Genomic DNA, 57,671 nt, shown 5'->3' with positions numbered 1-57,671 from the left:
TCACCGGGATGTCGCGGCCGTCGTCGAGCCGCACATGCCACCCCTCGGTCGCCGGACGCGTCCCGCGGCCCGGTGCCGCCACCAACCGCGTGCCGTCGATGTCGTCGCTCGGGGCCTGACGAGGCTTGATGCGCAAGGGCGGCTGTACGTTTCCCGGTTGCGGCGGCGGGGGGACGGCCCCCTGCTGACCGGGCGGCTGCAGGCCGGGCGGCATCGGTTGCGGGGGCTGATACGCCTGCACCGCCTGATACGGCTGCGGCTGGGCGGGTTGCGGATAGGGCCACCCCTGCTGGGGAGGCTGCGACTGCTGATACGCCGCATAGGGCTGTTGCGCGGACGCCGACCCCGGCTGGAACTGCTGGGTGGACGCCGGGCCCGGCTGGTACGGCGGTGCCGACGGGGAGGGCTGCTGGTACGGCGACGCCAGGTAGGACGACGCCTCGCCCGGCCGCTGGTAGGCAGGCGCCTGCCCGGTGGGTGCCACCGGCGGCGCCCACGCCGACTGGCCCGTCTGTCCCTGGCCCACCGGACCCCACCCTGTCGGCGCTTGTCCCGTCGGCATCTGCCCCGGAGCCCCCTGGCCCGGGGATGCCTGGCTCACCGGTGCCGGGCCGATCAGCGCCTGCCCGACCGGTGTGTGGTCTATCGGCGCGTGGTCGATGGGCGATGACGGTGCTGGGTAATCGGGCTGCGCCGCGAACGCGTTCGACAGCAGGTGCGGTGGCAGCCCCACAGTCGAGTTGCCTCGACGAATGGCCGACGCCGGGGCCATCGCCGGTTGGGGGGTCCTCGCACGGCGGGCGATCGCCAGCGACCCGACCGCGAGGTCGGGCCATCCCTGCCTGCGCTCCTGGACGACCAGGAAGACCGCCATGATCACGCCCGGCACGACGAACGCCCACAGCGCGTGCGAGATCAGCGTCCGCAGGCACATCCGGCCCCAGCCGATCGGCCGACCGTCCTTGAGACCGACCAGTTCCAGGCCGAAGAGCCTGAACCCGAGCCCGGCACGGCGTACCGCGTACAGCCACCATTGCGCCATGACCCAGCCCAACAGCCCGATCGCGAAGGCGACGCTGTAGATGAGCCAACCCCCCAGCTGCAGCCCGGCGAAAAGCCACGCCCACAGCCCGACGAGCGCTCCCGGCACGAGACGATCGACGAAAGCGGCCCCGAATCGGGCACCCAGTGGGGCGACGACGATGCCACCCGCCGCCGATTGGCTCATCTGGGCGCCTCCCTCGCTGCCATCCCGGTATCCCGTGCGAACACTATCGGAACGTCCGGAACGAGCGCGGGGACAGCCTGGCCCAGACGGCCCGCCTGCGCGTCACGGAATCACGCAGCCCGCGAATGGCCTGATCGACGCCTTCCCAGAAGGACGCGGCCTGCTCCGGGCTCACCGGATCGGGCGCGAAGGTGGACGCGTCCGCCTGCCGTGCGAGACGGATGGTGTCGATCGACTGCTCCAGCCTGCCGTACGTGCCCGCGAGCCTTTCCGCCTGCTCGGTGCGGGTGGCCGAGGGCGACATCGTGGTACCGAGGTCGCGCGCCTGGTCGAGCAGTTCCGCCCAGCCCCCGGCCACGCGTCCGGCGGGTTCCGGCGCGTTCATGCGCATCTTCCGGCGACGATGCTTGAGCCCGAGCACGAGCGCGATCGGCCCCAGCAGGATGACGACGGGCAGCCCTACCACTGCCGTGAACCCGAGCACCTGCCCCAGATCGATGCGGTCGTTCTCCTCGGGCACGGGCGCCGGGTCGACAGGCATCCGGTTGTCAGACGGCGGTTCCTCGGGACGCTCAGGCGGGGGCGGAGGATTCTCCACGTGCGGGCGGGTCTGGGGGTTCTCACTGTCGTCGTACTGCTTCAGCACTCGGTCGTGCGCCGGGGTCGGGTCGAACATCACCCAGCCCAGGCCGTCGAGGTACACCTCGGTCCAGGCGCCGACGTCGGAGCCGTGCACCTCCCCGCTCCCGCCCTCGGGCACGGTGTAGCCGTAGACGACACGCGCCGGGATGCCGAGCACCCGGCACATGAGTGCCATCGCGACGGCGTACTGTTCCTCGTCCCCGACCATCTGCTCCTCGTCGGCGAGCAGGGTGGACAGCCGCGAGAACGAGTGGCCGGGCAGCGACGGAGTGGCGTCCTGCCCCACCCCGTGGCTGAACCACCCGGTGGTCGAGAGGCGGTCGGCAAGCATCAGCGCCGCATCCCCGGCGCTGGACGCCCCGCTCGTCCACACGGCCGCCAGGTCGCGCACCCGGTCGGGGACATCGCCCGGTTCGGGCAGCGTCACCGAACCGGCGGCGGCGTCCCTGATCTCGGCCTCGGTCGGGGTTGCGGGCGACACGGCCTCCAGCACGTAGCTGTCACCGCTGGTCAGCCCGGCGGTGACGATGCTCGTCCCGCTCCCCATGTTGTGGTAGAAGCTGTCCGACAGGTCGACGCCGTGGTCCCCGAGGAACTCGACGTCGAGCGTCGCACCGGTGTTGGGCAGCCACACGCCGCTGTAGTCGCCGATCGTCACGGCGACGGTGTGGTGCTCACCGACCGTCGGGTCCTCGATGCGCGCCCCGACCGGCAGGAACTCGATCTGCGACCCCACGTCGGCGTTCGACACGTTGTAGGTGAGGCCGTCGTAGGCGTCCAGCGTGGCGACGCGGATCACCCCGCTCGCCGGAGCCCCGTCGACGGTCATGATGACGTCGTTCTCGTGCTCACTGATGTTGGCCCGGAAACCCTGGAGCGGGGACGCGTAGTCGCGCACGTCGAGGGGCTGTTCGACCAGCTCGCGGAGGACGACACGCGACTCCTGGGGATCGACGAAGGGCGCAGCGGCCACGGTCAGGGCCGTGCACACAGCCAGGACGAGCGCCCCCGTGAGACCGTTGGGCAGCCGCCGGCGCGATGCGGTGCGCACCAGGGTGGTGCGGGCCCGGGCGCGCTGCGCGGTCGTCCAGACGAGCACGACCACAGCTATGCCGATGGCCACCGCCAGCGGGGCGACGCTGTGATGGGTGCCCAGCAGAAAGCCGATCAGACAGGCGGCCAGGGACGGCACCCAGGCCAGCGTCGGGGCCGACGAGCGGCGGGCGATCGTCGTGCCGAGCAGCCCGGACACCAGCGCCAGCAGCAGCGGCACCGTCATGAGGTTCCAGGTGGTGCCGAGCGGCGGGGCGATCGTGAGCATGTCGCGCCAGGCGGTCACGGGACCGGTCGCGAGCCCCTCCAAGGTGCGCAGGGTCGGGACGACGAAGCCGATCGCGGAATCCGGCATCGCGAGCGGGCTCCCGAGGACGAACCACGCGCCGATGCCGACCAGGGCGGTGAGGGACGCGTTCCAGCGCCTTCTCGCGCTGATCAGGGCGAGTCCCATGCCGAGCGCGGTGCCCCCGAGCACAGTCACCCAGACCCAGCCGTTGCCGTAGGCGGGCAGCAGGACGATCACCAGGGCGACGGCCAGCGCGGCCAGGCCGATGGCATCGAGGTACAGGGGCAGACGCGCCACAGCACCGGCCGCGGACGACGGCCGGGCCCGTCGGGCGCCGACCGCTTCGACGGGCCCGGTCAGCGCTGACGGTCGAAGCCCGGTCGCTCCGTCCTCGTGCGCGGCGATCACGGCATCGCCCGTCTCATCGCTCGCGGCAACTCCGACAACTCGGCGATCCGCACCAGTGACACGTTGGCCACGTTGCGCACCATGATCCGGGCCGCCGGATCGACCTGGATGCCGACCACGCGGGTGTCGAGGTCGAACACCGCGCAGGCGCGGCGCAGAGTGTCGAGGGTGTTGCCCGCCCCGGTCACGAGCATGACCACCGACGCCTGGGGATCGAGCCGCATCATCGTGCTGGCGAGGGTCTGCAGATCGGTACGCGACCGGCGTTCCAGGCGCGACAACTCGTCCAGAGCGCGAGGGCCGCTGACCGCGGGCATCGCCTCGGCGTTATGGAACAGGGTCAGCGGATTCTGCTCGCGCACGGCCTGCAGAGCCAGCGAGGCGACCACGCTGACGGCCGGTTCGAAGTCGTCGGCGCCCAGGTACGAGACCGCGGCAAGGTCGATACCGAGCGCGACGCGTGACTGGAGAGTCTCCTCGAACTGGCGCACCATGAGCTTGCCGATGTGCGCCGAACTACGCCAGTGCACCTGCCGCCGATCGTCCCCGGGCGCGTACTCGCGCAGCGACTGGAAGCTCATGTCGCTGGCCGCCGTGCGCGTGCTCGAATGCCCCTCCAGATCGTGGACGAAGCCCGTCTGCCGCCCGGCCAGCGGCACCGTGCGGGGGTGGACGAAGACCTCGACGGTCGTCGTCCACTCGGTCTGGCGTCCGGTGAGCGAGAACGGGTCGCCCTGGATCGACTGCGCGGGACCGATCGTCAGGACGCAGCGCCGATCGGTCGGAATCGTGAACTCGTCGACGCTCGATCCCCCCGGGGCAAGGCTGGGGACGTCGAACGAGGCCACCCGATCGCCGATCGGGAGATCGATACGGGCGGGTAGGTTGCGCCGGTTCGCGGTGTTGACCAGGCGCAGGCCGCCGGAGGCCACCTCGCCCACCACCACGCGCCGGTCGGGCACGTGGAGGTCGACCTGGAAACTGGGATGGCCGATCGTGAACAACAGCGCGACACCCAGCACGAGCCCCGCGAAGACCGCGACCAGGCGGAGTTCCTGCCAGCGCAGCGTCCATCCGAGCACCACCACGAGGACGACGACGCCCGCCACCGCCCAGCCCGCGGGACGCATCCCGAGCGCGTCGCTCACGCGAGCCCCGACGATCGTCACCCGGGAGACGTCCGGGGCCGCCACGGCCTCGGGGACCCGCCAGCGCTCGGCGGCGTCCACCGGCACGGCATCCGGGAATGCGGTGTCGGGGAACGTGGTGCCCGGGAACGTGCTCTGCGCCATGGACCCGCTCAGCTCACTGCCCGCTCGGTGGGCGGCTGGACGCTGCCGATCACCCGCGCCATCACCTGCTCGCCGGTGACCCCGTTGAACTCGCTCTCGGGATCGAGGATCAGCCTGTGGGCGAGGCAGGGCACGGCGAGCATCTTGATGTCGTCCGGGACGACGAAGTGACGCCCCTGTGAGGCCGCCCACACGCGCGTGCAGCGCACCAGCGCCAGCCCACCGCGCACCGAGACCCCCAGACGCACGTCGTCGGCCACGCGGGTCGCCTCGACCACGCGCGCGATGTAGTCGAACACCGCAGGTTCCACGTGCACCGAGGACGCCAACTGGCTCATCTCGGTGACCGCCTGGGTGGTGATGACGGCGGCCAAGGCGGCCGACCGGGGACGCGTCCCGCCCGTCGCCAGGATGCGCAGAGTGGCGTCGCGGTCGGGATACCCGAGCGTGGTCTTCATGAGAAAGCGGTCGAGCTGGGCCTCGGGCAGCCGGTAAGTGCCCGCCTGCTCGATCGGGTTCTGGGTGGCGATCACCATGAACGGCGCGCCCACCGGGTAGGGGTGGCCGTCGACGGTCACCCGGCTCTCCTCCATCACCTCGAGCAGCGCCGACTGCGTCTTGGGCGAGGCGCGGTTGATCTCGTCGGCGAGCACGATGTTCGCGAAGATCGGCCCCGCGTGGAACTCGAAGTCGCCGGTCTTCTGGTCGTAGATCGTGACGCCGGTGACGTCGGACGGCAGCAGGTCGGGGGTGAACTGGATGCGGCTCGACTGGCCCTGGACGCTCTGGGCGAGCGCGCGGGCCAGCGTCGTCTTGCCGGTGCCGGGGTAGTCCTCCAGCAGCAGGTGCCCCTCCGCGAGCAGGCAGGTCACCGCCAGCCGCACGGCCTCGGTCTTGCCCATGATCGCGCGCTCGACGTTGCGGACCACGCTGGCGAAGGTGTCTGCGAACCAGTGGGCCTGGTCGATGGTCATGGCCATGGGGATCGTTCTCCTACTTCTCGTCCATGGGTGAGGGTGTGCGGGGTCATGAGAAGGTCACGTCCACGCTGTGCTCACGATCGGTCCAGGGGACGTTGCACGTGAGGGTCTGCTTGCCGGCCTCGGGGGTCGGGGTGACCGTGATCTTCTGCTCGGAGCCGCTCGCCACGTTCCCGCTCCAACCGCCCACGGAGCAGGCCCAGGTCGGTGCGGAGGTGTCGTTGATGGTGATCGTCAGGGCGCCCGACTTGCCTCCGGACGCCGCCAGGGCCGGTTTGGCCGTCGCGGTGGCGGTGGAGCAGTTGCCGGAGTGGCCGGTGTCGCACACCTCCACGGTCGTGGAGACCTGCTTGCCACCGGTCTCGACCTCGAACTCCTGGCCCTCCCAGCCGCCCGCCGGCGTCGTGATCTGCCAGTTGGTGCCGTTCGCCTGGACGCTGCCGACCCGGAACACGGCCTTGTTGTCCGTTGTGTAACCGACATGTGTGACGCCGATCGTCGGCGTCCCGTAGGCACGCGCTGATTCGGAGTCCCACGTCGCGCCGGTCTTGGGACCCGAGTTCGCCGACGCCACCGCCGTGGTCCTCACGTGGAAGTCCGTGTAGTAGTCGCTCACCGTGAACCTGTGGCTCTCGCCCGGCTGCAACGAGACGGGCTGCTGCCCCGTGCCCACCAGCTCCACGAGCGCGTAGTCCCAGTCCTGGCCCGAGTTGCCGCCCAGGGTGAACGTGATCGTGTCGGGCGCGCTCGCCGAGATCGTACCCGTGGCCGGGTTCTCCGGCGCGGCCGTCGTGGTCACCGAACTGGACGACGGGCCGTCGGTGGTGCCACCCCGCGTGGTGATGCGCACGAACACCCGGTACTCCGTTCGCCGCGACAGACCCGTGATCCGCGTGGTACCGCCACCGCTGCCCGCGTCCACCTGCTGCACGATCTCGCGGCCGCCGCCCTGGGCCACCAGGTACACCGTGAACTGGTCCCCCTGCTGAGGAGGCACCGTCCACTGCACGTCCAGCGACTGGCCGGACCAGTCGTTCGTGTCGTACACGGTCGGCGCCGCCGGGCTCGGTGGTGCAGCCGACGGATGCTCCACGTTGGACGGATTGGAGGGGTCGGAGGTTCCCTTCTTGTTCGTCGCGCTGACCGTGAACTGGTAACTGGCGTAGTTCGTGAGCCCGGTGAAGGTATAGCTGGTCGTGCCGGCCGGTACGGTGACGGTCGGCACGCTGCCGTCCGACGAGGTGATCGTGTACTCGCTGACGGCCGAGCCCTCGAACTGCGGCGCGGACCACGTGAGGCGCAACTCGCCCGGCCGGTTCGCACCCGGGAACTCCAGGGTCGGGGTCGACACCTTCGGCGGTTTCACGTCCGGGGTTCCCGCCGCCGACTCACCGGAGGCGTCCGACAAGCCCAGTTCGTTGCCCTCCTGCACATGGAACGTGTAGGCGAGGTCGTTGGTCAGCCCCGTGACCGTGCAGACGTTGGCCTCGCACTCGTCGAACACCACCTGCGACCCGTTGGCGCCCGTGGCCGTGACGACGCGCTCGATCACCGGAAGGCCGTTGCTGGAGTTCGACGTCCACTTGAGCGTGACCTGCTTGTTGCCCTCCTCCTCGATCGTCGGGACGCCCGGCTTGCTCGGGCGCGCCCGCACGTTCAGCTGGATCACGCCGTCGACCTGCCGGGCGGTGTCGCCGGTGGCGTCCACGATGGTGTACGAGACGGTCATCGTCCCCACGAAGTCGTCGCCGGGGGTCACCACGACGTTGTCGCCGCTGACGCTCGCCGACCCGGTGCCCGAGACGACCCGGGCGCTGAGCACCTTGAGGCTCTGGTCCCCTTCCAGGTACGACCGGTCGTTGGCGAGCACCGGCACCGATCTGGGCCGGCCGGCGTCCGCGTCGTCCACCGTGTCGGTCTGGGCCACGGGCAGGGGACGCGTCGAGCCGATCACGTTGATGATGACGGTCACCTCGCGGCCCGCCCCGTACGCGTCCACCACATGCCCGCGCAGGGTCACCTGGGAGCCCTTGTTGGTCATGCCACCGCGGGCGACGATCGTGTCGCCGCCGACCGACGAGCTCCACGAGACCCCGCCGTCGCCGCTCACCTGTTCCCACGACTGGAACGAGAAGTTGTCGCCCTCGGGGTCGCTGAACCGCCCCCGCAGGGGGAACTGCTGATCGGACTCGCCCGCACCCACCTCGAGGGTGATCTGGCTGGGGCCCTCGGGCGCGCGGTTCGAGACGCTGTCCTGGTCGCGTTGCGAGCCGTCACCGGAGTCCGCGGGGGTCACCGTGATCGACACCGAGATGTAGGCACGGCGAGCCGTCTTGTCGGTCGGGTCGGTGTCGTCGATCACCTCGAACACCACCGACGCGGGCCCCGCGTACCGCACGTCGGCCTGGAAGTCGATGCCCTCGGGGCGGATGTTGACCGTCCCCTTGGTGGCCTTCACGGTGTCGGCGCTCGTCAGCCGGACGCTGCGGCCCTGCGTTCCGAGCAGCATGGTGTCGAAGTTGATCGTGAGCACCTTGCCGGCCTCGACCGAGTTCTCCGCATCCGGCAGCGCCAGCACCGGCACCGAGTCGTTGCGGCCCGGGACGACGATCACCGCCTCGGCGGAGTTGCCGTCCGCGTCGGTGATCGTGTAGCGCACCTGTTGCATCTGGTCACTGACGTGGACGCTGACCTTGCCGTCGACGACGGTGGCCTCCACCTGCGAGCCCTCCGAACCCGTGCCGGGCAGCGAGACGACGAGTTCGGAACGCGGACCGTCCACGTCGAAGTCGTTCGCCAGCACATCGACGTCGACCCACTCCTGGTCGATGATGTCGTTCACCACCACCTGGTCGTCGTTCGCCTCCGGCGCCAGCAGTGGGGCGTCCTCGTCCACATGCAGGTAGATCAGCCCGCTGCCGGTCGAACCGCGGCTGTCCATCAGGTAGTACTGGCCGACGTAGTCGCCCGGCTCGGAGGGTGCGACGACGCTGACGTACTGATCGTCGGTGACGGTCGCCTCGAAGTCCGCGTCGAGCGAGTCGGTGTCGAGGAAGCCGAACTGGTCGCCGTCGATGTCGTAGTCGTTCGCCATCACCGGCAGCGTCAGCGAAGGGCCCGGACGCACGGTCACCTCGTCCGGCACACCCGTCGGGGCGGTGTTGTCGTCCGACGGCGGGGCGACGCCGATGCGGATCTCGCCGGTTCCGACCGCCCCCAGCGAGTCGACCACCTGGTACCGGAAGGTGTCGGTGCCGCGCGAGTCCTGATAGGCCTCGTAGCGCAGCCAGCCGTCGCCGACCTCGACTATCCGGCCCAGGGACGGCCCGGAGCCCAGGCCCAGCAGGCGTGTGGCGTCCCCGTTCGGGTCGATGCCGGTCAGGGGGATCGTGATGGTGGTCACGCTGTTCGACAGCACACGGGCGGTGACCAGCTCCGGCACCGGGGCCTCGTTCTGTGCGTCCGCGCTGATGACCGTGACCGAGATGGTGGCCGCGTCGGCCATGCCCGCCGAATCGGTGATCTCGTAGGTCAGCGACATCGTGGTCGCCGCGGTCGCCGCGGGCACCTGAATGCGCACGTAGTCGCCGTCGACCCACGCCAGATCGCCCAGCGGGTTGTCGGGCAGGCCGGAGACCGTCAGGTCGAGACCCACCGGGGAGACGTCGTTGTCGAGCACGGGGACGCTGACCGTCGCACCCGCCCGCACCTTCACCGTGTCGTTCTCGGCGCGCGGCAGGTGGGAACCGGCCTCGGGCGAGGGAAACACGACGATCGTCCCCGGAGTGGAGTTGCGCCCGTCGGACACCCAGTACGTGAGGGCGATGGGGGTGTCGGTGTGCGTCACCATCGAGATGGTGAGCAGGTGGCGCTCCTGCATGACGACCTTGACCGCCGGGTTCTGGGTGATCGACTGGACGACCAGCACGTCGTTGTCCGCGTCGGTGTCGTTGAGCAGCGGGTCGATCACCACCGAGCCGCCGAACGGCACGAGGGCCACGTCGCGCAGCGCGACCGGGGCATGGTTCTCGTCGGTGGTGGGCAGGACGTCGACGCGGATCAGCCCGGACGACACCGACCCGTTGTTCACCTTGTAGGTCAGGTAATAGGTGCCCGGGCTCGACGAGCGGAAGGTGAACGTGCCCTCGGGGTAGTTGGGCGTGACGGTGAAGTCCTGCGTCGACTGATCGATCTCGGTCAGCATGAGGTTGTTACCCTCGTCGTTGTCGAGCGGCGAGACGACGACCTCCCTGTCGACCATGGTCGTGACGAAGTCGCCGTTGGCGACCGGCGGAGCCTGTCCCCGCTCCCGCACGTCGACGAGCAGGATCCCCTCGACCTGTGTCGTCCCGTCGCTGACGAACACCCGCACCTTCTTCGTCCCCGTGGTCTTGCCGACGTCGCGGAACGTCACCGTTCCGTCGGGGGTGAAGGTCACCTCGTCCTCGGAGTCGTTCGTCTCCGGCAGGGCATTGACGAGCACCAGGTCGTCGCCGTCGGGATCGCGCCAGGTGAGCAGCACCCGCTTGCTGGCCGTCGTCCCCGAGCCCACGATGAGGGTCTCGCCGGGCCGGATGTTCTCCGGCGCGGTGTTCCCGCCGGACTGGTCGGCCGGGAGCACCTTGACCGTGGCCGTGGCCGACGCCGTGCCCCCGCGCCCGTCCGAGATCGTGTAGGTGAACTGGTGAGTGCCGGTGGCGTCCGCGGGCAGGGTGATCTGCAGGCCGGAGCCGTTGCCGGTGAGCTCGAGCGTCGCCCCTTCGACGGACGACACCTCGCTCACCGTGATGATGTCGCCGTCCTCGTCCGAGTCGTTGTCGAGGATGGACAGGCGCGTCGACCGGCCGGCGCGTGCGCCGAGGTCGGGGTCGTCGAGGGCGACGGGAGCCCGGTTGGCCTGGGTGCGATCGGGAAGCGTCGTGCGATCGTCCGGCGGGTTGGGGTCGGACTGCCTCGTCTGGGTGGACGGGGCGACCTCCTCCCAGTTGTCGACCACCAGCATGTCCTTGTCGACCAGCCAGACGATGCCGGACGACACGTCCTGCAGGACGACGATGCCGCGGTTCACCTGGAACTGCAGATCGGCGTCGGCCGGCAGCTGCGGGATGTCCTGAATCTCGGGCTCGCCACCGGTGCACACCTTGACGACGCGGGTCTCGAAGGCGCCGTAGGCACACCCGTTGACGACGACGGGCTCGGTCGGGCTGGCATCCATCGACCCCGACAGCGACGCGGGCGCCCCGTCCGCGATCGTGTTGAGCCCAGCCTGCGTGGCGTAGATCGCGCTGCCCCCCCGGCCCGAGGCCAGCGTATTGGGCATCGGCGGGGCGAGCTGTGCGGTGGAGCCCGAGCTGATGGTCACCGCCTGCCGGTCTCCCTCGACCCAGATCTGCTGACTCGTCCGGTCGAGGACGACGGCTTTGTCGCCGATCGCCGACAGCTGTGCCGTGGGTGAGGAACTGTCGACCTGGAAGGGGATCTCGACCACGGAGCCGTCGGGCCGCACGATCGTGGAGTCCTGGACGTTCAGGCCGATCACCTCGCCGTCAGTGGTGACGACCGCCTGGCCCCAGTCGCCGAGGTCGAGGTCGGCGTTGCCCTTGAAGTCGGACCGGGCGATCTCGTCGACGGGCCCGAACCACACCTTGCCGTTCTCGGGGTTGGTCACCGCGAGGACGCCGTTGTTGAGGCTGAGCTGCGCGTCGACCGGCGGGGTCACCGGGCTGGACAGGGTGTTGGTGGCGGGGTCGTAGATCTGCAGGGTCGAACTACCGGCGTTGTTCACCAGAACCGTGCCGTCCTCCTGCAGCAGGGTGGTGGCCGTGTCGCCCACCGACGTGGCCGCGGCGATCTGGTCGATCTGGTAGTTGAGGCCGCCGACCATCGCGCGCCCCTGGTTCTGGACGTAGACCGATCCCTCGTCCAGATGCAGGTCGGTGGCTGCCTCACCCGGGTTGACGAAGGCGAAGAAGGCCACGGCCATCGAGATCACGACCACCAGCACCGTCGCCCAGGAGCGGCGGAGCCAGCCACCGGCGAGGCGGACACTGCGTCGCTCGGCCAGCAGGGCACGCGTTCTCGCGCCGACCCCGAGCCGGGTTCCGCCCTGCTTCGCCATGCAACCTCTCAGCCAGTCCGAGGGGCACGGCCGAGCGCCCCCGAGCATTCTCACCCGGGCGACCGCCCCGGAAGCACTATTCCACCCCCCGAGGGGGTCACGCCGAAGCGATCAGGCGACCGCCCGCGGCTCAGCTGGCCGCGTCCGCATCGTTCCCGCGTCCGCCGGTACGTAGTCAGACGGGCGGCAGGAGGACGATGACCTGGCCGTCCCCGAGATCGATCGCACCGCCGACGGCGAGCCCGACCGTCTGCCCGGACTCCAGTTTGACCGGCTGCCCGTTGGGGGGGACGATCGTCGTCCCGTTGGTCGAGTAGAGGTCAGTCACCTCGACGGTCCACTCACGTGGCGCGACGCGCACATGCGTGCGGCTGATGTCGTGGTTGGGGCTCGGCACCCGCAGAAGTTCGGCGTCCAGGTCGTTGCCGGAGTTGGACGGCGCACGGCCGATGAGCACCGGGCCGGTCAACGGCACCTGGTCACCGGTCGAGGTCTGCAGCACGGCGAGCAGCGGTGTGTTGACCAGTTGCGGGTTGTGCGAGTCGACGTAGCCGCCGCAGATGCGGCACTGCAGCGTGCCGGGCGCGTTCGGATGGCCGAGCGGGCACAACGCGGCCAGGACGAGGTTGTTGTCGCTGTTCCGGCCCCCCGCGGGCTTGTGGGTGGCCGCGATGCCCGTGGTGAACACCGTCTCTCCGTCGTGGTCCTCGCCCGCGTCCACGTTGCGACCGAGGGGACGGGGCACCGGCACCGGCGGGGGCACCTGGGACGCGATCGGCACGGACGCCTCCGCCACCGGCATCCCGGCGGCCACGGGTGCGGCGAACCCGCCCGCACCCCAGGGGCCGGTCGTGTTGGGCCGCCCGCGGTAGGCGCTGAACGCATGCCCGAACTCCGCGGGATCCTGATCGGCGGGATCCTGCCCGGGGGCCCACGGGGGACGCTCCCCCAGCACCTGCGTGGGCTCCACGGGTGCCCGCGGGCCGCGCGGAGCCTCGGGACGCGGCGCCGGCGGCTGTTCGAGGCGGGGCTGCGGTGCGAACGGAACCGACCCGAACGACTCCGCGCCGAACGGGACCGACTCGGACGGTGCCTGCTCCGGCTCGAACGACGCGGCGCCGAACGACTCCGCGCCGAACGGGGCCTGCTCCGGCTGCCAGGGGACGTCCGGCTCGTCCACGGGCGAGGGTTCCGGCTCGACCGCCACATCGGGTTCGAGCCCGGCACCGCCCCATTCCTCCGGCAGCACGGGGACGGAGTCGGCGAACGGTTCGCCGGACGCGGGGAACGCCTGCACCGCGTCGGGCTGCATCAGGTCGGGCCGGGTGGAGTCGAGTGGAGCCGGTTCGGGTGGGGCGGACTGGAACGCGGCCGATCCGGCGAGGAAGGACTCGACCGGGGGCGGCCCGAAGGCGACCGGGGGCCCGGTGATACCCGCGATGCCCGCGGGGGCCTCCTCGTCCTCGTCCACGACCTCGAACGCCCCAGGGGTCTCGAAGGCGCCCGCGAAGTGCCGGCCCGCATCATCGGGGGTCTCCTCGCCGATCGTGACCGGCGCGGGGATCCCGGGCGACAGTGCGGAATCCTCCGCCGACACGGCGGGGGCGGACTCATCGGTGGTGCTCGCGTCCAGGAACACCGCCGAGACCTCGGCCCCGCCGACCACCAGGGGCAACTGCAGCAGATCGCCCGCGTCCACTTCGTCCAGCGGCACGTAGATACGGCGTGTCGTCAGGGACGCCTCGTACCAGGTGTGGGCCCCGCCACCGCCCGCGAGCGGCTCGCCCGAGTCGGCGTCCAGAACCTGGATCGCGCCGCGGAGCAGGCAGTGCACCTGCTCGTCGTCCCAGAAGAAGACCGCCAGGTCGGGCATCGAGTCGAGCCCGAAGGACGCGAGCGTCGCACTCACCTGTGTGATCGAGGCACTGGTCAGCAATTGGTCCCACAGGTTCGCGAACAGCCCGGACGCCGCCGGTGGCGCGGGCTGGAGGACGACCATCGATGTGGGCCCGGACAGCGCGACCCAGCGTCCAGGAGTGTAGGTCGCTCGCCATGCGCCGAAGGGGGTTCTCATGCTTTCTAGCTTTCCACGCTAGCCAGCCCCGATGGTAGGCAATCGGCCAGCGGGTCGCCCCGATCGGCTCAGGCGTTCACCGGCAGGACGGAGCCCTGGTAGGTATCGAGGATGTACTTGGCCAGTTCGGGCGACTCCAGCGCCTCGGCGAGTTCCTGGACGCGCGGATCGTCCCTCAGCGTCTTCCTGGTGACCAGCACGTTCGCGTACGGGTTGTCCTCCGTGTCCTCGAGGGCGAGCGCGGAGTTGGCCGGAACGATCCCTGCCTCGAGTGCATAGTTGCCGTTGACGACCGACAGGGTCACCGCCGGATCGTCGAGCGTCGCGGCCAACTGGGGCCGGTCGACCGTGACGAAGGAGATGTTCTTCGGGTTGTCCGTGACGTCGGCCCCGGTGATCCGCGAGTAGTCGAGGTCGGGATCGGTCCTGGCGACGTCGAGCTTGACCAGGCCGGTGTCCTGGAGCAGGAACAGCGCCCGCCCCTGGTCGGCACCGTCGGCGGGAATCGCGATGACCGCGTCCTGCGGCACCTCGGCGAGCGAGTTCACCTTCTTGGAGTACAGCCCCAACGGCTCCATGTGGACGCTGGCCACCACGACGAGGTCCGCTCCCGTGTGATCCTCGTTCCAGTCGTCGAGGAAGGACGCGTCCTGGAAGAAGTTCGCATCGGCATCGCCGTCGTCGACCGCCTGATCGGGGTCGATCTGATCGGGGTCGGCATCTGGGCCGAACTCGGTGCCTTCCTGAAGTTCGCTGATCTGGACGTCGATGCCGTCGAGCAGACCCAGGTTCTGCGCCTCACGGATCAGTTCCGCGTGGGGCTTGGCCGCGGCGATCACGGTGAGGGGCTCGGACGAGGCCTGCGTGGCGTCGTCATCGCTGTTCGACGATCCGCTACAAGCCGCGAACGCGCCCACGAGCACAGTGACGACGACTGCCGTGAGGAATCGGCGGATTCGCATGATGGGTCCTCGTTTCCGGTACTGGTTCGGCAATCGTCAGCCACACCGGTCCGGAGCGACGCCGCCTGCGCAGCCCGACCGCTGCGGCTCCGGACGAGGAGCGATCGGATCCGTCCCGTCAAGCGCTCGCACACCGGCCGACGCGGCACGTTCCACGCACGGCAGGGCTGACACCCATGCCGGAGACATTAATGCATCGCAAGCGGCCACCCAAACCTCGCGTGGCAGGGGTTCCGGTGGCGGATCGGCCCCTGCGCGACCGAGAGTGAGGGCACACTGGCCCCATGGACGTGCTGATCCTCGGCGGCACAGGCCGCGCCCGCGAGTTGGCCTCGACGCTGGTCTCCCGAGGGCTCGACGTCACCTCGTCGCTGGCCGGTCGCACGCGCGATCAGCCGGTCGTCGCGGGCGACGTGCGCGTCGGTGGCTTCGGAGGCACCGACGGACTCGCCGGGTGGCTGGCCGCCAACCGGCCCGGGTGCGTCGTCAACGCCGCCCACAGCTTCGCCGGCACCATGACCCGGCACGCCGCGGAAGCATGCCTGGCCACCGGCGTCCCGCTGGCGCGGTTCGAACCGCCCAGCTGGCAGGCCCGCCCGGAGTCGTCCGGATGGACGTGGGTGGGCGACCACGACCAGGCGGCGGCAGCGGTCGCGCGACTCCCCGGGCCGGTCCTGCTGACGGTGGGACGCCAGCCGCTCGGTCACTACCTCGGTCTCGCGAGCCGCGCTGTGACGGCCAGGGCTGTGGACGCGCCCGACATCGATCTGCCCCCGGCCTGGGAACTCGTCCTGGCACGCGGGCCGTTCCGGCTCGACGACGAGCTGCGGCTCCTCCGGGAGCACGAGGTGAGCGTGCTGGTGGCGAAGGACTCCGGCGGCGACGAGTTGGACGCGCGCCTACGGGCCGCCGGGAGCCTGGGCGTCCGGGTCGTCATGGTGCGGCGCCCGGACTCGCCGCACGGTGTCCCGCTCTTCGGCGACCTGAGATCGGTGGTGAACTGGGTCGGCACGCACCCGAGCAGTCTGGAGACCACCGCATGACCGCCGCACCCACGTTCACGGACCCTGAGGCCACAGGCTGGGGACGCGTCCCCGGGTTGCCGGACGACTGCTTCCGCCACGACGGGCTGATCACCAAACACCCCTTCCGGGCCATCGCGCTCGCCGGCCTGCGCCCGCGTCCCGGCGAACTGCTGTGGGATCTCGGCACCGGAGCCGGGTCCATCGCCGTCGAATGGTGCCGCACGGACGCCACCTGCCGCGCCGTCGGCGTCGAACGCGACGCGGACCGCCTGGCCCGGGCGCGCGAGAACGCGTCCGCCCTGACCCTGCCCGGTCAGATCGAGTTCGCGGCGGGTGAGAGCGCCGAGATCATCGCGTCGCTGCCCGATCCCCAGGCCGTCTTCATCGGCGGGGGCCTGACCGCGACCCTGCTCGCGGCCTGTGCGGAGCGGCTGCCCAGCGGGGGACGCCTCGTCTGCCACGGGGTGACGATCGAGGCCGAGACCGTGCTCGCCGAGGCACACCGCGAACGGGGCGGTGAACTCATGCGCGTCGGGGTCGAGACCGCCGACCGGATCGGGCGCCTGCGGGGCTGGAAACCCTCTCGCAGTGTCGTCGCGTGGACCTGGTCGAAGCCCTGAGCCGAGCCTGTGGCATCGGGCGCCGTATGGTGGGCGCATGGTTCCAGCGACGAACGACCCCGAACCGGGTGAGCCCACCACGGCCGACACGAAGACCGGCTCAGACATCTACCGTGAGTCGTTCCGCATCATCCGCGCAGAGGCCGACCTCTCGCGTTTCCCCGATGACGTCGAGCGAGTCGCGGTACGCATGATCCACGCTGCCGGTGACCCCACGATCGCCCCCGACATCGCCTTCACACCGGGCATCGTCGGCTCCTGCACCGCGGCGCTGAGGGCTGGCGCCCCGATCCTGTGCGACTCGGGCATGACAGCCACCGGCATCATCACCTCGCGACTGCCAGCCCGCAACCCCGTCTGGTGCCACATCAAGGACCCCCGCGTCGCCCGGCTGGCCGCAGAGCTGGGGGGCACCAAGGCCTCCGCCGAGGTCGACCTGTGGCACCGGGAGGGACGCATCGCCGGTGCCGTCGTCGCGATCGGCAACGCCCCCACCGCTCTCGTACGGCTGCTCGAACTGCTCGACGACGGCATCGAACCCCCCGCGGGGATCATCGGCATACCGGTCGGGTTCGTCGGCGCCGCGGAATCCAAACAGGCTCTCGTCGACTCGGCACACGGTGTCGACTACCTCACCCTGCTCGGCCGACGGGGCGGGTCGGCAGTCACCGTCGCCGCGGTCAACGCCATCGCCTCGACCGACGAGCTGACCAACACCAACCGGCTGGACTAATACGACAGATGCCGTAATATCCTCCGGTGACCTCCTACCACGAACGAGCCCGGATCCCCGGGCCGGACGAGCACACTGCAACGCCCTCACGCCGACCACGAGCCACGACCACCACACCCGGGGAAGTCACCGCGTGATCGCCGTCCTCCTCGGGCTGACCATCGGCGTCGGCTTGCCCGTCCAGACGAGCATCAACACGCGTCTGCGACGTTCGGTGGGGTCGCCCTTCGTCGCCTCGCTGGTGTCGTTCCTCGTGGGCACCGTGTTCCTCATCGTCGTCACGCTGGCGGGCCGGCACAGTGTGCTGTTCCCCGCGTCCCTCCTCACCGAGCAACCCACCTGGCTGTGGCTGGGCGGGCTGTTCGGCGTGGTCTACCTCACCGGGAACATCCTGCTGATGCCCCGGCTCGGCGCGGTGCAGACCGTCGTCATGCCGGTGTTCGGGCAGGTGCTCATGAGCCTCCTGATCGACAACTTCGGCTGGTTCGCCGCGGCCACCAGGCCCCTGGCGCCCCTGCGTGCGGCGGGCGGACTGCTCGTCCTGCTCGGAGTCGTGGGTGTCGTGAGCCCGGGTGGCCGCACCCCGGCGCGCGGCGGCGATCCGGCCACCACGGCCCGGGCTCCGGGCGGCGACACTCCGGGCCTGTGGCTGTGGCGGCTCCTCGGGGTGGTCGCCGGCATGTTCAGCGCGGCGCAGACCGCGGTCAACGGGCACCTGGGCGCGGTGGTCGGGTCGAAACTCGAGGCCGCGTTCGTCTCGTTCCTCGTCGGCACGCTCGTGCTGATCGTCGTCGTCGCGCTCTCCCGCACACCGCTTCGCCTGACGCGGGTCGCCGACGCGCCACACCCGTGGTGGATGTGGCTGGGCGGCATCATCGGGGCGGTCTTCGTGCTGAGCAACGTCTACCTCGTCGCGGAGGTCGGCACCGGCCTGGCCGTGATCATCGTGCTCATCGGCCTGATGGTGGGCAGCCTGCTCATCGACCAGTTCGGGTGGTTCGGCGCCAAGCGCAGCCCGATCACCCCGATTCAGGCCGTCAGCCTGCTCGTCATGATCGCCGGCGCGGCGCTCATCCGCCTGTTCTGATCCCTCAGCCCTGGAGAGCCCGCAGGAGTTCGTCGCGCACTCTCGCGCTGCGCCCCGGGTCGCCCTGCCCCAGCACGCCCACCGTGATGCCGCCGGCCTGTTCGACCTGCGGGACGACGGCCGTTCCCTGCCCGGGCCTGTCGGCCCGCACACAGAAGATGCCACGCAACCGGGCCAGCGAGCACACCCGAGCATTGACCTCGGGGTCGTTGGTCAGCGCCGCCACCAACCGCACCTGACCGATGTCGGAATCCTCGAAGCCCCGCTGGGTGAACTTCAATCGTCCCGTCCTCGCCCACCGCGCCACCTGGTTGCCGGCGTTCGCCGCGACCACGCGCACACTCGCCCCCGCCTCCAGGAGCGCCGGGATGTGGTTCTCGGCGAAGTAGCCCGCCCCCACGACCAGCACGTCCGCGCCGCGCAGGTCGAGGCCTGCCAGGTAAAGACCCGAGCCCTCGCCCGCGCCGTCGACACCGAGTTGCTCCAGATACCGGTCGACCACCACGGCCGCCAGTTCGTCGCTGTCGCCGAGCACACCCGCGACCCTGACGTCGACGCCGGGATGACCCTGCGCCCAAGCCTCTGTCTGGTCGCCCAGCCAGGTCTGCAGACGCCCCGGGAACAGGAAGTTCGGCGCCACGACGATGCGTGCCGCCCCTGCCGCGACCGCTGCGGAGAGCGCCTCCGGGACGCTGGGATGGTTGACCTGGATGAACGCGGGCAGCACCTGCTCGGCCCCCATCTCCTCCCAGATCAGGCGCGCCAGCCGGTAGTGCTCGGCGTTCGCGTCCGCCACGACCGCACCGCGTCCCACGAGGACGACCGATGTGCCCTCCGCGTCCCATTCGCCCATCGCCTCGACGATGCGCCGGCGCAGCAGGGCACGCAGCCTCGCGTCAGGGGCCAACGGGCGGGCGTAGGCGATGGGCTGCCCCTCGCGCCCCTTGTCCACCGCCTCGGGGATGTCGACGCGCACATGCCCGCCGGTGTTCATCATGAGCGGGACGACCACGGCACGCGGCCCGTCGGCCCGCGCCTCCCCGTCGGCCCGCAGAGCGGTCGCCACGGCCTCGTCGATGCCGGGGTCGACCAACTCGACGAAGCCCATGCCGACGTAGGTGGTGGGCAACAGAGCCGCGACGCGACGCGCCAGGGCGTTGCAGTGCTCCTGTCCCTCGGGGGCCCGCGTTCCGTGCGCTGCCAGCACCAGGGGTACCTCGCCTGTTTCCGGGGACGGGCCGGGTCCGGGAGTCGATTCGTCACTGATCATCGGGGTTCACTCCTTCGCTCCGGACGGCTCGTCCGCCCGGGCAGTGTGGTCGTCGAGGCGGCTCGTCCGCTCGGGGATCTGTTCTTCAGGAGGGTTCTGCGTGGCGGCCATCCAGTGATAGTCGCGGGGGGTGACCATGCGGAGATCACCGCTGCCGCTGGTCACGAAGCGGGTGGTGCTCGAGCCCACGACCACCAGCGAGTTCATGTCGACCCACTCCGGCTGGAAGTCGGCGAGGGTCGACAGGTGCACGGCCTGTTGCCGCCGTTCGGCCTGCGCCACGACGGCGACGGGGGTGCCCGGCCCGCGATGGGATGCGATGATCGCCAGCGCGTCCGGCAGGTGGTGGCGGCGGGTGCGCGAGCGCGGGTTGTAGAGCGTGATCACGAGGTCGCCCTGGGCCGCCGCCCGGACGCGCTCGCAGATCACGTCCCAGTCGGTGTGCAGGTCGGACAGGCTGATGGTGGCGTGGTCGTGGCCGAGCGGTGCGCCCAGGATCGCCGAGACCGCGAGCTCGGCGGTCACCCCGGGAACGATGTCGACGTCGATGCCGTCGGTGCCCATCTCGAGCGTCGGGCTGGCCATGGCGTAGATGGAGGGGTCGCCACCGCACACGAAGGCCACGTCGTTGCCCGACCGTGCGGACTCGATGGCGGCAGCCACCCGGGTCTCCTCGGTACCCATCTTCGTGGCCAGTACCTCGGCGTACGGGCTGACGAGGTCGCGCACCTGACGCACGTACGGGGCGTAGCCGACCACGTGGTTCGCGTTGCGGACGACACGAGCGGCGCGTGGGGTCAGCAGATCGCGTGCCCCGGGCCCCAGCCCGACGACGTGCAGCCGCCCACGCGCGGGGATGCGTCCCACCGCGCATGTGGCCACCGGGCTCTTGCGCTTGCCGACGACGAGCTGGGCCCCGTGCGCCAGCACGGACGCCTCGCTGACCGAGCCGGTGCCGACCTCCGCACGGACGATCTCGGACGGATTGGGCACGGGCTGAGCGTCCAGTTCCGAGGCCGGGTAGGTGAGGAAGGGCACGCCCAGCCGGTGGGCGAGCTTGACCAGACCCAGCTCACTCGCCTTGAGGTCGACGCTCACGATCGCCGCCAGGCTTGCCGGCGACAGGCCGGCCTCCGCCAGCGTCTCGTCGAGGAGCGCCTGGAGCTCGTCGGTCTCCGTTCCCTTGTTGCAGCCCATGCCCACCACCAGGCTGCGCGGGTGCAGCACGACGGTGGGAAGGTCGCCGGACACCGGGTCGTCCCCCACCGTCGCCTCGTCGGTCACGACGATGCGTGCCACCGGTGTGGCCGCGTCGGGCGAGACGTTCGGCGGCAGCGGTGGCAGCGTCCACGGGTGCCGCTTGACCAGCCGCACCCCACGGCCGTCGATGATCGCACCGGTCACGTGCGCGACATCGCCTTCGAAGCCCCATCCGAGCTGGTCGAGGGCGGGAATGCCCAGCGAGTCAGTGGCTGTCGACACCACCGCCGTGGCCCCGAGCCCCTCGCCGATGCGCCGGGCAAGATCGTTCGCGCCGCCGACATGCCCCCCGACCAGGGGGATCGCGAACCGGCCGGCCTCGTCGACCACCACCACCCCGGGATCAGTGTGCTTGTCGGCGAGCAGTGGTGCGATCAGCCGGGTCGTCGCCCCCAGTGCCAGGTGCGAGACGATGAGATCGCACTCCTGCCAGGCGGCCACGAGCCCCCGGGACGCGGGCATGTCGTAGCGCCGGGTCGTGACGCCCAGAGCGGACTCGATCTCGTCGGCCCTGGTCCGCGACCGGTTGGAGTTGTAGACCTGCCCAATGACCGGCTCGCCGCCGTCCCCGGCCGTTTCCGTCCCCGCCGAATCGACCGTGGCGGAGGTGGCGGAGCCCGCGTTCGGGTCCCCCTGCAGCTGCGGGGTCGTCCCGATCGCCTCGGGGCTCGCCGGATCGTGGTCGAGCACCAGCACGACGTTCGGCTCGGCGATGTCGTCCTCGCCCAGTGCGAGCACCTCGTCGGCGGTCAGGACGCGAACCCGCTGCCCGGGCTCCCCCAGGCGCTCGGCCACCACGAAGTGCTTGCCGCTACCCCCCAACGCGGACGCGAGGTCGCGCACCCCGGCACGCGGGCTGGTCAGCACGCCCACCTTGGGGTGCGTACGGCACACACGCACCGCCGCATCGATGCCGCCCGCGTGGGCGCTGACCAGCTGTGCGTCGTCCCAGGGCAGCCCGACAGCCGCGAACGCCGCCTGGAACGAGCTGATCGCCGGAACGACCTCGACCTCCAGACCCGCCTTGCGCAGGCTCCTGACAACGCCGAACAGCAGAGGATCGCCGCTGGCGACGACCACCGCGCGCCCGCCGGGCGGCAACTCGCGAAGCGCTTCGACCGCGGGCGAGAGCGGTCCCAGGACGACGCGCCGGTCCTCCGGCACACCCAGTGCGTCGAGATGGCGCCGCCCCCCGACCACCAGGTCGGCGGACGCGGCGTCCTGGTGGAGCCGCTCGGTGACCTGGCCGAGATACCCGTGGACGCGGATCACGCGTCGGCCACCGATGCGCTGCGGTACTCGTGCGCGAAGCCGGGATAGTACAGCCGGCTGCGGGTGGCCAGCGGGGTCCCGTCCCCCTGGGCCGCCAGGGCCGGGCCGACGAGGACCAGGGTGTGCTTGCGCAACTGGTGCTCGGCCAGCGTGCCGGCCAGGTCGCCCAGCACGCAACGCACCACCAGTTCCTGCGGCCAGGTGACCGCATACCCCACGACACAGGGTGTCCCGGTCTCGAAGCCGCCGTCCAGGAGTGCCTGCTGCAGTTCGGCGCCACGGCTCGCCGACAGGTAGATCGCCATGGTCGCGCCGTGGGCGGCGAAGGACGCGACGGTCTCGCCGGACGGCATGGGGGTGCGTCCCCCTTCGAGCCGGGTGATCACCAGCGACTGGCTGACCTCCGGCACCGTCACCTCCACGTCGGCGGCGGCTGCGACGGCCGAGAACGCCGAGATGCCGGGGACGGTCTCGTGGGCGATGCCGATGCGCTCGCACAGGTCACGCTGCTCGGCGACGGCTCCGTAGATCGACGGATCACCGGTGTGGACGCGCGCCACCAGCAGGCCCTCGTCCCGAGCACGGACGAGCAACGGCTCAAGGGCCTCCAGGGGCAGGCTCGCGGAATCGACGACCTCGGCGTCCGGGCGGCGCGCCGCGATCACCTCGGCGCTCACCAGGCTGGAGGCCCAGATGATGATGTCGGCCCGGGCGATGATCGCCGCACCCCGGACGCTGATGAGGTCGGGTGCCCCGGGCCCCGCGCCGATGAAGACGACACGGCCGGACGATGTGGTGGAACTGGTGCTCACAGGCTTCCTCCCGTGGTTGTGCGTTCGGGGGTCACGAGGACCGCCGAGAAGTAGGGACGCGGCCCGTCGGGCAGCGTCGCGAGATCGGAGAGCTCCTGGCCGGGCAGCGAGACGTCGACGCCGACCACGCCCTGGCGACCGTGCCGGACGATCTCCTCCCTCAGCTGCGGCAGAGTGCGTCCGGCCTTGTAGATCGTGACCGAGTCGCAGACGTCGAGCAACCTGCCCACCGCCTGCGGCCCGATGGTGGCAGGCACGAGTGCGAGCACCTCACGTCCCTCGACCAGCGGACGCCCGGCTGCCGCGGCCAGCGCCTGCATCGCCGTGATGCCGGGCACCAGCTCGAAGCCGACGGCGGGCATGCGCTCGGCCACGCTGGCGCGCAGGTAGCTGAAGGTGGAGTAGACCGACGGGTCACCGATGGTGGCGAACGCGACCGTGCGGGCGCCGGCCTCGAACGCCTCGATCGCGGCCCGGGCGGACGCGCGCCACGACTCGGCGCGCACCGGGCCCACCCCCCGGCGCTCGCCCATCGAGAACGGGATCCGCCGGATCCGGTCGGCGACCTGCGGGCATGCCGCACAGACGACGGCCTCGGCGCGTCCCTCGCTGCCGGCCGACCCCTCGGTGGCGGGCACGAGAATGACGTCGGCTGCTTCCAGCACCCGGACAGCCTGGAGGGTGAGGTATTCGGGGTTTCCGGGGCCCACGCCGACCCCGATGAGCCGGGGACCGCCGTCCCTGGGATCGTCGCTCACATGTCCTCCTCGGTGGTTGTTCCCCTGCCGCACGCCCTCGCGGCGCGCCCGGTGCTCATCGCGCCAGCCCGAACAATGTGTCGAGGTCGAGTTCGGCGGCCATCGCGTCGGCCAGCCGGTCGATCATGAGCTCGCGGCGCGCCGCGAAACCGGGCCGGTCCGGCTGCGGTGACCAGCCGATCCCCTGGTCGTCCGCCACCCCCGCCAGCCAGGCGCGGCGGAACTCGTCCGACTCGAAGGCGCCGTGCCACATGGTTCCCCACACCGGCCCGCGGCGACAGCCGTCGAGGAAGGGCTCGGCGTCCCCCACGACGTCGCATCGTCCGTGGTGGATCTCGTATCCGCCCACGGGTATCCCCCGCCAGGAGCCGCTCGGCAGGGCCAGCGTCTTGTCGGCCTGGAACGACACCTCGACCGGCAGCAACCCCAGCCCGGGAGCCTCCACCTCGCCGGACTCGACGTCGGCCCGGTCACGGATGTGCTCGGCGAGCATCTGGTAGCCGCCGCAGATGCCCAGCACCGTCCGTCCCTCGCGCGCTCGGTGCACCACCACATCGGCGATGCCCCGCTCGCGCAGCCACACGAGGTCGTCGACGGTCGAACGGCTGCCCGGCAGCACGAGGACGTCGGCGGCGGCGCAGGTCGCGGGATCGTGGGTGACCGCGACGTCGACCCCGGCCTCCTGGGCCAGGGCGTCGACGTCGGTGGCGTTCGAGATCCGCGGGAACGCGACGACCGCCACCCGGATGCGCCCGGAAGGCCGATCCGGCGAGACGGACCCCTGGGACGCGGCCGCGTCGTGCGTGGGCCACCCGCCCAGCGCGAGCGAGTCCTCGCCGTCGAGCCAGACGTCCGGCAGCCACGACAGCACCCCGAGGCACGGCAGGCCGGTGCGACGGGTGAGCTCGTCCAGCCCGGGCCGCAGGATCTCGAGGTCGCCCCGGAACTTGTTGATCACGTACCCCGCGAGCATCCGGCGGTCGGCGTCGTCCAGGAGCGCCCAGGTACCGTAGACCGAGGCGAGCACCCCGCCGCGATCGACGTCGCCCACCAGGACGACCGGCATGTCCATCTCGCGTGCCAGCCCCATGTTGACGTAGTCACCGGCACGCAGGTTGATCTCGGCCGGCGAGCCCGCCCCTTCGCACAGCACGAGATCGTGTGCGTCGGCCAGCTCGCGGTAGGCACCCCAGGCCTGCTCGGCGAGTCTGCGCCTGCCGGTGGCGTACTCCCCCGCCTCCAGCACGCCGTCGGGGCGGCCGCGCACCACGATGAAGCTGCGCCGGTCGGTGCCGGGCTTGAGCAGCACCGGGTTCATCGCCGAGGTCGGGCGCACCCCGGCGGCGGCGGCCTGCAGATACTGCGCGCGGCCGATCTCCGAGCCGTCGGGGCAGACCATCGAGTTGTTCGACATGTTCTGTGCCTTGTACGGCACCACGTCGAGGCCCCGGCGCCGTGCCGCCCGGCACAACCCCGTCACCACCAGCGACTTCCCCGCGTCCGACGATGTTCCCGCGATCAGCAGCCCGGTCACCCCAGGTCCTCCCGTCCCATGAGTCCCCCACGGGCACCTGTCCCGTGTGTTCGTCCCACTGTTCCGCCGGCAGCCACGAGCGCGAGGGTCGCGATCCCCGCGCCGGCGGCCGTGACCAGCCCGACCAGGCGGGCGGCCGCGCGCACTCCGTCCGCGTCCGGGCGCGGCCCGTCGCCGAGCAGCCCGCGCTGCTCCACCCGGTTGCCGTAGTACACGTTCGTGCCTCCGAGCCGGACGCCCAGCGCACCCGCCATCGCGGACTCGCACCATCCCCCGTTGGGGCTGGGGTGGCTCGCGTGGTCACGCATCATGACCCGCCAGGCGCGCGCCGGGCTCCCCCCGACCGCCGGGGACGCCGCGCACAGCAGCACGCCGGTGAGGCGCGCCGGCACCCAGTCGAGGACGTCGTCCAGGCGGGCGGCGAAACCCCCGAACCTCTCGAACCGGGCATTGTGGTGCCCGACCATGGCGTCCAGGGTGTTGGCACCGCGATGGACGAGGATGCCCGGCAGACCCGCGACGCACCCCCAGAACACGGTGGCGACGGCGGCGTCGCTGGTGTTCTCGGCCATCGACTCGACGGTGGCGCGGGCCAACTCCGGCGCGTCCAGCGCTGCGGCGTCGCGCCCGCACAGATTGGGCAGCTGTGCGCGGGCAGCGGCGAGACCCTCACCCGCCAGGTGGTCGCCCTCCTGACGGTCGGCTGCGGCGTCGAGGTGCCGGGCCATCGTCCGGCCCTCGCGTGCGAGGCTCGACGCACCGAGCGCCGCCCAGGTCGTCACGGCCGTGGCCAGGCACTTCGCGACGGGAACGCGGTCGGTGGCGCGTTCGGCACCGATCCCGGCCGCCGCGAGCGGGAGGAGGCATGCTGCCGCGAACCACATGCCCCGCGCGGGGTCGTCACGCCACATGGCCTTCTCCAGGCGATCGGCAGCCGTGCCGAACCACGCCACGGGGTGATGGCGTTGTGGGTCCCGGACGACCCGGTCGGCGGCCACACCCAGCACCAGCCCGGCGGCACGGGCCAGGAGGGCGCTCCTACGGGGGGCCTGTGACAAGGGGCGTCTCCGGCAGCCGGGCATGATCACGCCACCTGTCCCGCGGAGCCCGCGATGCCCGCGAGCGCGGCGAACAGCCGCTCGTGGTCGTCCCTGCCGCGCACGGCGAGCCTGATCCAGGTGGGCCCGAGCCCGGGGAACGTCTCGGCCCCGCGCACGGCGATGCCCCGCCGCGCCAGCGGCTCCCTGATCGAGGCGCGCGCGTCGAGGCTCGAGGTGTCCACGAGGACGAACGGTGCCTGTGATCCGGCCACGACGCCCAGGCCGAGGCCGCGCAGCCCCGACACCAGATGATCGCGGAGCGGGGGAAGCTCCCGCGCCAGGGCCGCGGCATGTGCCCGGGCGGCCGGCGTGCAACAGGCGACCATCGCGGCCAGCGCCGGGGTCGACACCGCCCAAGGCGGTTGCTGCGCCTCCAGCCGGGTGATCACGCCCGGGTCTCCCACGACATAGCCCGCGCGCACCCCCGCCAGCCCGAACGCCTTGGTCAGCGAGCGGACGACGATCAGGCCGGGCAGTTCCTCGGCGAGCAGGCTGGGCCCGCCACCGGGATTCCCGGTTCCGGCGTCCATGAACGCCTCGTCGACCATCACGACGCGACCGGGGCGGCACAGACCCCGCAGCATGCCGGGGTCGTGCAGCACGCCGGTGGGGTTCGTCGGGTTGCCCACGATCACCAGGTCGGCGGAGGCGGGGATCGACGAGGAATCGAGGACGAAGCCGTCGTCCGGTCTCAGGACGACGCGATCGACCGGCCGGCCCGCACGTCTCAGAGCGGCCTCGGGCTCGGTGAACTGCGGGTGGACGACCACCGCGTGCCTCGCGTCGATCGCCCGCGCGACCAGCGAGAACGCCTCAGCCGCCCCGCTGGTGGGGAGCAGGCGCCCGGGCCGGACGCCGTGCATCGCCGCCAGGGCCTCGCGCGCGGGGCCGGAGTCCGGATAGGCGGCCCAAGAGGCCGCGGACGCGACGATCGCACCGATCAGCCAGTCGGGGGGACGCGGAACCCTGACGTTGACGGCGAAGTCGAGCAGGCCCGGCCGCATGTCGAGATCACCGTGGTGGTCGAGGTCGACACCCGAGCCCGGTTCGTCCCTCGGCGTGCCCGCCCGAGCCGAAACGCCCGTCGAGTCTGCCGAAACGACCGTTGAGCCCGTCGAAACGCCCGACCCTTCGACAAGCTCAGGGACCACAAACTCAGGGCCTACCGAAGCGCCCGTCGAGCCTGTCGAAACGCCCGTCGAGCCCGTCAAAACGCCCGTTGAGCCTGTCGAAACGCCCGACGAGCCTGTCGAAACGCCCGACCCTTCGACAAGCTCAGGGACCACAAACTCAGGGCCTACCGAAACGCCCGTTGAGCTTGTCGAAACGCCCGGCCCTTCGACAAGCTCAGGGACCACAAGCCCCGGGTCTACCGAGACGAGCCCGGCGCGCGTCTTCCCGGCCGATCCGACGGCCGCGGCCCGCTCACCTGTCCCCCGGGCGTACTCCGCCGCGGCCTCTGCGAAACGCCCGGCGGCCTGCGGGAACGCCGCCCAGTGCAGATGAAGGTAGCTTGCGTGCACCGTCGGGTGCCCGCACCCCGACGGGTCGAGGCTGAATCCCTCGGCGCGGGGCTCCTCGGCGCCGGGCTGCCCACCGAACGAGCCCAGCCGCCAGGCCGGGGCCTCGTCACCAGGACGCCGACGTCCCTGACCGGGACCGGCCGGCCCGCTCATGGACGCGGCCGGGGCGGCCTGATCGATGCCCGATGGTTCCGGTGAGCCGGGAACGACCCGCGTCCGGTGGAACTCATGGCCGATCACCTGAGTGCCGGCCGCAGCCAGCAAACCCGCCGAGACCGCGTCGGCCCGGCGGTATCCCATGGACAGACGGGGCGTCATCGCGGCGTCGGCCTCGACCACCCCGGCCATCGCGTGGCCGTCGAGCGTCCGGCACAGGTACAGCAGACCCGCGCACTCGGCCACCACGGGCATACCTGCCCGCGCGTGGTCACCGATGTCGGCCAGCAGTTCGTGATTGCCCGCCAGTTGTGCCGCATGCACCTCGGGGAAGCCTCCGCCCAGGTACAGGCCCGACGTGCCGGCGGGCAGGTGGGCGTCGCTCATCGGGTCGAAGTCGACGACCGCGCAGCCCGCCGCCGCCAGCAGTTCGGCGGTCTCGGCATAGCGGAACGTGAACGCCCGTCCACCGGCGACCGCCACCACCGGCGTCCCGGCCACCGGGGCGAACCCGGCACTCGCCAGGGCTTCGGCCGGGTCCCATGGCGTCGCCGTGATGCTGGGCGCCGTCCCGCAGAGTTCGACGATCGCGTCCAGGTCGACGAAGCGCTCGATCTGGTCGGCCAGCACCTGCAGCTGGCCGGACGCTGTGCCGCGCTCCGCCGCGGGGACGAGCCCCAGATGCCGCGAGGGAACACTGATGGCCTCGCTGCGCGGCAGCGCCCCCAGCACCGGGATGCCCACGCCGTGGAAGGCATCGGTGATCTCCGCGGTGTGGCGTGCCGAACCCACCATGTTGAGGATCGCGCCCCGCACCCTGACCTCCGGATCGAAGGCCGCGAGCCCCGCCGCGACCGCGGCATGGGTGCGCGATGCGCTGCGTGCGTCGACGACGAGCAGCACCGGGGTGCTGGTGAGAGCGGCCACCTGGGCGCTGGAGCCGTCCCCGTGACTGCCCAGCCGCCCGTCGAACAGCCCCATGACCCCTTCGATGACGCCGATGTCGGCCGGGGTCGGGGTCAGGGCGCCATGCGCCAGCAGCGGGGCCATCATCGCGGGGCCGCACATGACCGCGTCGAGGTTGCGTCCGGGACGCCCCGTGGCCAGCGTGTGGTAGCCGGGGTCGATGTAGTCGGGGCCCACCTTGAACGCCGCGACCACGTGCCCGCGACGCCGCAGTGCGGCCATCAGCCCCGTGGCCACCGTGGTCTTCCCGCCGCCGGACGCCGCCGCTGCCACCATGACGCGGGGCAGCCGCACGCCGCACGCGCGGACGTCGGGTGCGCTGCCCTCCCCGGTCACCATTCGATGCCTGCCTGCCCGCGCTGACCGGTGTCGAACACGTGCCGCACCTTGACCATCTCGGTCACGATGTCGGCCGCGTCCACGAGTTCGGGCGGGGCTCCACGCCCGGTGATCACCACATGCTGCGTGCCGGGACGCGCCGCGAGCACGTCGACCACCTCGGACGGGTCGACCCATCCGCGTCTGAGTACGTGGTTGAACTCGTCCAGCACATAAAGGTCGTGGGCCTGAACGGCCAGCAACTCGCGGACGCGTGCCCAGCCTGCCCGGGCGAGCCCCTCGGGGTCCGCGTCCGCCTGCGATCGCAGACCTGTCCGGCCCGTGCCGAGGGACTCCCACACGACGGGCCCGCCCTCGCCGGTCTGTTCGTGGAGCCGGCCGAGGGCCTCGAGCGCGGCCCGTTCGCCGGCGTGCCACTTCCCCGATTTCACGAATTGGTAGACGCCCACCGACCAGCCCTGGGCCCAGGCGCGTAGCGCGAGCCCGCACGCCGCGGTGGTCTTCCCCTTGCCGTCGCCGGTGTTCACGATCACGACGGGACGACGGCGCCGCTGCAGCGTGGTCAGCTCGTCATCGCTCGACTCCACCATGCGATCTCCTGGCAGGTCCACGCCTGCGGCCGCGGGTCGCCCAGGCCTGCCTGGGCGAATCCATGCAGTCGTCCTGGCTCGTCGCCGCACCCTTCGGCACGACGACCCACAGTGGCGGGACCGCTCCGGCTTTCGTCCGGATTCGCTGCATGAATCACGTCGATTGTGCCACAGAGCCAGCCGGGCTCGACCGTCAGGCCGCCTGTGCGGTGTTCGCGGCCTGACGGATCACCGTTTTCCCTCGCCAGGCTCCGGGGCCGCCCACCGACACGACCGATCCGGTCACCGCCTCGACGCGATAGCGCCCCGCCCTCGTGACACGACTCCCGCGACCCGGCACCGCTCGTAGCGGCGCGCCCGCATCAGCCATAGCCACGGGACTTCCGCCACCAGCAGCGCCGAGAATTGCGGAAGCTTTGTCACGGCGTGGCCCGATGATCGACACGGCTCGGCCTGTGCCCGTGACACAGTTCCTGCAATCTGGCTCAGCACTCCACCCTTCTCAGCGAAAGGCGTAGTCAGATGATGCACGCCCCAGGGGGCACCACAATTTGAAGGAACTGTGTCACGACGCAGCAGGCCGACAGACGGATCGTTACCCCTCCATGGCCGCCTTGGCCGCAGCGAACCGCGCGATCGGCACCCGGAACGGCGAGCACGACACGTAGTCGAGGCCCACCGTCTGGAAGAAGTCGATCGAGTCGGGATCGCCGCCGTGCTCGCCGCAGACGCCGCACTTCAGGTGCTCGTTGACGCTGCGTCCTTTCTCCACACCGATGCGCACGAGCTGGCCGACTCCGTCGACGTCCACCGACTCGAACGGGTTGCGCGGCAGGACGCCGTCGACGACGTAGGTGCCCAGGAAGCTGTTCTCCGCGTCGTCGCGGCTGATGCCGAGCGTCGTCTGCGTCAGGTCGTTCGTCCCGAAGCTGAAGAAGTCGGCATGCTTGGCGATGTCGTCGGCGATCAGGGCGGCGCGTGGCAGCTCGATCATGGTGCCGATCGTGTAGGGCAGTTCCTTGCCCGCCCGGGCGAACTCCTCCTTGACGACCCGGTCGACGATCTCACGCTGGGTGGTGATCTCGGTCTCCAGGCCGACCAGCGGGATCATGATCTCGACGCCGACGGTCTTGCCCTCGCGCTCCAGCACGGCCAGGGCCGCCCGGATGATCGCGCGGGTCTGCATGGCCGGGATCTCCGGATACAGCATGGCCAGGCGGCAGCCGCGGGTACCGAGCATCGGGTTCTGCTCGTGGAGTTTCTTCACCTGCGCGAGGGTCTGACGCTCCTTCTCCAGGACGACGGGGTCGCCGTTCGTGAGCTCCAGCTCCTGCACCTTGAGGGCCTGCTCCAGGTAGTTGGGCAGGAACTCGTGCAGCGGCGGGTCGAGCAGGCGGACGGTGACGGGCAGCCCCTTCATCGCCGTGAAGATGCCCTCGAAGTCGGCCTGCTGCATCGGCAGGATCTTCTCGAGCGCCGCGGCCCGCTCCTCGGCGTTCTCGGCGAGGATCATCTCGCGCACGGCCGGCAGCCGGTCGGTCGCCATGAACATGTGCTCGGTGCGGCACAGGCCGATGCCCTCGGCGCCGAGTTCGCGGGCCTTGGCGGCGTCGTCATGGTTGTCGGCGTTCGCGCGCACGCCCATCGTCCGCACCTCGTCGGCCCATGTGACCACGCGCTGGAAGTCCTCGTTGATGCGCGGCGGGATGAGCTTGAGCGCCGTGCCGAAGACCTCACCGGTCGACCCGTTGAGGGTGATGACGTCGCCCTCCCCGAACACCTGGTCGCCGATGGCCAGCGTCTTGGCGTCCGTGTCGATCCTGATCGAGGTGGCCCCGGCCACGCACGGCTTGCCGAAGCCGCGGGCCACCACGGCCGCGTGGCTGGTCATGCCGCCGTGGGCGGTCAGCACGCCTTGGGCCTGGAGCACGCCGTGGATGTCGTCGGGAGTGGTCTCGAAGCGGACGAGGACGACCGCCTCGCCGTTCTCGCCCTTCTCGGCAGCGGTATCGGCGTCGAACACCAGACCGCCGACGGCCGCACCGGGGGACGCGGGCAGGCCCTTGGTGAGGGGCTTGGTGGTGTTGGCCGGGTCGATGGCCGGGTGCAGCAGCTGGTCGAGCTGTGCGGGCTCGATGCGGCGCAGTGCCTCGTGCTTGTCGATGACGCCCTCGTCCACGAGGTCGGAGGCGATCTTGAGCGCGGCTGCGGCGGTGCGCTTGCCGTTGCGCGTCTGCAGCATGTAGAGCTTGCCGTTCTCGATGGTGAACTCGAGATCCTGCATGTCCCTGTAGTGGGCCTCCAGCCGCGCCATGGTGGCCAGGAGTTCACGGTAGGCGTCGGGCAGCACGGACTCCATCTCGGCCAGGTGGCGCGGGGTGCGGATGCCGGCGACGACGTCCTCGCCCTGGGCGTTGACCAGGAATTCGCCGTACAAACCCTTCTCACCGGTGGACGGGTTGCGGGTGAAGCAGACGCCGGTGGCCGAGGTGTCTCCGCGGTTGCCGAAGACCATCTGCATGACGTTGACGGCGGTGCCGAGATCGCGGGAGATGTTGTTGGCCTTGCGGTAGACCTCCGCACGCGGGTTGCCCCAGCTACGGAACACGGCGTCGACCGCGCGGTAGAGCTGCTCGACCGGGTCGGTCGTCCACTCGCCGCCGAGTGCCTCGTTGGAGATCTCCTTGAACTCCGCGACGAGTTCCTTGAGGTCGTCGGCAGTCAGGTCGGTGTCCTGCGCGGCGCCCTTCTCGGCCTTCTTCGCCGACAGCGCGTCCTCGTACAGGTGCGCGGAGACTCCCTCGACGACCTCGCCGTACATCTGGATGAAACGCCGGTAGCAGTCCCAGGCGAACCTCTCGTTACCCGCCTCGGCGGCGACGGCCTCGACCGTGTCGTCGCTGATCCCCAGGTTGAGGATGGTGTCCATCATGCCGGGCATCGAGACGACCGCACCGGAGCGCACCGACACCAGCAGGGGCTTGTCATGGCCACCGAGCGTGCGTCCCGTACGTTCCTCGAAACGCCTCAGTCCTTCGGCGATCTGCTCCTTGAGGCCCTCGGGCCACTGCCCGTCGTTGTTCATGGTCTGGACGCAGGCCTGCGTCGTCACGGTGAACCCATCGGGAACGGGCACACCCAACCGCATCATCTCCGCCACCCCGGCACCCTTTCCGCCGAGGATCGACCTCATCGAGGCGTCACCCTCGGAAAGGTCGTAGATGTATTTGTCAGCCACTGCTTGATCTCCTTTGACTAGCAATTCGCGCGGGGCGCGGACCCCCGTGTCCCGACCTCAGCCCCCACGCTGGGGCTTTTTCATAGATCCTATTCTGCCCGGCCAGGGAACCGGGAAGAAGCGGGGCCCGCCGAACGGCCCACGCGCACATCTACGGCGCGATCTTCATGCTACCGGCGGGACGACGAAGATGAGTGCCCGCCCGTCTAGCACGCTGTTCCACGATCTCGGTCACCCGGGACGCCGCCTCCTCCAGCGCCAGCCCGGTGGTGTCGATCACCGGGCAGCCGAGGGAGCGCTGGATGCGCCCCACTTCGTCCAACTCGTCGTAGATCTTGACGAGATCGGCATAGCCGCCGTCCTTGGTGCCGTAGCCACCCAGCGATTTGGCTCGGCGGTTGCGGATCTGCAGGAGCCTCTCGGCATCGATGGTGAGCCCGACGATGCGCCAGCGATCGATCCGGAACAGTTCCGGCGGCGGGGCGATGCCCGGCACCAGCGGCACGTTGACGGTCTTGTAGCCGACGTATCCCAGGTAGAGCGACAGCGGGGTCTTGCCCGAACGTGAAGCCCCGACCAGACAGATGTCGCATTCGTGCAGCGCCCCGGGCATGACGCCGTCGTCGTTGCGCACGGCGAACTCCATGGCGCTGATGCGGTCGAAGTAGTCGGCCTCCACGCCGACCGGACGCGCCACGGCGCCGTCCGGCTCGGTGCCCGTCGCGTCCTCGAACGCCCGCAGGGTGTCGCGGAACAGGTCGGCATGGGGTATCTGCTTGTCGGCGCAGTAGCGCTCGACCATGCCGGCCATGGGTTCCTTCACCAGGGTGTAGAGGACGACCAGCCTGCATCCCCCAGATGCCTCCAGGGCTCCGCTGATGGCGTCGAACACCCCGAGGAGCGCGTCCGAGTCCTTGACGCGCGGGTGGCGGACGATCGAGAACGACGTGGCGGGAAACTGCGCCTGGGCCGCACGGGCCAGCCGTGCCGCCGTCTCACCGGAGCTGTCGGCGATGACGTGGATCTGCATCTGACTGCCCGGTGCCGGGTGTCCTGGAGCCGGATTGCCTGACATGGCGCGAGGCTACACGATGGTTCCCCTGCCGGTGCGGGGCCGTGGGTATCGTTGGCCCATGGTGATCGCCGAGGATCTCTTCCTGCTGCTGACCCAGTCCTCGGGCGCCTCCGAGATCGACGCCACGTATCGCGACTACGCCCTCACCGCGGCTGCGGTCACCGATCTCGTGGCGGACGAGCGGGTCTGGCTGTCGCGCGACAAGGAACCGCTCGTCAATGTGCTCAGCGACCGGCCCGTCGGGCATCCCGTCCTGGACGACGTGCTGGCGCGTGTGGCCCGCCTGAACAGGCGCCGTCTCTCGACGCTGTTCGACAGCGGCGGCAGGACCGCGTTTGTCACCGGGCAGCATCTCGCCACCATCGGCGTCGTCCGCGCCGAGAAGACCTTCTGGCAAGGGTGGCGGTTCCCCGAGGTCGATCCCCGCCCCGAGCAGCTCGTTCGCCTACGCCTGACGTCGGTGCTGCGGGGGGACGCCGGGGCCACCGACCAGGAGATGGCACTGCTGGCCCTTCTGGACGCCACCGAGGCGACTCCGAACGTGCTGCGCGCCGAGGTGGGAGACCTGGGCAACAAGGAGATACATCGGCGCATCGGGCAGATCACCCAGGCCCACCCGGCGGGCGCGGCGGTCAGGCAGGCCATCGAGGCCGCCACCGCGGTGATGGTCGCCACGATCATCGTGCCGGGCATCGTCACCTGAGGGCCACGATTCCCGGTGGGCGAGTGACACGGAGGCTCACGCGTCCCGATCTCCTACCCTGGCCGGGTGGATTCCTCGTGGGACGCCGGCACCCCCTACATCACCTTGTTCGGGCCCGATCACCTCGCCTACATCGCCGGACTGCTGATCGTGCTCGCGGCCCTGCTGACCGGGCGCAGCTGGGTGCGACGACATGCCACCGGGCTGCGCCGGGCGATCCTGGGGCTCTCGGTGGCGCAGTTCACCGGGTTGTACCTGTGGTACTTCCTCGAGACCGGCTTCGACGTGGCCGAGGCACTGCCGCTGCACATCTCGCGGACGACGACGATCCTGGGGCTGGTGTTCCTGATCACCCGGCGGCCCGCCTGGCTGAACGTGCAGTTCTTCTTCGGCCTGTTCGCCTACGCCACGTTCGTCCTGCCCTCGAAGATCTATCCCGTGACCCACGTGATCGGGTGGTCGTTCTTCGTCTCGCACACGATCAACATCGCGCTGCCGATCTTCGCGGGCATCGCGTGGGGGTGGCGTCCAACCGTGCGCGGCCTGTGGAAGGCCTACGGCTGGTTCCTCGTCTACTTCGTCGCCGCCGTCGTGGTGAACCGGCTCGTGGGAGGCAACTACTTCTATCTGCGCGATCGCCCGCTGCTGAAATCGCTGCCGAGCCCCTGGTACGAGCTCGGCGCCCTGGCGGCGACCCTGGCCATCTTCTGGATCGGCTACGGCGTCTCGCGGCTCGCGGGACCGGGTGCGCGGGCCGACGAAGGCTCGGAACCCCTCGACGTGGGCATGTCACGCATCGCCTGAGACGCCGGCATGTCACACACCGCCCGATGGCCGTGGGCCGTATCGTGACGAGGAAAGCCACGACCGGACGCGCGGTGGCCCGGGAGCTGTCGTCATTGCTGTGGAATCCTGCTCGTTCGCATCCGACAGCGTCCCGGGGCACCTGTCGTTCATGCGGCCCGTTCTACCGCTATCCATAGAGGTCACGATGAACAACGAGAAGCCGACCCCTTGGCGCAATCCTCTACGGGAATATGTCGATGGCTTCGAAGGTGACGTCTTCTTCACTCGCGAAGCCCTGAGCGGCATGAGTCACGGCAGCGGCCAAGACGCCACCGGAGATCCGTCCTCACGATTCGTCCTGGTGGAAAGCACATACCTCCGCGACGGACGACTCGTGTACATCGGCAACCAGTGCGGCGGCTTCACCGATCCATCCGAGTTGGCCGGACACGCGTTCTCCATGGCGTGGACGTGGCAGCATGAGCCATCCGAGAGCGTCAAGCCGCTGATTCACATGCTGAACCGGCTGCGCAACGCGGGGTCGCACATCGTGTCGATTGCCGGCGACATGTACCCCGTGGTCAGCTACGAATGCGAACTGGGCGTCGCGCGGGTCTTCGTCGACCGGAAAGGTGCGGGCCACATGGTGTACGGGGTGGAGCCGGAGCACCTCGAGCTCATCGTCATCGACTGACAGGGTGGTTCCTGCGGCCCGCGTGAGGCTTGGTGCCGCTCGTTTACGCGAGCCGCGTGTTCTTCACGCGGGTGCGACGCCCTCAGGCGGGTGGTACACGGTCCGCCTGAGTTTTACGGCGCCCGCGTGCGGGACGGGCACACGCGATGCGGATGGCGCGCCTACCGCCCACCGGGCCGGACAGCGGGCGGGCGCGGGCACAATCGTGGTCATGGACGACGCAACCACCCGCCCCGACACGACGGACCCGGTCGACCGGGTCATCGCCGCTCAGTCCCCCGCCGACCGGGCGGGGCACCTGCTCGTCCTCGACGCCCCGCATCTGGTGGACGAGGCGCTCGCCCACGCGACACGGGTGAGCGTGTGGTGTGACGACATCCGCGACCGGGAGCTCGTCCCACCGGAGCTGCTGGCCGATTCGCTGGACGCCGCCACGCTCGCCGGCGTCGACCTCGCCTGGCTCCGCATGCCGCACTCGCTGGGGGCACTGGACGAGTACGCCGAACTGCTCGCCGCCCACGCCGACCCTGGGCTGTTCCTGATCGCGGGCGGACGCGACAAGCACCTCAGCCGGTCGATGAACGACACGCTCGCGCGGCACTTCACGACCGTCCGGGCCTCGCTCGGTCAACAGAAGTCGCGGGCGCTGATGGCCTTCGGTCCGGTCCCGGCGCCGGTCACCTGGCCCAGGAGCCGGCACATCGACCGGCTGACCGAGGGACTCGACGTCTGGTGGCACGGGGCGACGTTCGCGTCCGGGCGCCTCGACGATGCCACAGGGCTGCTCGTCCGGCACCTCGACCGGGTGGCCGACGCCGACACCTACCTCGACCTGGGCAGCGGATCGGGCATCCTGGCCACGCTGCTCGCCCGGCTTCACCCCGACGCGGCCGTGCACGCCGTGGACGCCGGCTGGGCCGCGGCCGACGCCACCCGGCTCACGTCGGCGGGCACCGGGGTGCGGACGACCTGGGCGTCCGACCTGTCGTTCCTCGCGCCGGGTTCGGTGGACGTGGTCGTCTGCAACCCGCCCTTCCACCGCGGCACCGCGAAGGACTCCGATCCCGCGATCGGCATGTTCGCCGACGCGGCGCGGGTGCTGGGGCCGGGCGGCGAGTTCTGGTGCGTCTTCAACTCGCACCTGCCGTGGAAGGCGCACCTGTCGCGCCTGATCGGGTCGACGCGGCTCGTGGCTCAGGACCGCCACTACACGGTGACGCGCAGCGTCCGGCGATAGCGCTCTCGCCGTGCGAGGGCACCAAAGGTGACACCACCGGCCGATACGGTGAAACCCCATTCACAGGAAAACCACAGGAGCAAGCCATGCGCATGCGCTGGAACTCCGTCGTCTCCGTCGTGACCGCCGCAGTGCTCGGCGCGGCCATGATGAGCGGATGCTCGTCCACGAAGGACGAGCCGACCCCGACGGCGGCCACACAGACCACATCCGACCCGCAGGCCGCCCAGGAGGCCGACGAGATCAGCCGTCCGGCTCAGCCCGGGCCTGTCGACGCGGAGGAATTCCAGAGCACGCTCAAGCAGGGCATGTCCACGGTGACGACCTATGTGGTGACGTCGACGTCCACCGTCACCTCGTCGGGTATGACCGTCACGTCCACGTCCACCACACAGGTGGACAATTCCGACCCGAGCACTCCGAAGACACACCTGATCACCGACGCGACCAGCGTCGCGCCGGGCGTGGAGACCCCCAAGGTCGAGGTCATCGGAATCGGCACCACCGTGTACACGAGCAATCCGGATTCCGGCACCTGGACGAAGACCGAGGCCAGCCAGAGCGACCTCGACTCGCTGGACGGGCTGTCCGCCTTGTCGACCGTGACCGCGGTCGAGTTCATCGGTGCCGAGACCGTCGACGGGACCGACGCCGACCACTACCTCGTCACCACACAGATGGGACCGATGGACTTCTACATCGCCTCGGGTCGTCTGCTGAAGCTGGAGATGAGCCTCGGCGAGGGCATGACGGCGACCTCCTCGTACAGCGCCTATGGCGAGCCTCTCAGCATCACCGCACCCGACCCCAGCCTGGTGGTCGCGGCCTGACCGCGCGCGAAGCCGGGCCCGGCGCGCGTCGCGACCCGGTGGAGATCGCCGCCGGTCGGGGCACCCTCGCCGTCTCCTGAACACGGGGCGACGAGAGTGCCCAGGGCCCGCTAGCGTGGACACGTGCCACGATTCGAGCCCTTCACCGCCATCCGCTACGCGTCCGACGCCGACTTCGATGCCGTGATCGCCCCGCCGTACGACGTGCTCTCGGACGACGACGTCATCGGCCTGGAGCGCCGCGACCCGCACAACATCGTCTGGATCGACGTTCCCCGGGGCGCCGACGACCGCTACGAGGTGGCCGCCTACCGCCTGCAGGACTGGCTCGCCAAGAGCGTCCTCGTCACCGACGAGCAGCCCAGCTTCACGATCTACCGCATGGACATGGTGGACGCCACCGGGCTGCCGCGCACCATCACCGGCGTCCTCGGCGGCCTCGAGGTCGTGGACGAGGGGGCGGGCGGCGTCCTGCCCCATGAGCGGACAACCAAGAAGGCCAGCACCGACCGTCTCGACCTGACGATCGCCACGGCGGCCAACCTGTCCCCTGTGTGGGGTCTGTCGCTGGCGTCCGGGCTGACCGCCGAGCTCGCGGCACCCGCCGAACCCGTCGGTCAGCTGACCGTGGACGGCGTCACCCATCGCGTCGAACGGGTCACCGATCCGGCTCGCGTCGAGCGCATCCGGGCGATCATCGCCCGCGACGACGTCCTGATCGCCGACGGCCACCACCGCTACGGCGTCTCTCGGGTCTACCGCGACAAGGTGCGCAAGGCCACAGGTCGCAAGGACACGGCCGCAGAGTTCACACTCACGTTCATCAACGAGCTCGTGGACGACCAGCTGTCGATCGAAGCCATCCACCGCGTCTACGACGGGATCGGCTACGACGAGCTGAAGGCCGACCTGTCGTCCTGCTTCACCTTCGAGCCCATGGCCGAACGTCCCGCCCCGGCCACGCTGCGCGCCATGGTGAAGTACGGACGCCTCGTCCTGCTCAACCCGAGCGGCCAGGGCGAATGGCTGGTGCCGCGCCCCGGGGCCTTCGACGGCGTCCGGGCTCTCGACGGAGCCTGGCTGGAGCACGCACTGGCCGGCAGCAGCGCTCAGGTGACCTACCAGCACGGCCTCGACGAGGTGCTGGCCGAGCTGAAGGGAGAGGGCACCCTGGCCCGGCACACGGCCGCGGTGCTCATCCGCCCGACGTCGCTGGACGAGATCCGGCGCACGGCACGCGAGGGACTCCTCATGCCCCCGAAGTCGACCTTCTTCACCCCGAAGCTGCGCACCGGCTTGGTGATCCGCCCGACCGAACGCCTTCCCCGCTAGCCGCGGGCAGACCCCCCTCGTTGGGTGGGAAAGCCAAACCGATAGCCTTGGGGCTGTAGGTTTTCGACAGGAGGAGCAATGTCAGCTCGCATCGCGCACCCGGCATTCGCCAGCAAGGTCATGAGCGCCGAGGATGCCGCCGCACTCATTCCCCCCGGTGCCTCGATCGGTTTCTCCGGGTTCACGGGCTCGGGATACCCGAAGGAGATTCCGGGCGCCCTGGCCAAGCGCATCAAGGCGGCACACGAGCGCGGTGAGGAGTTCACCATCAAGGCGTTCACCGGCGCCTCGACGGCGCCGGAGCTCGACGGCGTGCTCGCCGACACCGGCGGCATGGCCTTCCGCACCCCGTACCAGTCCGATCCCCACCTGCGGGCCAAGATCAACGACGGCACGACGAACTACTGCGACATCCATCTGTCACATCTGCAGAAGCTCATCAACATGGGCTTCTTCGGCAAGATGGACTTCGCCGTGATCGAGGCGACCGCCATCACCGAGCACGGCGAGATCATCCCCAGTTCGTCCGTCGGCAACAACCGCACCTACCTCGACATCGCCGAGAAGGTCATCATCGAGGTCAACTCGTGGCAGGCCGACGACCTCTACGGGCTGCACGACATCTACTACGGCATGGACATCAAGCCGCGCCGCGAGCCGATCCCGATCAGCAGCCCCGGCGACATCATCGGCCGCCCGACCTTCAAGGTCGATCCGAGCAAGGTCGTCGCCATCGTCGAGACGGACGACCCCGACCGCAACACGCCCTTCAAGCCGCTGGACGACGACTCGCGGGCCATCGCCGCCCACCTGCTCGACTTCTTCGACATGGAGGTCAAGGCGGGTCGCATGCCTCCCACCCTGTGGCCGCTGCAGTCGGGCGTCGGCAACATCGCGAACGCCGTGCTGGCGGGCCTGATGGACGCGCCGTACGAGCACATGACCAGCTACACCGAGGTCATCCAGGACGGCATGGTCCAGCTCATCGACGCCGGCAAGATCGACGTCGCCTCGGCCACCGCGTTCTCGCTGTCGCCCGACATGGCGCACCACATGAACGACCACGCCAGGGACTACCACGGCAAGATCATCCTGCGCCCGCAGGACGTGTCGAACCACCCCGAGGTGATCCGCCGCCAGTTCGTCATCGCCACCAACGGCATGATCGAGGCCGACATCTACGGCAACGTCAACTCGACGCACATCATGGGCACCAAGATGATGAACGGTGTCGGCGGCTCGGGCGATTTCGCCCGTAACGCGGGCTACTCGATCTTCGTGAGCCCGTCGCTCGCCAAGGGCGGTGACATCTCCGCGATCGTCCCGATGGTCAGCCACACCGACCACACCGAGCACGACGTCATGGTGATCATCACCGAGCAGGGTCTCGCCGACCTGCGCGGCCTGGCGCCGCGGCAGCGCGTCAACGTGGTCATCGACAACTGTGCCCACCCGGACTACCGGGAGGCCCTGCACGAGTACTACGACCGTGCGCTCAAGGTCAGCCAGGGCCGGGGCATCCACACCCCGCACGACCTCGGCCAGGCGTTCAGCTGGCATCAGCGGTTCCTGGAGACCGGGTCGATGAAGGAGTTCAAGGCCTGAGAGCCCCGATCGCCTGACCGCAACAGCGGCACGCACAGGAAAGGCCCCCGCGGATCCCGCGGGGGCCTTTTCACATCCGTCGGCGTGACTCAGTTCCTGCAAACCGACACGGCCGGCCACTCCCGGCCAACGACATACCTTGTCAGGAGCTTTCTCTCCGGGGGAGCCCGCAATTTGAAGGAACTCAGTCACGTTGAAGGAACTCGGTCACGCCGGGACGAGCACACCGGCGCGACGCGACCCGAGTCCGGCCCGATTCAGCCCAGCAATGCCGCCCGCAGTTCGTCCACCGTGTCGACGACGGCCACATGCGGCTGGGCGAGCAGGTCGTCGCGGGAACCGGCACCCCAGGTGACCCCGATGCCGGCCATCCCGGCCGCGTGTGCGGCTTTCAGGTCGTGCACGGCGTCACCCACATAGCAGCTGCCTTCGGCCTGCTCTCCCATCACCTCGAGGCCCTTCAGGAGAGGCTCGGGGCGGGGCTTGTGCACCGTGGTGTCGTCCATGGCACAGGCCAGCACCGTCTCGGCCGGCACCCGGGCGATGCGCAGGGAGGGGATCGCGGTGCGACGCCGTTTCGAGGTGGCTACCCCCGTGCGGATGCCCGCGGCGTTCAGATCGGCCAGCAGTTCCGGGATCCCGTCGAAGCCGGTCACCATCGAGTCGAGATGGGCCTCGTTGAAGTCCATGTAGACCCGTTCGAGCTCGACGGCCTGCTCCGGGGCCTCCTGGGTGAACACGTCGGGCAGTGTCCGACCGATCCACGGCAGGATCTCCTCACGCGAGACCTGCCGGCCGGCGACGGCGTCCCATGCGTATTGATAGCTCGCCACGATGACGTCGATCGTGTTGACGAGCGTGCCATCGAGATCGAACAGGACGACCGGCCAGCGAGGGTGCGCATTCATGTCCCTCAGCCTAGGGGGCGCGGACGGGGTCTCCCGACGGGCACGAGCCCGCGGTCGGACCCATTGGGTCGTGGTAGCGGAGGGCTAGGCTGGTCGGCAGGCGTGCGGGGCGCCGACGGACGCGAGGAGGTTGTCGATGAGTGAGCCCAGTTCCGATCCCGACTCGATCGGCGGGCTCGGCGACCAGCCGTCGTATCCGATCACCACTCTGCCGCCCGTTCAGGAAGTGGTGGGCGACCATCCGCTGAGCCCGCGCACCGGCGAGCCGGCCCGTCCGCCGGTCATCAGGGCCATCACCTGGTTGTTCGGGGTGTCCTCTGTGATCGCGTTCGCGTCCTACTGGTGGTACTGGTTCGTGGCGATCACCATCACCGATTTCCAGCGCAGTTCACTGCTCATCCAGTTCTTCGAGCCGCGCCCCGGCTCGGGGAGTTCCGTCGTGCTGGCATGCGTCATGGCGGTGCTCGGTGCCATCACGACGGCCGGTCCGGCCATGGCCGCATACAACGTCTGGCACGGAGCCTCGTGGAGCCGGACGGCGGTGATCGCCGGTTTCGTGACGAGCCTGCTGACCATCTTGGTGATGTGCCCTGTTCACGTGGCCTTCCCCATCGCCACGGCTGTCTCGCCGGTGGCCGCCGCCATAGCCGCCGCGCTGCTGTGGACGCCTGGCGCCAAGGGCTTCCTCACCGCCTGGGACGCCTACGCGAACCCTCCGCGGCCCCCGATCGTCCCGCCGGCCCACGTCGACTACGGCCCCGCGCCGCGGTTCCAGTGAGGCCCGATCGCATGACGACTTTCCCCTGGCGCCCGATCCTGCGTGCCGTCGAACGCCTCATCCGCGATCAGGCACGCAGCACCCGCACACAGGCCGGCGCTCGTCCCCGGACGGCTGCGAGCCCGGCACGCACCTCCCAGGCGTCCCCTCGCGACTTCGACGGATGCCCCGACATGGCGTTCGGCACGCAGGGGCCCGGCGGACACGCATCCGGCGAGATCGTGTGGACGTGGGTGCCCTACGAGGAGGACCACACGCAGGGCAAGGATCGTCCCGTGCTGCTGATCGGCTCGGACGCGTCGTGGCTGCTCGGGCTGCCGTGCACGAGCAAGGACCACGACCGCGACGAGGAGCAGGAGCGGCGCGCCGGACGCTACTGGGTCGACATCGGCACGGGTCCCTGGGACGCGAAGCGACGCCCCAGCGAGGTACGCACCGACCGCATCGTCCGCGTGGCTCCCGCAGACATCCGGCGGACCGCCGGCTCGGTCACCCAGCGGGTTTTCGGCACGGTCACCGAGCAGGTACGCGTCCACTGGGACGACTGACCCGGACGCGGGGCAGGGCATCCGGGTCTCCACGCGGGCCGCATGGCCTCACGTGGGCCGCGTGGCCTCACGTGAGCGGCGCGTGCCGCGTGCTCCCGAGGGCGATGTGACGCCTGCGGGAGGCCACCGCGCCCGCGTGAAGACCGTCACAAGGTTCGTGTGAAGCCCGGGACGATCCCGTCCCCGAGCGGGTGCCTGCCGATGTGGCACGGACGAGCCGATGCGCTAGACTCACTGACGCATCGCCACACTGGCGGCTTGCGGGCGTAGCTCAATGGTAGAGCGCCAGCTTCCCAAGCTGGACACGCGGGTTCGATTCCCGTCGCCCGCTCCACACCGAACCACCTAGTCAATAGGTGGTTGACAGATGGCTAGGAACCTGTTTGGGAGCGCGTTAAGACCCTCCCGTGTACTCGTGGCCCCACGTGGGCATGCCGGGCACGGCACGGAAAGGGCATCCACCGATGGCCAATAAGCGCACCAGACCCGAATCGCTCGGCACCACGCAGCGACTCCCAAGCGGACGCTGGCGGGCGTTCTACCGCATAGACGGGCGCCGATTCGGCGCGCCGCACACCTTCGAGACGAAGACCGCCGGCTTCGTATCGTTCATGGTCGACCTCCCAGGACCGGATTGCCTTGAAGCGGGGTCGCTCGACCGTACCGTTGCGGCTGATCTTGGCATACGGACCGGAGTGGAGCGGATCTGTGTGCCCAGGCGCCCAGCTTCGATAGAGATCGATTCGCCAGGGCGTTCGGGATTGAGATGTCATGAACCCGCACACCGCCACTCGCTCTCACCATCTGACGAGCAGATACGTCTCCCGCCTTTCCTCGGCTACCACGACCGGCGATTCCGATATCCGCTCACAGCGCGTCTATCAGGGAAAGCACCCCGACCATGAAGACCGCGATGCCCGAGACGTAGAGGTAGGTGGTGAACACCTTCCCGTCACGCACTCTCGGATCCGTCTCCTTGCGGGACAGGTAGACCACCGCGATCACGATGGTCATCAGGAAGACCGAGTTCAAGATGCCCGCCGTCAGCACCATGGTCAGGGGCGCCTTGAGCGCGATCGCGAAGGCCCCCCAGATGATGGGCAGGCCCACGATCAGGCCCCGCATCCATACGTTGCGGCTGTGCACGTTCTTCCAGTCGAACACACCGAAGACGGCCAAGGTGTTCGAGACCTGCCGCGAGAAGCCCGGCACGTTCGCCAGAAGGGTCTTGATCAGGGCCAGCGCGGCGAGCAGCAGGAAGACGACCTTGCTCCACTCACCCACCGTGTCCGTGAACATCTTCGAGATCACCTCGAGCACCTCGTTGCCCGAAGGCTCCAGGCCCTGCGGATGGAGCACGGACGCGCCGAGGATGTAGAACGCCGCAGTCGAGACCGTGTAGATCGCCCAGGACACCCAGGCATCCTTCTTCATGACGGCGATCCAGCCGCGCGCACGCTCGGCCCACTCCTCGGATCCGTCGTTCGGGCCGGTCCAGGCCGCGTACCCCTTCTCGACGCACCAGTAGGTGTACTGGGTGATCTCGCCACCACCGACGCCTGTGAAGCCGAACATCCCGAGGGCGATGCCCATCGAGCCGGCCGCGACCTGGAACGTCAGTCCCGAGCCGATGTCGCCCGCCGACCAGGCGAACGGGGTGAACTCGATACCGAACACCATGACGATGGTGGCCACGGTCACGATCAGGACGAGCGCCGTCGCGATTCGTTCCACGATCCCGTACCTGTTGGACAGGTGGATCGCTATGACGCCGACGACGATCACGACGACCCAGAAGCTCAGCGACAGGGTCGAGAAGGGGTCTCCGTTGATGGGCACGATCATCGAGAGGGCGAGGGCGGCCGCGGCGAGGACCCCGCCTTGACCGATCACCACCTGGGTGAAGTTGAGCAGCCCAACCCAGCTGATCCATCCCCGCTTGGCGATGAAGGGAGGAACCCGGTTGTAGCCGGCGACCGACGGTTCGCCGGTCGAGATCGACCAGCGAGCCAACTCGATCTGGACCCCCACCTTCACGAAGGTCGAGACGAACACCAGCCACAGGAGGATGAACCCGACCTTGGCCCCCAGCGTCGTGGCGGTGAGCAACTCGCCCGAGCCGACCACCGCCGCACTCGTCACCATGCCGGGGCCCAGGAACCGCAGGCTCGGGCCCCACCCCTTGGGTGGATCCTTGATCTTGTCCTTCGTCAGCGCATAGGGATCCTTCGCATCAAGGATCGTCTCATCCGCCATGAGGTGCACGTCATCGGACACTGGGTCTCCTTCACTGTTCATCTATCGCCGAATCCCGCGGTGAGGCGGCACCGGAAGCAGTTGCCATCGCGGTGAGACCTTCCGGCCCGAACCGATGGCTCGGGATCCGACAACCGATCGAGTCCCGGGTGATCTCACTGCCCTGCCGGCTCCGGCACTGTCCTTGTGTGGAGCTACTCCGGCCGTTGTGCACGCACCACTGCGTCGCACGGCGACAATATCATGGTGGGTATAGGGTCTTGGCTTGTACGGGCATACGCCGCGCCGCGACACGTCACCCCGACAAGACGAACCCCGGACGAGACGAACTGCGCGGCATCACTCCTCGTCCGGTTCGAACAGCTCCTCGATCCGGCAGCCGAAGGCCCCGGCAAGCCGGAAGGCCAGCGGCAGCGAGGGATCGTAGCGTCCCTTCTCGACCGAGATGATCGTCTGACGCGAGACCCCGACCTCGTCCGCGAGTCTTTGCTGTGACCAGCCCTGCCGGGCGCGAGCGTCCGGCAGCCGGTTGCGCATCAGGCCTCCGCCCGTCGCTGCACCAGGTAACGCACCGCGACGTCGGCTGCGATAAGCACGGCCAGCGCGATGAGCACGGCGCCGGCAGGCACCTCCCAGCCGGTGATGGCGAGGGCCGCACCGCCGAGCCCCGCGGTCATGAAGACGTCCGGCAGCGCGCCGCTCGCCGCACGCTCGTACCAGACGCCCTCGATCGACTCGTCCGGACGCTCCACGGCACCTGAGATCGTGCCGCGGTCGACGAGAAGGACCCACCCGATGGCACACGCGACGGGCAGGGTCACGACCACACCGACGACAAAAGCGACACCGCGGACGCCGGGGTCGCTCGTCCAGGCGAGGACACCGCCCAGGCCCGCGGCCAGTGCCAGGCCGATGGAGCCGACTCCGAGCCACAGGGTCGCCGTCCCACCGCCGTGTCGCGCACGTCCCCAGCGAGTGCGCCGCGGCATGGGTCCGTCCATGGGTCGTGTCATGCGGCCCACCCTAAAGTAAAGCGTCCTTTACGTCAAGTGTCCTTTACCTCTTTCGGGAACCACGTCCACCCTGCTTCCTCAGCCGATGGCGAAAACCCTGCGGCCGCTCGACCCGCCGCCCAAGAATGGGGAGCATGGCAACCGTGACCCGTCGCTCCAACCCCGTCCACACATCCGGCGATCTTCCTGCCGTCGGCCAGCCCGCTCCCGCCTTCGAACTCGTCGGAGGCGACCTCGCACCCATCACGCTCGACCAGTTCGCGGGCAAGCGTGTCGTCCTCAACATCTTCCCGAGCCTCGACACCAGCGTGTGCGCCACCAGCGTCCGCACGTTCAACGAACTCGCCGCCGGCCTCGACAACACCGTCGTGGTCTCCGTGAGCAAGGATCTGCCCTTCGCCCAGAGCCGCTTCTGCGTCAACGAGGGCATCGACGACGTCGTCAGCGCCTCCGCCTTCCGCTCGACTTTCGGCGAGGACTACGGCGTCACGCTCCTCGACGGCGACCTCAAGGGGCTGCTGACCCGGGCGGTGGTCGTCCTCGACGGGAACGGAACCGTCACCTACACCCAGCTGGTCCCCGAGATCGGTACCGAGCCGGACTACGACGCAGCCGTCGCCGCGCTGGGCTGAGCCCGGCATCCGCGTCCCGATCCACAGGGCTCCCTGGGTGAAATCACCGATCCCAGGGACGCCCAGGTCTGGAACAATGGCCCCATGACGCACGACCCCGAGACCTCCGAGCCGAGCTTCCGGCAGCCTCCCGCGGAGCAGTCACTGATCCGCGTCTCCGACGCCGACCGGGAGGCGACCGTCGACGTCATCCGCAACGCCTTCCGAGAGGGCCGGCTCACCTCCGAGGAGACGGAGGACCGCCTCGACCGGACGCTCGTCGCCCGCACGCAGCCCGAGTTGGACGAGCTCGTCCGCGACATCGTCCCCATCCAGGACACCCACCACGCCGACGCCGACGAGATCACCCTGCGTCCCGACAACGGCGCACGGCTGCCCACCAGCTACATCAGCAGCCAGGTGTCGGCCATCCTCAGTTCAAAGGAACGCAAGGGGAACTGGGTCGTCCCGGCGCAGCTGACCGTCAACGCCGTCATGGGCAGCGTCAAGCTCGACCTGCGGGAGGCGTTCTTCGAGTCCAGCGAGGTCGTGATCAAGCTGAGCGCGGTGATGAGCGACCTGAAGATCTGGATCCCGGACGGCGCCGAGGTCGTCGACGACTGCACCTCGATCATGAGCGATTTCAAGGTCAAGGGGATCCGCCCGGCCGTCGTCGGTGCCCCCCGGATCATCGTCGAGGGATTCCACCTGATGAGCGACATCGTCGTCCGCGGCGGCAACCACATCACCCTCGGCGATCGGATCAAGGGCAAGTTCTGACGATGTCCTCCCCCGCCGACGTGTTCGCGCCACCGGGAGTCACGTGGACGCCGGTGTCCCCGCGCTACGGCGCACTTCGCAGACTCTCCACCGCCGCGGGCTGGATCGTCGTCGTGGCTGTCGCCGTCGTCCCCACGGCGCTGGCGGCACCGGGATGGATCGCCTGGGTGCTGGGAGCGGTCGGACTGGCCGTGATCGTCTGGCGAGTCGCCCGACAGGGAGCCATCGCCCGCTCGTGGGGCTTCGCCGAGCGCGACACCGACCTGTACATCAGGCACGGCATCTGGATCCGGCGGCTGACCGTCGTCCCCTATGGACGCATGCAGGCGGTCGAGGTGTCGTCCGGCCCTCTCGACCGGGCATTCGGCCTGTCCGACGTGAAGCTCGTCACCGCCTCAGCACAGTCGGACGCCCACATCCCCGGCCTCGAACCCGACGATGCCGCAGCCCTGCGCGACCGCCTGACGCTACGGGGCGAGACGCAGGCGGCAGGGCTGTGACCGAGCCCGGCACCGACCCGGTCACCGAACGCCCCCACCCGCTGTCGCCGCTCGTCAAGGGGTGGATCGCGGTGGCAGCCGTGGTCGCCTACATCGTCCAGGACATCCCTCGCGGGGGTCTCGGCGACTGGGAGCGGATGTGGTGGCTGCTCGCCGCCGCCGTCGGCGTGGGATTCCTGGGCCCACTGGTCATCGGCTATTTCAGCTGGCGGTTCACCCGTTTCGTGATCGACGACGAGCAGGTGCGCATCGAGCACCGGTTCATCGAGCACCGCTCGGAACGCATCGCCTTCACCAAGATCCAGTCGGTGGACGTGGTGCAGCCCCTCGTGGCCCGCATCATCGGCCTGGCCGCCCTGAGGATCGACATCGGCAGCCAGGGCGGTTCGAAGACGATCGAGTACCTCAGCCGCCAGCGCGCCTACCAGCTGCGCGACTACCTCGTCGCCCGCGCACACGGCACGCAGCTCAGCGCCGAGGGCTCGTTCGCGCAGCCGGTCGGAGGCCTGTTCGAGGACCGCTCCGCCGCCGACCGGGTCGTCGTCCGCGTCCCCGCGCTGCGGCTGGTGGGGGCGACCCTGCTCGGCGAGGGGTTCGTCGTGCCGGCACTCGTCACGATCGGCGTCTCCGCGCTCGGTGTGGCGCTCAGCGGAGACCTGCGTGCCGTCGTCGGTGCCGTGCTGGCGGCACCCGTGGCGCTCGCGCTCGCGTCCATACTGGTCTCGCGCCTGCGCACGGAGCTCAACTTCACGCTGACCGTCACCGCGGCAGGCGGCGTCCGGGTGGCCCGGGGCCTGACGTCGCTGGTCAGTCAGACGATTCCCCTCGATCGCATCCAGGGCATCGAGATCTGCCAATCCCTGCCGTGGCGCCCGTTCGGCTGGTACCGGATGCGGATGAGCGTCCTGGGCTACGCCGTCGGCGGCGACGAGGGCCAGGTCAGCACCGTCCTGCTGCCCGTCGGGCACCGGGACGACGTCGACGCGGTGCTCGCAGCGGTGTGGCCGAGCGTGGACGTCGGTTCCATCCCGCTCCGCCGGGTGCCGCGCCGCGCCCGCTGGTTCCGATGGCTCGACGCGCAGACGTTCGCCTGGGGACACGACGAGCAGGTGCTCGTCGCCGTGGGTCACCTCCTGGTCAGCAGGATGGCCATCGTCCCGCACGCCCGCGTGCAGTCGGTACGACTCGTCCAGGGCCCGGTCCAGCGCCGTCTGCGCCTGGCGAGCGTCGAGGCACACATCTCACCCGGCCCGGTGATCCTCACCTGCCAGCACCTGGACGCCGCCGACGCCCGCCACCTCGCGATGACCGAGCTCGATCGCATGCGATCCGCCCGTGGCCGTGCCCACAAGATTATTGGGGTTGATCGTGGGTCGAGTACGACCGACGATCAACCCCAATAATGTTCGGCGCCGTCCTCAGGCGCTGTGAGCCTGCCGCGCGGCCCAGGCGGAGGCCACCATGTCCCGCAGCGAGTGCCGCATCTCCCAGTCGAGGTCGCGGGCGGCCAGGTGACCGTCGGCGACGATACGGGCGGGGTCGCCCGGACGCCGTGCCGCGACCTCGGGGGTGAAGTCGATGCCGGTCACCTCGCGGATCGCCGACATGATCTGTGCCACCGAGCTGCCCTCGCCGCTGCCCAGGTTGTACGCGGGAGAAAGCGGACGCCCCTGCGCCAGCGCCTGTGCCGCGGCGACATGCGAGGTGGCCAGGTCGGCCACGTGCACGTAGTCGCGCACGCAGGTGCCGTCGGGCGTCGGGTAGTCGCCGCCGAAGATCTTCGGCGTCCGGCCGGCGAGCAACGCGTCGAAGACGATGGGGAACAGGTTGTGGGGGCTGGTGTCGTAGAGGGCATCCGTGCCGGACCCGACCACGTTGAAGTAGCGCAGGTTGGTGTGACGCCAATCGGGGTCGACAGCGGCCATGTCCGCGGCCAGCCACTCCCCGATCAGCTTCGTCTGGCCGTAGGGCGACTCGGGGCGCAACGCGGTGTCCTCGGTGACCAGGTCGACGTCCGGCGTCCCGTAGACCGAGGCGGAGCTGCTGAACACGTAGTGGTGGACGCCCACCTGCTGCATGGCCCGCAACAGCGACACAGTGCCGGTGATGTTCTGGTCGTAGGTGTGCAGCGGCTCACGGACGCTGACCCCGGCGTACTTGAAGCCGGCCAGATGGACGACCCCCTCGCAGCCGTTGTCGCGCAGCGTCGAGGCCACCAGATCGGTGTCGAGCACCGATCCGCGGACGAACGCGACGTCGTCGGGGACGAAGCCCTCGTGCCCGCTCGACAGGTCGTCGATCACGACCGGGGTGATCCCCACCTCCCGGAACGCCTGAACCACATGTGCGCCGATGTACCCGGCTCCGCCCGTGACCAACCAACTCATCCGCGTGTCCTCTCGTCGTCGGGGACGAGCCTAGCCGTACCCGGGCCGGAGCCTCATGCGGGCTGTCCCGGCCTCACGCGGACCTCTGGGTTCGGGGCACCCGTTCACGCGGGCCGCCTGACCTCACGCGGGTGCCCGGATTTCCCGCGGGCCTCACACCACCCGCGCGAGTACGCACCACCTGCGCGAAGAACACGCGGGCCGCGTGAAAGGGACGCGAACCGCCGCACCGGTACGGCCACTCCCAGCCCTCAGGCCCCGGCCCTCAGCCGGTCACGCCCGGCACGTGTCCGGCGGCCCAGTAGGAGAAGACCCCGCATGCGCCGAGGCTGTCCAGGTATGCGTCGTCCGTGGTCGGATCGATCCAGACCACGTTGCCGCCGATCCGCGGCTGGTCGGTGTGGGGCTCATAGCTGGTCGTCAACAGGACGAGTCCGACGGCAGGCAGCCAGTCGGCGGGACGACCGGGCGCGTCAGGCAGCTCCAGCCCCAGCGAGAGGCCCTTGTCCATCGCCAGAAGCTCGTCGATCTGCGCCTGCGCAGGATCGTCCGGGTCGAAGACCCCCGCGGCACGCGCCCTTTCGATCATGAGGCGCTGAGCCACGGCTGCCAACTTGCGGGCGTGGCGGATGCGCGCCGCCGCGCGGGCGTCCTCGTCGGCATCCAGATAGCCGGGCATGAACTCGTCCACCACCTCGGCGGCGGTGTCGGCGTACACGACGCTTCCGTCGTGCAGCACCATCGTGTGGGTCCAGCCGGTGCCGTCGGGGCGAGTCGGGTTGATCCCCTCGCAGCTGTCCGTCGAGTAGCGCACCTTCACCCGGTCAGCCTAGGCGGGTCTATGGTCGTCCCATGACACCGGGTGCGCGCTGGCGGGTGCCGACGCGACCGGTCGTCTCCATCACCCTCGCCTGGCTCGCCTACGTGGCGCTGCTGTGGGCTCTGCAGGCCGGCATCTACCCGGCGCTCGGTTCTGACCGCGCCGTGCAGGTCGCGGGCCTGGTCGCGGGCGTCCTCGTGACCGCTGCGGCGATCGCCGCCGATCGCACCGTGCTGGACGCGTACCGCGCCCCCCGCCGGCACTGGATCGCGGCCCTGGTGCTCGTCGCGACGGCAACCGTGCTGGTCGCCGTCATCCGGCAACCGCCGGGAGCAGCGCTGGCCCGAGGCGTCGTCTTCTACCTGGTGGGGGCGGCTTTGCCGGAGGAGACGCTCTTCCGTGGCTACCTGTGGCGCCGGGTGAGTGAGATCACCTCGCGCTCGGTCTGGCTCGTGCTCGTCACGGCTGTGCTGTTCGGGATGATGCACGTGCCCAGGCTGATCGTGCAGGGGGAGCCCCTGTGGATCGTCGGCACGCTGACCCTCGTCGGGATCGTCCTCGGGGTGCTACGGGCCTGGTCAGGAACGTTGCCGCTGGTCGTCGGCCTGCACACGGCCATCGACCTGTTGAGCTGACCTGGCGACACGTCCGACCGTGGCCCGGAAACGCCCGATCAGGAAATGCGGCTAGGTCTCGCGACTGGGAGATGACTAGGATTGGCGCCATGAATTCGGCAGCGCACCCCGTGGTGGGCATCGACATCGGCGGCTCGGGCATCAAGGGTGCTCCGGTCGACCTGGCGACCGGGGAACTGATCGCCGAACGCGTACGCATCCCGACGCCCAGGCGGGCGACGCCCAAGGCCTGCGCCGACATCGTCGCGGAGATCGTCGCGGAGTTCACTCCCCTTGTCGGGCAGGCGCCGGTCGGTATCGCAATCCCCGGGCCCGTGGTGCACGGCGTCATCCCGATGATGGCGAACCTCGACAAGTCGTGGGTGGGCGTGAACGCCGACGCCCTGTTCACCGAGCGCCTGGGGCGTCCGGTGGTCATGGTCAACGACGCGGACGCCGCCGGCCTCGCGGAGGTGCGCTACGGTTCCGCGAAGGGCCATCCGGGCGTGGTCATCGTGACCACCCTCGGCACGGGCATCGGCACCGCGATCATCAACAACGGCGTCCTGTTGCCGAACACCGAGCTCGGTCATATCGAGGTCGCCGGGCACGACGCCGAGACCCGCGCGTCCGCCGGGGTGAAGACCCGGCAGCGCCTGAGCTACCGCCGCTGGGCCAAGCGGCTGCAGCTCTACTACTCCACGATGGAGAAGCTGTTCTGGCCCGACCTGTTCGTCGTCGGCGGCGGCGTGAGCAAGAGCAGTGAGAAGTTCCTTCCCCTGCTCCAGCTCAACACACCGATCGTCCCCGCGACACTGCTCAACCAGGCGGGCATCGTCGGAGCGGCCGTGGTCGCCGCGGAGCGGGCCGAGCCCGGGCACACCCCGCCGCAGCGCGCCGTCCCGGCCCCACATGTGCAACTCGATCGCTGGGACGATCCGCGGGCATAGGAACCACGGTCCCGGGACGATCGAGCCCGTCGACGCGGTCTCAGGCCACGGGCGTCACATACGCTCGGGAGCCACGATCCCCAGCAGGTCGAGCCCTGTCGCCAGCACCTGCTTGGTCGCTGCCACGAGCCCCAGCCGGGAGGCACGCACCTCGTCGGTGCTCTTCAGCACCGGGCACTGCTCGTAGAAGGTCGAGAACTTCGTGGCCAGCTCGAACAGGTAGGTACACAGCTTGTGCGGGGTCAACTCGTCCGCGACGACCTGGACGGTCTCGCCGAACCTCGTGAGCCACAGGGCGAGTTCCTGCTCGGCCGGCTCGGCCAGCAGTCCCACCTCGTCCCACGCGACACCCCGTGCCTCGGCTTCTCGCAGGATGCCGGCGCAACGGCTGTGCGCGTACTGCAGATAGGGGCCGGTGTCACCGGTGGTCTGGGTCATGCGCTCGGCGTCGAAGACGTAGTCCTTCTGCAGGGAGTTCGACAGGTCGGCGTACTTGATGGCGGCCAGGGCGATCTCGGGCGTCGCGTGTTCCTCCGCCTCGTCCAGCAGGCTCTCCAGCGTGACCGTGCCGCCGTCACGGGTCTTGATCGGCGTGCCGCCGGGACCCAGCACCATGCCGAAGCCGACGTGCTCGGCCCTCACGTCGTCGGGCAGGTATCCCGCCTTGCGGGCGACCTCGAAGACCAGGTGGAAGTGGTGCCACTGCCGGGCGTCGGTGACGTAGACGATCCGGTTCGCGCCGAAGTCGTCCACCCGGCGCCGGACGGCGGCCAGGTCGGTGACGTCGTAGCCGTAGCCACCGGCCGAGTTCCGGATGATCGCCGGTGCGTCGATGCCGTCGACGAACACGACGAGCGCACCCTGGTCGACCTGGGCGATGCCACGGGCCTCGAGGTCGTCGGCGATCCCCGGCAGATCCTCGTTGTAGACCGACTCGCCGTCCAGGTCGGCGTCGGTGAGCAGCACGTTCAGGCGCTCGTAGGTGCGGTTGAAGCCCTCCAGCGAGATCTCGATCAGGCGCCGCCACGCCTGCCGTGTCGCCTCGTCGCCCGACTGCAGCTTGACGACGCGTTCCCTGGCCCGCTCGGCGAAGGCCTCGTCCTGGTTCAGGTGGACGTTCGCCCGCCGGTACAGGGCCTCCGCCCCGGCCAGGTCGAGCGTGGCCAGGTCGAGGTGCTCGTCGACCACCTGCTCGATCAGCATGCCGAACTGCCTGCCCCAGTCGCCGAGGTGGTTCTGCGCGATGACGTGGTGCCCGAGCGCCCGAAGGACGCGGTTGAAGCAATCACCGATGATGGTCGACCTCAGGTGCCCCACGTGCATCTGCTTGGCGACGTTCGGGGACGAGTAGTCGATCACCACCGTCTGCGGGTGCTCGGCCCGTGCGATGCCCGCGCCGGGATCGGCCGATTGCTCGTTCACGGTCTGTGCCAGCACGTCGGCGCGGATGCGGAAGTTGATGAATCCGGGACCGGCCACCTCCGGGGTCTCGCACAGATCGGCCAGATCGAGTTCCCGGACGATCCGCTCGGCCACCTCGCGCGGCGGCCTGCCCTCCTGCTTCGCCAGGCGCAACGCGACGTTCGACTGAAAATGACCGAACTGGGGCTTGGTCGCCGGACGCAACTCCGGATCGATGCCCGCAACCGCTTCCACGCGCTGGGACAACCTGGAGGGAAGAGAAACCATGCGGCATATTCTCGCACGCCCGGCACGGCGCTCCGTACACGTGCGCTCTGGCAACTCGTTTCGACAAGCTCAACGAGCGTGTGCCCCGATCCCTGAACCTGTCGCGTGCGCTCGGGCGGCCGGTTTCGGCCTTGGCAGCTCGTTCCGACGGGCTCTGGCAGCTCGTTTCGACAAGCTCAACGAGCGTGTGCCCCGACCCCTGAACCTGTCGCGTGCTCCACGATCCCTGAGCCTGTCGAAGGGATGTCCACGGCTACGCCCGCGACCAGATGAGCGTCCCGGCGAGGCACCCGCTAGCCTGAGGGCTGTGCGCGTATCAGTCATCGGTTGCGGCTATCTGGGCGCGGTGCACGCGGCCTGCATGGCGAAGTTGGGTCACCAGGTGGTCGGTCTCGACGTCGACGAGGCGAAGGTCGCCGACCTCAGCGCCGGGCGTCCACCATTCTTCGAGCCGGGGTTCGGCGATCTGCTGGCCGAGCAGACCTCGTCCGGACGGCTGGAGTTCACCACCGACCCGGATCGCATCGCGGACGCCGAGGTGCATTTCGTAGCCGTCGGCACCCCCCAGTTGCAGGGGCGGTACGCGGCCGACCTCACCTACGTGCGGGCGGCGATCGACACGATCCTGACGCACGCCGACACCTCGGCCGGCCCGGTGGTGATCGCCGGGAAGTCCACGGTGCCGGTCGGCACGGCGCAGCGCGTCCAGGAGTCGGCGAACGCCTCGGGCAAGGACCTCGTCGTGGTGTGGAACCCGGAGTTCCTGCGCGAGGGGTTCGCGGTGGAGGACACTCTGAAGCCCGACCGGATCGTCTACGGGCTGCCCGACGACCCCGACCGCGCAAGCATCGGCAAACGGGTCCTGGACGAGTGCTACGCGTCCCTGCTGGGCCTGGGGATCCCCCGCATGCTCACCAACCAGCCCACCGCGGAACTGGTCAAGGTCGCGGCCAACAGCTTCCTGGCCACGAAGATCAGCTTCATCAACGCAATGGCCGAGCTCTGCGACGCCACCGGCGGCGACGTCACCCAGCTCGCCGACGCGATCGGCTACGACCCCCGGATCGGGCGCAAGTTCCTGCGCGCCGGTGTGGGGTTCGGTGGCGGCTGCCTGCCCAAGGACATCCGCGCGTTCATGGCCCGGGCCGGTGAGCTGGGGGTGGACGAGGCCCTCACCTTCCTGCGCGAGGTGGACGCCATCAACCTGCGGCAGCGCGACAAGGCCGTGGACCTCGCGTCCGACCTGCTCGGTGGCCGATTCGTCGGTCACCGGGTGGCTGTGCTGGGCGCGGCGTTCAAGCCCAACAGCGACGACCTGCGCGACTCGCCCGCCCTCGACGTCGCACAGCAGGTGTGGGCGCGCGGGGCAGACCTGGCCATCACCGATCCCGCGGCGGCCACGGCGCTGCGCAGCAAACGACCGAACCTCAACGTGGTGGACACCGTGGACGAGGCGGTGCGGGACGCCGACCTCGTCCTGCTGCTCACCGAGTGGCGCGAGTACATCGACCTCGACCCGGTCGTCCTGCGCGGGCTCGTGCGCACCCCGATCATCATCGACGGACGCAATGTGCTCGACCCCCAGCGCTGGACCGACGCGGGATGGGTCTACCGGGGCATGGGACGCCACGGCGGCCCGACCACGGCCGCCGGCTGGTGAGGTCGGCGGGCATCAGGCGGTAGACCAGCCGCGGGAGCGTACGCAGCCAGCACGGAGCCTCGCGGCCCGCTCGATCGGGCCGCACGCCCTCTCAGCCGTGCCGCTCCAGTGCTTCGCGCACAGCCGGGTCGGGCTCGTTCTGCCCGACATCGCGCCGCGCGACGACGTCGATCAGCATCTTGATGTTCGCGGCCAGCTCCCGGCGCACGTAGCTGTTCCAGGTGGCGTCCTTGGCCCGGGTGTCGTCGCCCACCCCGACCGCGTCGATACCGACCAGGCGGCAGGTCGCCACCGTGCGGGGAACGTGATAGCTCTGCGACACCACGGTGATCTGCTCGACGCCGAACCGGTCGGCGGCCCGGGCGCACGAGGCGTAGGAGTCGTCCCCGCCCTCGTCCAGGACGATGTCGGCCTCGTCCACCCCGTTCTCGACCAGGTAGTCGCGCATCGTGGCGGGCTCGTCGTCGCTGGTGCTGCCCGAGACGATGAACACCGTCGCCTTGCCCTGGCGCCACAGGTCGAGCGCGAGGTCGAGCCGGGCCTGCAGGTAGGGTGACGGACGCCCG

46 protein-coding genes and 1 tRNA gene (1 of these 47 running past the window's edge) are annotated in these 57,671 nt (G+C 70.0%); 22 read left to right on the top strand and 25 right to left on the bottom strand.

What is annotated here, in order from left to right; genetic code table 11:
- The 7 genes from FB473_RS14875 to FB473_RS14845 form a co-directional block, all read right to left on the bottom strand.
- Positions 1–1,228 carry the 5' portion of an RDD family protein gene (locus FB473_RS14875; protein ID WP_167170508.1) on the bottom strand. Its footprint begins 305 nt before the window's first position, so the window shows 1,228 of its 1,533 coding nt (coding positions 1–1,228); the start codon lies at positions 1,226–1,228; the stop codon falls past the left edge of the window.
- A gap of 43 nt (positions 1,229–1,271) precedes the next feature.
- On the bottom strand, positions 1,272–3,620 hold the full coding sequence (locus FB473_RS14870; protein ID WP_167170505.1) for a transglutaminase domain-containing protein: 2,349 nt from the start codon (positions 3,618–3,620) through the stop codon (positions 1,272–1,274).
- Positions 3,617–4,912, bottom strand: coding sequence for a DUF58 domain-containing protein (locus FB473_RS14865; RefSeq protein WP_167170501.1), 1,296 nt, complete (start codon positions 4,910–4,912; stop codon positions 3,617–3,619). The genes FB473_RS14870 and FB473_RS14865 overlap by 4 nt, the downstream gene beginning before the upstream one ends.
- 8 nt (positions 4,913–4,920) lie before the next feature.
- Entirely contained in the window at positions 4,921–5,892 is a 972-nt protein-coding gene (locus FB473_RS14860) for an AAA family ATPase (RefSeq protein ID WP_167170498.1), read from the bottom strand.
- A gap of 46 nt (positions 5,893–5,938) precedes the next feature.
- Positions 5,939–12,010: an Ig-like domain-containing protein gene (locus FB473_RS14855; RefSeq protein WP_167170495.1), complete on the bottom strand. Its 6,072-nt coding sequence runs from the start codon at positions 12,008–12,010 to the stop codon at positions 5,939–5,941.
- Between the two features lie 175 nt (positions 12,011–12,185).
- Entirely contained in the window at positions 12,186–14,084 is a 1,899-nt protein-coding gene (locus tag FB473_RS14850) for an FHA domain-containing protein (RefSeq protein WP_167170491.1), read from the bottom strand.
- 68 nt (positions 14,085–14,152) lie between these two features.
- Positions 14,153–15,046: a MetQ/NlpA family ABC transporter substrate-binding protein gene (locus FB473_RS14845; protein WP_167170488.1), complete on the bottom strand. Its 894-nt coding sequence runs from the start codon at positions 15,044–15,046 to the stop codon at positions 14,153–14,155.
- Positions 15,047–15,330: 284 nt separating this feature from the next.
- On the opposite strand from FB473_RS14845, the gene FB473_RS14840 reads away from it, so the two are divergent.
- The 4 genes from FB473_RS14840 to FB473_RS18515 all read left to right on the top strand — a co-directional run bounded on the left by FB473_RS14840 (position 15,331) and on the right by FB473_RS18515 (position 18,511).
- On the top strand, positions 15,331–16,089 hold the full coding sequence (locus tag FB473_RS14840) for a cobalt-precorrin-6A reductase (RefSeq protein ID WP_167170485.1): 759 nt from the start codon (positions 15,331–15,333) through the stop codon (positions 16,087–16,089).
- Positions 16,086–16,691 (top strand): precorrin-6Y C5,15-methyltransferase (decarboxylating) subunit CbiT, encoded by a 606-nt coding sequence (gene cbiT, locus FB473_RS14835; RefSeq protein WP_167170481.1) that lies wholly within the window; start codon positions 16,086–16,088, stop codon positions 16,689–16,691. Before FB473_RS14840 ends, cbiT begins: the two co-directional genes overlap by 4 nt.
- A 37-nt stretch (positions 16,692–16,728) precedes the next feature.
- The gene (locus FB473_RS14830; protein WP_167170478.1) at positions 16,729–17,424 is read left to right on the top strand and encodes a precorrin-8X methylmutase; all 696 of its coding nucleotides are present in this window, start codon (positions 16,729–16,731) and stop codon (positions 17,422–17,424) included.
- 133 nt (positions 17,425–17,557) lie between these two features.
- A complete protein-coding gene (locus tag FB473_RS18515; protein ID WP_167170475.1) occupies positions 17,558–18,511 on the top strand; it encodes a DMT family transporter in 954 nt (317 codons plus the stop codon).
- A gap of 4 nt (positions 18,512–18,515) precedes the next feature.
- Here the strand turns inward: FB473_RS18515 and FB473_RS14820 are convergent, their stop codons facing one another.
- The 10 genes from FB473_RS14820 to FB473_RS14775 all read right to left on the bottom strand — a co-directional run bounded on the left by FB473_RS14820 (position 18,516) and on the right by FB473_RS14775 (position 34,404).
- Positions 18,516–19,781 (bottom strand): CbiX/SirB N-terminal domain-containing protein, encoded by a 1,266-nt coding sequence (locus FB473_RS14820; RefSeq protein WP_167170472.1) that lies wholly within the window; start codon positions 19,779–19,781, stop codon positions 18,516–18,518.
- A gap of 6 nt (positions 19,782–19,787) precedes the next feature.
- A complete protein-coding gene (gene cobJ, locus FB473_RS14815; RefSeq protein ID WP_167170470.1) occupies positions 19,788–22,313 on the bottom strand; it encodes a precorrin-3B C(17)-methyltransferase in 2,526 nt (841 codons plus the stop codon).
- Positions 22,310–23,125: a precorrin-4 C(11)-methyltransferase gene (gene cobM / locus FB473_RS14810; RefSeq protein ID WP_167170468.1), complete on the bottom strand. Its 816-nt coding sequence runs from the start codon at positions 23,123–23,125 to the stop codon at positions 22,310–22,312. The genes cobJ and cobM overlap by 4 nt, the downstream gene beginning before the upstream one ends.
- Positions 23,122–23,883 (bottom strand): precorrin-2 C(20)-methyltransferase, encoded by a 762-nt coding sequence (gene cobI, locus FB473_RS14805; RefSeq protein ID WP_167170465.1) that lies wholly within the window; start codon positions 23,881–23,883, stop codon positions 23,122–23,124. The genes cobM and cobI overlap by 4 nt, the downstream gene beginning before the upstream one ends.
- A 55-nt stretch (positions 23,884–23,938) precedes the next feature.
- A complete protein-coding gene (locus FB473_RS14800; RefSeq protein WP_167170463.1) occupies positions 23,939–25,417 on the bottom strand; it encodes a cobyric acid synthase in 1,479 nt (492 codons plus the stop codon).
- Complete coding sequence (locus tag FB473_RS14795; protein ID WP_167170460.1) at positions 25,414–26,475, bottom strand: CobD/CbiB family cobalamin biosynthesis protein; 1,062 nt, start codon at positions 26,473–26,475, stop codon at positions 25,414–25,416. The genes FB473_RS14800 and FB473_RS14795 overlap by 4 nt, the downstream gene beginning before the upstream one ends.
- A 26-nt stretch (positions 26,476–26,501) precedes the next feature.
- The gene (locus FB473_RS18075) at positions 26,502–29,501 is read right to left on the bottom strand and encodes a cobyrinic acid a,c-diamide synthase CobB (protein ID WP_243864031.1); all 3,000 of its coding nucleotides are present in this window, start codon (positions 29,499–29,501) and stop codon (positions 26,502–26,504) included.
- The gene (gene cobO / locus FB473_RS14785; protein ID WP_167170457.1) at positions 29,495–30,091 is read right to left on the bottom strand and encodes a cob(I)yrinic acid a,c-diamide adenosyltransferase; all 597 of its coding nucleotides are present in this window, start codon (positions 30,089–30,091) and stop codon (positions 29,495–29,497) included. The genes FB473_RS18075 and cobO overlap by 7 nt, the downstream gene beginning before the upstream one ends.
- A 595-nt stretch (positions 30,092–30,686) precedes the next feature.
- Positions 30,687–33,329: a pyruvate, phosphate dikinase gene (gene ppdK, locus FB473_RS14780; RefSeq protein WP_167170454.1), complete on the bottom strand. Its 2,643-nt coding sequence runs from the start codon at positions 33,327–33,329 to the stop codon at positions 30,687–30,689.
- A 151-nt stretch (positions 33,330–33,480) separates the two neighbouring features.
- Positions 33,481–34,404 (bottom strand): pyruvate, water dikinase regulatory protein, encoded by a 924-nt coding sequence (locus FB473_RS14775; RefSeq protein WP_167170451.1) that lies wholly within the window; start codon positions 34,402–34,404, stop codon positions 33,481–33,483.
- Positions 34,405–34,462: 58 nt separating this feature from the next.
- On the opposite strand from FB473_RS14775, the gene FB473_RS14770 reads away from it, so the two are divergent.
- The 7 genes from FB473_RS14770 (at position 34,463) to FB473_RS14740 (ending at position 41,591) form a co-directional block, all read left to right on the top strand.
- Positions 34,463–35,107 (top strand): GOLPH3/VPS74 family protein, encoded by a 645-nt coding sequence (locus FB473_RS14770; protein ID WP_167170448.1) that lies wholly within the window; start codon positions 34,463–34,465, stop codon positions 35,105–35,107.
- Positions 35,108–35,173: 66 nt separating this feature from the next.
- Entirely contained in the window at positions 35,174–35,911 is a 738-nt protein-coding gene (locus FB473_RS14765; RefSeq protein WP_167170445.1) for a TMEM164-related integral membrane acyltransferase, read from the top strand.
- Positions 35,912–36,098: 187 nt separating this feature from the next.
- Complete coding sequence (locus FB473_RS14760) at positions 36,099–36,587, top strand: hypothetical protein (RefSeq protein ID WP_167170442.1); 489 nt, start codon at positions 36,099–36,101, stop codon at positions 36,585–36,587.
- A 211-nt stretch (positions 36,588–36,798) separates the two neighbouring features.
- Positions 36,799–37,824, top strand: a complete 1,026-nt coding sequence (locus FB473_RS14755; protein WP_167170439.1) for a class I SAM-dependent methyltransferase — start codon at positions 36,799–36,801, stop codon at positions 37,822–37,824.
- Between the two features lie 86 nt (positions 37,825–37,910).
- Positions 37,911–38,654, top strand: a complete 744-nt coding sequence (locus tag FB473_RS14750; RefSeq protein ID WP_167170436.1) for a LolA-like protein — start codon at positions 37,911–37,913, stop codon at positions 38,652–38,654.
- 123 nt (positions 38,655–38,777) lie between these two features.
- The gene (locus tag FB473_RS14745; RefSeq protein ID WP_167170433.1) at positions 38,778–39,986 is read left to right on the top strand and encodes a DUF1015 family protein; all 1,209 of its coding nucleotides are present in this window, start codon (positions 38,778–38,780) and stop codon (positions 39,984–39,986) included.
- A gap of 78 nt (positions 39,987–40,064) precedes the next feature.
- Complete coding sequence (locus FB473_RS14740; protein ID WP_167170430.1) at positions 40,065–41,591, top strand: acetyl-CoA hydrolase/transferase family protein; 1,527 nt, start codon at positions 40,065–40,067, stop codon at positions 41,589–41,591.
- Positions 41,592–41,848: 257 nt separating this feature from the next.
- Here FB473_RS14740 and FB473_RS14735 read toward each other — a convergent pair whose 3' ends face one another.
- Entirely contained in the window at positions 41,849–42,499 is a 651-nt protein-coding gene (locus FB473_RS14735) for an HAD family hydrolase (protein WP_167170427.1), read from the bottom strand.
- 136 nt (positions 42,500–42,635) lie between these two features.
- On the opposite strand from FB473_RS14735, the gene FB473_RS14730 reads away from it, so the two are divergent.
- From FB473_RS14730 to FB473_RS18650, 4 genes are all read left to right on the top strand, one after another.
- On the top strand, positions 42,636–43,277 hold the full coding sequence (locus FB473_RS14730; RefSeq protein ID WP_167170424.1) for a hypothetical protein: 642 nt from the start codon (positions 42,636–42,638) through the stop codon (positions 43,275–43,277).
- 11 nt (positions 43,278–43,288) lie between these two features.
- On the top strand, positions 43,289–43,825 hold the full coding sequence (locus tag FB473_RS14725) for a type II toxin-antitoxin system PemK/MazF family toxin (RefSeq protein ID WP_167170421.1): 537 nt from the start codon (positions 43,289–43,291) through the stop codon (positions 43,823–43,825).
- A gap of 260 nt (positions 43,826–44,085) precedes the next feature.
- A tRNA-Gly gene (locus tag FB473_RS14720) sits at positions 44,086–44,159 on the top strand.
- A gap of 97 nt (positions 44,160–44,256) precedes the next feature.
- Positions 44,257–44,730 (top strand): hypothetical protein, encoded by a 474-nt coding sequence (locus FB473_RS18650; RefSeq protein ID WP_481748778.1) that lies wholly within the window; start codon positions 44,257–44,259, stop codon positions 44,728–44,730.
- Here the strand turns inward: FB473_RS18650 and FB473_RS14715 are convergent.
- The 3 genes from FB473_RS14715 to FB473_RS14705 all read right to left on the bottom strand — a co-directional run bounded on the left by FB473_RS14715 (position 44,693) and on the right by FB473_RS14705 (position 47,094).
- Positions 44,693–46,102: an Nramp family divalent metal transporter gene (locus FB473_RS14715; protein WP_341770149.1), complete on the bottom strand. Its 1,410-nt coding sequence runs from the start codon at positions 46,100–46,102 to the stop codon at positions 44,693–44,695. The two genes, FB473_RS18650 and FB473_RS14715, sit on opposite strands and share 38 nt — an antisense overlap.
- A gap of 318 nt (positions 46,103–46,420) precedes the next feature.
- Positions 46,421–46,618 carry a helix-turn-helix transcriptional regulator gene (locus FB473_RS14710; protein WP_167170419.1) on the bottom strand — a complete coding sequence of 66 codons (198 nt, stop codon included), beginning with the start codon at positions 46,616–46,618 and terminating at the stop codon, positions 46,421–46,423.
- Positions 46,618–47,094, bottom strand: coding sequence for a hypothetical protein (locus FB473_RS14705; RefSeq protein WP_167170416.1), 477 nt, complete (start codon positions 47,092–47,094; stop codon positions 46,618–46,620). The genes FB473_RS14710 and FB473_RS14705 overlap by 1 nt, the downstream gene beginning before the upstream one ends.
- A gap of 134 nt (positions 47,095–47,228) precedes the next feature.
- On the opposite strand from FB473_RS14705, the gene tpx reads away from it, so the two are divergent.
- The 4 genes from tpx (at position 47,229) to FB473_RS14685 (ending at position 50,388) form a co-directional block, all read left to right on the top strand.
- Positions 47,229–47,726 carry a thiol peroxidase gene (gene tpx / locus FB473_RS14700; RefSeq protein ID WP_167170413.1) on the top strand — a complete coding sequence of 166 codons (498 nt, stop codon included), beginning with the start codon at positions 47,229–47,231 and terminating at the stop codon, positions 47,724–47,726.
- An 84-nt stretch (positions 47,727–47,810) separates the two neighbouring features.
- Positions 47,811–48,485, top strand: coding sequence for a DUF1707 SHOCT-like domain-containing protein (locus FB473_RS14695; RefSeq protein WP_167170410.1), 675 nt, complete (start codon positions 47,811–47,813; stop codon positions 48,483–48,485).
- A 2-nt stretch (positions 48,486–48,487) separates the two neighbouring features.
- Positions 48,488–48,985 carry a PH domain-containing protein gene (locus FB473_RS14690; RefSeq protein ID WP_167170408.1) on the top strand — a complete coding sequence of 166 codons (498 nt, stop codon included), beginning with the start codon at positions 48,488–48,490 and terminating at the stop codon, positions 48,983–48,985.
- Positions 48,982–50,388, top strand: coding sequence for a PH domain-containing protein (locus tag FB473_RS14685; protein WP_167170404.1), 1,407 nt, complete (start codon positions 48,982–48,984; stop codon positions 50,386–50,388). The genes FB473_RS14690 and FB473_RS14685 overlap by 4 nt, the downstream gene beginning before the upstream one ends.
- 15 nt (positions 50,389–50,403) lie before the next feature.
- On the opposite strand, the gene galE is transcribed toward FB473_RS14685, so the two are convergent.
- A complete protein-coding gene (galE, locus tag FB473_RS14680; RefSeq protein ID WP_167170401.1) occupies positions 50,404–51,372 on the bottom strand; it encodes a UDP-glucose 4-epimerase GalE in 969 nt (322 codons plus the stop codon).
- A 265-nt stretch (positions 51,373–51,637) separates the two neighbouring features.
- Entirely contained in the window at positions 51,638–52,192 is a 555-nt protein-coding gene (locus FB473_RS14675) for a hypothetical protein (RefSeq protein ID WP_167170398.1), read from the bottom strand.
- Positions 52,193–52,224: 32 nt separating this feature from the next.
- Here FB473_RS14675 and FB473_RS14670 point away from each other — a divergent pair, with 32 nt between their 5' ends.
- Together FB473_RS14670 and ppgK are read left to right on the top strand one after the other, a co-directional pair.
- Positions 52,225–52,827, top strand: coding sequence for a CPBP family intramembrane glutamic endopeptidase (locus tag FB473_RS14670; RefSeq protein ID WP_167170395.1), 603 nt, complete (start codon positions 52,225–52,227; stop codon positions 52,825–52,827).
- 89 nt (positions 52,828–52,916) lie between these two features.
- A complete protein-coding gene (gene ppgK, locus FB473_RS14665; protein WP_167170392.1) occupies positions 52,917–53,756 on the top strand; it encodes a polyphosphate--glucose phosphotransferase in 840 nt (279 codons plus the stop codon).
- 54 nt (positions 53,757–53,810) lie between these two features.
- Here the strand turns inward: ppgK and argS are convergent, their stop codons facing one another.
- Positions 53,811–55,445, bottom strand: a complete 1,635-nt coding sequence (gene argS, locus FB473_RS14660; protein WP_167170389.1) for an arginine--tRNA ligase — start codon at positions 55,443–55,445, stop codon at positions 53,811–53,813.
- A gap of 307 nt (positions 55,446–55,752) precedes the next feature.
- Between argS and FB473_RS14655 the strand changes: the two genes are divergently transcribed.
- The gene (locus FB473_RS14655) at positions 55,753–57,105 is read left to right on the top strand and encodes a nucleotide sugar dehydrogenase (protein ID WP_167170385.1); all 1,353 of its coding nucleotides are present in this window, start codon (positions 55,753–55,755) and stop codon (positions 57,103–57,105) included.
- Between the two features lie 91 nt (positions 57,106–57,196).
- On the opposite strand, the gene FB473_RS14650 is transcribed toward FB473_RS14655, so the two are convergent.
- The coding region (locus tag FB473_RS14650) for a SanA/YdcF family protein (RefSeq protein WP_167170380.1) at positions 57,197–57,671 on the bottom strand (475 nt) is incomplete at its 5' end.

This window comes from Brooklawnia cerclae (assembly GCF_011758645.1).
Classification (GTDB): domain Bacteria; phylum Actinomycetota; class Actinomycetes; order Propionibacteriales; family Propionibacteriaceae; genus Brooklawnia; species Brooklawnia cerclae.
The sequence above is the reverse complement of the archived record's forward strand: the minus strand, read 5'-3'. Positions and strand labels throughout refer to the sequence as shown.

Coding starts and splice junctions, on each gene's coding strand:
- FB473_RS14710 (WP_167170419.1), bottom strand. CDS start 46,618: ATGCGCAACCGGCTGCCGGACGCTCGCGCCCGGCAGGGCTGGTCACAG.
- FB473_RS14670 (WP_167170395.1), top strand. CDS start 52,225: ATGACACCGGGTGCGCGCTGGCGGGTGCCGACGCGACCGGTCGTCTCC.
- FB473_RS14695 (WP_167170410.1), top strand. CDS start 47,811: ATGACGCACGACCCCGAGACCTCCGAGCCGAGCTTCCGGCAGCCTCCC.
- FB473_RS14840 (WP_167170485.1), top strand. CDS start 15,331: ATGGACGTGCTGATCCTCGGCGGCACAGGCCGCGCCCGCGAGTTGGCC.
- FB473_RS14820 (WP_167170472.1), bottom strand. CDS start 19,781: ATGATCAGTGACGAATCGACTCCCGGACCCGGCCCGTCCCCGGAAACA.
- FB473_RS14775 (WP_167170451.1), bottom strand. CDS start 34,404: ATGTCAGGCAATCCGGCTCCAGGACACCCGGCACCGGGCAGTCAGATG.
- FB473_RS14845 (WP_167170488.1), bottom strand. CDS start 15,046: ATGCGAATCCGCCGATTCCTCACGGCAGTCGTCGTCACTGTGCTCGTG.
- FB473_RS14855 (WP_167170495.1), bottom strand. CDS start 12,010: ATGGCGAAGCAGGGCGGAACCCGGCTCGGGGTCGGCGCGAGAACGCGT.
- FB473_RS14750 (WP_167170436.1), top strand. CDS start 37,911: ATGCGCATGCGCTGGAACTCCGTCGTCTCCGTCGTGACCGCCGCAGTG.
- argS (WP_167170389.1), bottom strand. CDS start 55,445: ATGGTTTCTCTTCCCTCCAGGTTGTCCCAGCGCGTGGAAGCGGTTGCG.
- FB473_RS14690 (WP_167170408.1), top strand. CDS start 48,488: ATGTCCTCCCCCGCCGACGTGTTCGCGCCACCGGGAGTCACGTGGACG.
- cbiT (WP_167170481.1), top strand. CDS start 16,086: ATGACCGCCGCACCCACGTTCACGGACCCTGAGGCCACAGGCTGGGGA.
- FB473_RS14760 (WP_167170442.1), top strand. CDS start 36,099: ATGAACAACGAGAAGCCGACCCCTTGGCGCAATCCTCTACGGGAATAT.
- FB473_RS14735 (WP_167170427.1), bottom strand. CDS start 42,499: ATGAATGCGCACCCTCGCTGGCCGGTCGTCCTGTTCGATCTCGATGGC.
- cobO (WP_167170457.1), bottom strand. CDS start 30,091: ATGGTGGAGTCGAGCGATGACGAGCTGACCACGCTGCAGCGGCGCCGT.
- FB473_RS14865 (WP_167170501.1), bottom strand. CDS start 4,912: ATGGCGCAGAGCACGTTCCCGGGCACCACGTTCCCCGACACCGCATTC.
- FB473_RS14740 (WP_167170430.1), top strand. CDS start 40,065: ATGTCAGCTCGCATCGCGCACCCGGCATTCGCCAGCAAGGTCATGAGC.
- FB473_RS14860 (WP_167170498.1), bottom strand. CDS start 5,892: ATGGCCATGACCATCGACCAGGCCCACTGGTTCGCAGACACCTTCGCC.
- tpx (WP_167170413.1), top strand. CDS start 47,229: ATGGCAACCGTGACCCGTCGCTCCAACCCCGTCCACACATCCGGCGAT.
- FB473_RS18650 (WP_481748778.1), top strand. CDS start 44,257: ATGCCGGGCACGGCACGGAAAGGGCATCCACCGATGGCCAATAAGCGC.
- FB473_RS14705 (WP_167170416.1), bottom strand. CDS start 47,094: ATGACACGACCCATGGACGGACCCATGCCGCGGCGCACTCGCTGGGGA.
- FB473_RS14770 (WP_167170448.1), top strand. CDS start 34,463: ATGGTGATCGCCGAGGATCTCTTCCTGCTGCTGACCCAGTCCTCGGGC.
- FB473_RS14730 (WP_167170424.1), top strand. CDS start 42,636: ATGAGTGAGCCCAGTTCCGATCCCGACTCGATCGGCGGGCTCGGCGAC.
- FB473_RS14830 (WP_167170478.1), top strand. CDS start 16,729: ATGGTTCCAGCGACGAACGACCCCGAACCGGGTGAGCCCACCACGGCC.
- FB473_RS14725 (WP_167170421.1), top strand. CDS start 43,289: ATGACGACTTTCCCCTGGCGCCCGATCCTGCGTGCCGTCGAACGCCTC.
- galE (WP_167170401.1), bottom strand. CDS start 51,372: ATGAGTTGGTTGGTCACGGGCGGAGCCGGGTACATCGGCGCACATGTG.
- FB473_RS18075 (WP_243864031.1), bottom strand. CDS start 29,501: ATGGTGACCGGGGAGGGCAGCGCACCCGACGTCCGCGCGTGCGGCGTG.
- ppgK (WP_167170392.1), top strand. CDS start 52,917: ATGAATTCGGCAGCGCACCCCGTGGTGGGCATCGACATCGGCGGCTCG.
- FB473_RS14850 (WP_167170491.1), bottom strand. CDS start 14,084: ATGAGAACCCCCTTCGGCGCATGGCGAGCGACCTACACTCCTGGACGC.
- FB473_RS14755 (WP_167170439.1), top strand. CDS start 36,799: ATGGACGACGCAACCACCCGCCCCGACACGACGGACCCGGTCGACCGG.